Source organism: Prolixibacter sp. SD074, assembly GCF_009617895.1.
Lineage (GTDB): Bacteria > Bacteroidota > Bacteroidia > Bacteroidales > Prolixibacteraceae > Prolixibacter.
Genome location: NZ_BLAW01000001.1, coordinates 2,364,187 through 2,421,857, shown reverse-complemented (window position 1 = coordinate 2,421,857; position 57,671 = coordinate 2,364,187). Strand labels below are relative to the sequence as shown.

45 protein-coding genes (2 of these 45 only partly in view) are annotated in these 57,671 nt (G+C 45.7%); 23 read left to right on the top strand and 22 right to left on the bottom strand.

The window, feature by feature from the left end; genetic code table 11:
- The 9 genes from GJU82_RS10510 to ppk2 all read left to right on the top strand — a co-directional run.
- Positions 1-1,405: the 3' portion of a RagB/SusD family nutrient uptake outer membrane protein gene (locus GJU82_RS10510; protein ID WP_194831028.1), read on the top strand. It extends 131 nt beyond the left edge of the window; 1,405 of the gene's 1,536 nt are visible here — the last part of the coding sequence; its start codon lies off the left edge, out of view; it ends in the stop codon at positions 1,403-1,405.
- A 51-nt stretch (positions 1,406-1,456) separates the two neighbouring features.
- Entirely contained in the window at positions 1,457-3,187 is a 1,731-nt protein-coding gene (locus GJU82_RS10505) for a PKD domain-containing protein (protein ID WP_153632103.1), read from the top strand.
- Between the two features lie 118 nt (positions 3,188-3,305).
- Complete coding sequence (locus GJU82_RS10500) at positions 3,306-3,479, top strand: hypothetical protein (RefSeq protein WP_153632102.1); 174 nt, start codon at positions 3,306-3,308, stop codon at positions 3,477-3,479.
- Positions 3,464-3,928, top strand: coding sequence for a glycoside hydrolase family 3 N-terminal domain-containing protein (locus GJU82_RS10495; RefSeq protein ID WP_153632101.1), 465 nt, complete (start codon positions 3,464-3,466; stop codon positions 3,926-3,928). Before GJU82_RS10500 ends, GJU82_RS10495 begins: the two co-directional genes overlap by 16 nt.
- Before the next feature lies 1 nt (position 3,929).
- The gene (locus tag GJU82_RS10490; RefSeq protein ID WP_228488662.1) at positions 3,930-4,097 is read left to right on the top strand and encodes a fibronectin type III-like domain-contianing protein; all 168 of its coding nucleotides are present in this window, start codon (positions 3,930-3,932) and stop codon (positions 4,095-4,097) included.
- Between the two features lie 21 nt (positions 4,098-4,118).
- Positions 4,119-4,958 (top strand): family 16 glycosylhydrolase, encoded by an 840-nt coding sequence (locus GJU82_RS10485; protein ID WP_153632099.1) that lies wholly within the window; start codon positions 4,119-4,121, stop codon positions 4,956-4,958.
- Positions 4,959-4,982: 24 nt separating this feature from the next.
- A complete protein-coding gene (locus tag GJU82_RS10480) occupies positions 4,983-6,770 on the top strand; it encodes a family 16 glycosylhydrolase (protein WP_153632098.1) in 1,788 nt (595 codons plus the stop codon).
- 132 nt (positions 6,771-6,902) lie between these two features.
- Complete coding sequence (locus GJU82_RS10475) at positions 6,903-7,778, top strand: creatininase family protein (RefSeq protein WP_153632097.1); 876 nt, start codon at positions 6,903-6,905, stop codon at positions 7,776-7,778.
- 615 nt (positions 7,779-8,393) lie between these two features.
- Positions 8,394-9,239: a polyphosphate kinase 2 gene (gene ppk2 / locus GJU82_RS10470; protein WP_153632096.1), complete on the top strand. Its 846-nt coding sequence runs from the start codon at positions 8,394-8,396 to the stop codon at positions 9,237-9,239.
- 10 nt (positions 9,240-9,249) lie between these two features.
- Here ppk2 and GJU82_RS10465 read toward each other — a convergent pair whose 3' ends face one another.
- On the bottom strand, positions 9,250-10,416 hold the full coding sequence (locus GJU82_RS10465) for a DUF819 domain-containing protein (RefSeq protein ID WP_153632095.1): 1,167 nt from the start codon (positions 10,414-10,416) through the stop codon (positions 9,250-9,252).
- A gap of 279 nt (positions 10,417-10,695) precedes the next feature.
- Between GJU82_RS10465 and GJU82_RS10460 the strand changes: the two genes are divergently transcribed.
- On the top strand, positions 10,696-12,522 hold the full coding sequence (locus tag GJU82_RS10460; protein ID WP_153632094.1) for a glycoside hydrolase family 2 protein: 1,827 nt from the start codon (positions 10,696-10,698) through the stop codon (positions 12,520-12,522).
- An 84-nt stretch (positions 12,523-12,606) separates the two neighbouring features.
- Here GJU82_RS10460 and GJU82_RS10455 read toward each other — a convergent pair whose 3' ends face one another.
- Positions 12,607-13,203 (bottom strand): TlpA disulfide reductase family protein, encoded by a 597-nt coding sequence (locus GJU82_RS10455; protein ID WP_153632093.1) that lies wholly within the window; start codon positions 13,201-13,203, stop codon positions 12,607-12,609.
- Between the two features lie 204 nt (positions 13,204-13,407).
- On the opposite strand from GJU82_RS10455, the gene GJU82_RS10450 reads away from it, so the two are divergent.
- Positions 13,408-13,611, top strand: coding sequence for an alanine:cation symporter family protein (locus tag GJU82_RS10450; RefSeq protein ID WP_153632092.1), 204 nt, complete (start codon positions 13,408-13,410; stop codon positions 13,609-13,611).
- A gap of 3 nt (positions 13,612-13,614) precedes the next feature.
- Here GJU82_RS10450 and GJU82_RS10445 read toward each other — a convergent pair whose 3' ends face one another.
- The 4 genes from GJU82_RS10445 to GJU82_RS10430 form a co-directional block, all read right to left on the bottom strand.
- Positions 13,615-14,916 carry a S28 family serine protease gene (locus GJU82_RS10445; protein WP_153632091.1) on the bottom strand — a complete coding sequence of 434 codons (1,302 nt, stop codon included), beginning with the start codon at positions 14,914-14,916 and terminating at the stop codon, positions 13,615-13,617.
- Between the two features lie 29 nt (positions 14,917-14,945).
- Positions 14,946-15,986, bottom strand: a complete 1,041-nt coding sequence (locus GJU82_RS10440) for a proline racemase family protein (RefSeq protein ID WP_153632090.1) — start codon at positions 15,984-15,986, stop codon at positions 14,946-14,948.
- Between the two features lie 203 nt (positions 15,987-16,189).
- Positions 16,190-16,459: a hypothetical protein gene (locus tag GJU82_RS10435; RefSeq protein ID WP_153632089.1), complete on the bottom strand. Its 270-nt coding sequence runs from the start codon at positions 16,457-16,459 to the stop codon at positions 16,190-16,192.
- A gap of 65 nt (positions 16,460-16,524) precedes the next feature.
- Entirely contained in the window at positions 16,525-16,947 is a 423-nt protein-coding gene (locus GJU82_RS10430) for a Fur family transcriptional regulator (protein ID WP_153632088.1), read from the bottom strand.
- 245 nt (positions 16,948-17,192) lie between these two features.
- On the opposite strand from GJU82_RS10430, the gene GJU82_RS10425 reads away from it, so the two are divergent.
- Positions 17,193-17,825 (top strand): peroxiredoxin, encoded by a 633-nt coding sequence (locus tag GJU82_RS10425; RefSeq protein WP_153633381.1) that lies wholly within the window; start codon positions 17,193-17,195, stop codon positions 17,823-17,825.
- 218 nt (positions 17,826-18,043) lie between these two features.
- Here GJU82_RS10425 and GJU82_RS10420 read toward each other — a convergent pair whose 3' ends face one another.
- The gene (locus tag GJU82_RS10420; RefSeq protein ID WP_153632087.1) at positions 18,044-19,243 is read right to left on the bottom strand and encodes a glycoside hydrolase family 27 protein; all 1,200 of its coding nucleotides are present in this window, start codon (positions 19,241-19,243) and stop codon (positions 18,044-18,046) included.
- A 268-nt stretch (positions 19,244-19,511) separates the two neighbouring features.
- On the opposite strand from GJU82_RS10420, the gene GJU82_RS10415 reads away from it, so the two are divergent.
- The 7 genes from GJU82_RS10415 (at position 19,512) to GJU82_RS10385 (ending at position 35,060) form a co-directional block, all read left to right on the top strand.
- A complete protein-coding gene (locus tag GJU82_RS10415; protein WP_153632086.1) occupies positions 19,512-23,621 on the top strand; it encodes a hybrid sensor histidine kinase/response regulator transcription factor in 4,110 nt (1,369 codons plus the stop codon).
- A 172-nt stretch (positions 23,622-23,793) separates the two neighbouring features.
- Positions 23,794-26,262, top strand: coding sequence for a hypothetical protein (locus GJU82_RS10410; RefSeq protein ID WP_228488660.1), 2,469 nt, complete (start codon positions 23,794-23,796; stop codon positions 26,260-26,262).
- Positions 26,263-26,372: 110 nt separating this feature from the next.
- A complete protein-coding gene (locus GJU82_RS10405) occupies positions 26,373-29,396 on the top strand; it encodes a TonB-dependent receptor (protein ID WP_228488659.1) in 3,024 nt (1,007 codons plus the stop codon).
- A 26-nt stretch (positions 29,397-29,422) separates the two neighbouring features.
- Positions 29,423-30,910, top strand: coding sequence for a RagB/SusD family nutrient uptake outer membrane protein (locus GJU82_RS10400; protein ID WP_153632084.1), 1,488 nt, complete (start codon positions 29,423-29,425; stop codon positions 30,908-30,910).
- Positions 30,911-31,017: 107 nt separating this feature from the next.
- The gene (locus GJU82_RS10395) at positions 31,018-32,061 is read left to right on the top strand and encodes a glycoside hydrolase family 130 protein (RefSeq protein WP_153632083.1); all 1,044 of its coding nucleotides are present in this window, start codon (positions 31,018-31,020) and stop codon (positions 32,059-32,061) included.
- 29 nt (positions 32,062-32,090) lie between these two features.
- Entirely contained in the window at positions 32,091-33,326 is a 1,236-nt protein-coding gene (locus GJU82_RS10390) for an MFS transporter (RefSeq protein WP_153632082.1), read from the top strand.
- A gap of 3 nt (positions 33,327-33,329) precedes the next feature.
- Positions 33,330-35,060, top strand: a complete 1,731-nt coding sequence (locus GJU82_RS10385; protein WP_153632081.1) for a hypothetical protein — start codon at positions 33,330-33,332, stop codon at positions 35,058-35,060.
- Positions 35,061-35,669: 609 nt separating this feature from the next.
- On the opposite strand, the gene GJU82_RS10380 is transcribed toward GJU82_RS10385, so the two are convergent.
- The 12 genes from GJU82_RS10380 to GJU82_RS10325 all read right to left on the bottom strand — a co-directional run bounded on the left by GJU82_RS10380 (position 35,670) and on the right by GJU82_RS10325 (position 50,451).
- Positions 35,670-37,910 (bottom strand): trypsin-like peptidase domain-containing protein, encoded by a 2,241-nt coding sequence (locus tag GJU82_RS10380; RefSeq protein WP_153632080.1) that lies wholly within the window; start codon positions 37,908-37,910, stop codon positions 35,670-35,672.
- A gap of 1 nt (position 37,911) precedes the next feature.
- Positions 37,912-38,511, bottom strand: a complete 600-nt coding sequence (locus GJU82_RS10375; RefSeq protein ID WP_153632079.1) for a hypothetical protein — start codon at positions 38,509-38,511, stop codon at positions 37,912-37,914.
- A 368-nt stretch (positions 38,512-38,879) separates the two neighbouring features.
- Entirely contained in the window at positions 38,880-39,077 is a 198-nt protein-coding gene (locus tag GJU82_RS10370) for a LytTR family DNA-binding domain-containing protein (RefSeq protein WP_153632078.1), read from the bottom strand.
- 32 nt (positions 39,078-39,109) lie between these two features.
- Positions 39,110-39,445 carry an endoribonuclease MazF gene (mazF, locus tag GJU82_RS10365; RefSeq protein WP_153632077.1) on the bottom strand — a complete coding sequence of 112 codons (336 nt, stop codon included), beginning with the start codon at positions 39,443-39,445 and terminating at the stop codon, positions 39,110-39,112.
- Positions 39,439-39,687, bottom strand: coding sequence for an AbrB/MazE/SpoVT family DNA-binding domain-containing protein (locus GJU82_RS10360; RefSeq protein WP_153632076.1), 249 nt, complete (start codon positions 39,685-39,687; stop codon positions 39,439-39,441). The genes mazF and GJU82_RS10360 overlap by 7 nt, the downstream gene beginning before the upstream one ends.
- A gap of 186 nt (positions 39,688-39,873) precedes the next feature.
- Entirely contained in the window at positions 39,874-40,644 is a 771-nt protein-coding gene (locus GJU82_RS10355; protein ID WP_153632075.1) for a LytTR family DNA-binding domain-containing protein, read from the bottom strand.
- A 12-nt stretch (positions 40,645-40,656) separates the two neighbouring features.
- The gene (locus GJU82_RS10350) at positions 40,657-41,718 is read right to left on the bottom strand and encodes a sensor histidine kinase (protein ID WP_228488784.1); all 1,062 of its coding nucleotides are present in this window, start codon (positions 41,716-41,718) and stop codon (positions 40,657-40,659) included.
- 66 nt (positions 41,719-41,784) lie between these two features.
- Positions 41,785-43,242 carry a TolC family protein gene (locus GJU82_RS10345; protein ID WP_153632073.1) on the bottom strand — a complete coding sequence of 486 codons (1,458 nt, stop codon included), beginning with the start codon at positions 43,240-43,242 and terminating at the stop codon, positions 41,785-41,787.
- On the bottom strand, positions 43,226-46,390 hold the full coding sequence (locus GJU82_RS10340) for an efflux RND transporter permease subunit (RefSeq protein ID WP_153632072.1): 3,165 nt from the start codon (positions 46,388-46,390) through the stop codon (positions 43,226-43,228). The genes GJU82_RS10345 and GJU82_RS10340 overlap by 17 nt, the downstream gene beginning before the upstream one ends.
- On the bottom strand, positions 46,390-47,472 hold the full coding sequence (locus tag GJU82_RS10335; RefSeq protein ID WP_228488658.1) for an efflux RND transporter periplasmic adaptor subunit: 1,083 nt from the start codon (positions 47,470-47,472) through the stop codon (positions 46,390-46,392). Before GJU82_RS10335 ends, GJU82_RS10340 begins: the two co-directional genes overlap by 1 nt.
- Before the next feature lie 197 nt (positions 47,473-47,669).
- On the bottom strand, positions 47,670-49,796 hold the full coding sequence (gene ovoA, locus GJU82_RS10330) for a 5-histidylcysteine sulfoxide synthase (protein WP_153632071.1): 2,127 nt from the start codon (positions 49,794-49,796) through the stop codon (positions 47,670-47,672).
- Between the two features lie 124 nt (positions 49,797-49,920).
- The gene (locus GJU82_RS10325) at positions 49,921-50,451 is read right to left on the bottom strand and encodes a hypothetical protein (protein ID WP_153632070.1); all 531 of its coding nucleotides are present in this window, start codon (positions 50,449-50,451) and stop codon (positions 49,921-49,923) included.
- 212 nt (positions 50,452-50,663) lie between these two features.
- Here GJU82_RS10325 and GJU82_RS10320 point away from each other — a divergent pair, with 212 nt between their 5' ends.
- Entirely contained in the window at positions 50,664-51,857 is a 1,194-nt protein-coding gene (locus GJU82_RS10320; protein WP_153632069.1) for a pyridoxal phosphate-dependent aminotransferase, read from the top strand.
- A 184-nt stretch (positions 51,858-52,041) separates the two neighbouring features.
- Here GJU82_RS10320 and GJU82_RS10315 read toward each other — a convergent pair whose 3' ends face one another.
- Positions 52,042-52,479 carry a hypothetical protein gene (locus tag GJU82_RS10315; protein WP_153632068.1) on the bottom strand — a complete coding sequence of 146 codons (438 nt, stop codon included), beginning with the start codon at positions 52,477-52,479 and terminating at the stop codon, positions 52,042-52,044.
- Positions 52,480-52,622: 143 nt separating this feature from the next.
- Between GJU82_RS10315 and GJU82_RS10310 the strand changes: the two genes are divergently transcribed.
- From GJU82_RS10310 to uvrB, 3 genes are all read left to right on the top strand, one after another.
- Positions 52,623-53,234 carry an HAD family phosphatase gene (locus GJU82_RS10310; RefSeq protein WP_153632067.1) on the top strand — a complete coding sequence of 204 codons (612 nt, stop codon included), beginning with the start codon at positions 52,623-52,625 and terminating at the stop codon, positions 53,232-53,234.
- Positions 53,206-54,258, top strand: coding sequence for a hypothetical protein (locus tag GJU82_RS10305; protein ID WP_153632066.1), 1,053 nt, complete (start codon positions 53,206-53,208; stop codon positions 54,256-54,258). Before GJU82_RS10310 ends, GJU82_RS10305 begins: the two co-directional genes overlap by 29 nt.
- Before the next feature lie 94 nt (positions 54,259-54,352).
- A complete protein-coding gene (gene uvrB, locus GJU82_RS10300; protein ID WP_153632065.1) occupies positions 54,353-56,398 on the top strand; it encodes an excinuclease ABC subunit UvrB in 2,046 nt (681 codons plus the stop codon).
- Between the two features lie 112 nt (positions 56,399-56,510).
- Here the strand turns inward: uvrB and GJU82_RS10295 are convergent, their stop codons facing one another.
- A complete protein-coding gene (locus GJU82_RS10295) occupies positions 56,511-57,371 on the bottom strand; it encodes an RNA polymerase sigma factor RpoD/SigA (protein ID WP_106542986.1) in 861 nt (286 codons plus the stop codon).
- Positions 57,372-57,463: 92 nt separating this feature from the next.
- On the bottom strand, positions 57,464-57,671 hold the end of the coding sequence (locus GJU82_RS10290; protein WP_153632064.1) for a Do family serine endopeptidase. 1,253 nt of this gene lie beyond the right edge of the window; the window shows 208 of its 1,461 coding nt (coding positions 1,254-1,461); its start codon lies beyond the right edge, outside the window — the gene reads right to left on this strand; it ends in the stop codon at positions 57,464-57,466.

Genomic DNA, 57,671 nt, shown 5'->3' with positions numbered 1-57,671 from the left:
GGACATGTATGATGCAATGGTCGCGGTATACGACGTATTGCAATGGGGCGGTTTCCAGGGGTATATCCCTGAAGAAACACTCGCAAATGTTGCTTCTGACGACACTTATGCCGGCGGTGCCAACGCCGGAGACCAGCCTGCCTGGGTAGCGCTGGATAATTTCAGCCTGACCCCGACATTGGGCCCGCAGGCTAGTATCTGGGGACGTTATTACAGCGGTATTTACCGTGCTAACCTTTTCCTGGAAAAGCTTCCCGGAGCAACTGTTTCTGACGATTTTGCCAAGCGTTCGACTGCTGAGGTTAAATTTCTGAGAGCTTTCTATTATTTCCAGTTGGAGCGTTGGTTCGGAAATCTCCCATTGATTCTGAAAACGCTGAACCCTTCAGAGTATGACTTCCCGCAGAGTGCGCCCGCAGATATTTATGCCCAGATTGAAAAAGATTTGACTGAAGCGATTCCTGATCTTCCGTTAAGTGTTTCGGATAGCGAGAAAGGACGCATTACCAAAGGTGCCGCTCAATCATTGCTGGGCCGCGTTATTTTGTTCGAAAACGACGACACCCGCATGGGTGAGGTGGCTACCCTGGTTGATAATGTTGTGAACTCAGGCGCATACGATTTGGTGCCTGACTATGGCCAGATTTTTACCAGTGCCGGACGTAATAATATTGAGTCAGTATTCGAAATTCAGCACTCGTATAACTCCAAATGGGGTGATTGGGGCTGGCTGCCCGGCGGCGAAGGAAACATCGCCACTGTGATGATCGGTATGCGCGACTACAACGGACCTACTTTCCAGGCGGGTTGGGGATTCTCTCCTGTTACCGAAAAACTGGCTAACGATATGAAAGGCGACCCGCGTTTCGAATACTCTATTATCGATGTATCGGACGGTACCATGGATGAAACGGGTATGATGAACGCGACGCTCAACGGAGGTGATCAGATTAAATACAAACCGGGCTATCAGAACACCGGATACTTTGTCCGGAAAAATGCGCCGCTGAAGGAAAATGTGGCTCCTGATGGCGAACCGATGATCAACTATCCGAACAATGTTCGCGTTATCCGGTACCCGGATGTACTGTTGATGGGTGCGGAAGCTTATGCCCGTAGTGGTAACGATGCAAAAGCTCAGGGATACCTGAACCAGGTGCGTGCCCGCGTGGGACTGTCCCCCGTAACGGCAACCGGAACCGATTTGGTACAAGCGATATGGAAAGAGCGTCGCTTCGAATTGGCTTTCGAAGGTCAGCGTTACTGGGACCTGGTTCGTACCGGACGTGCATCATCCGTACTGGGTGATCGCAACTGGCAAGAGGGCCGCAACGAGTACCTGCCTATTCCGCAGTCTGAAATTGACAACACCAACAGGACCCTGGAACAGAATCCGGGCTACTAAGCAGTGTTCTGATTTGTCGATTCTTATTTGAAATATTAATACTGATATGAGATGAAAATCAATAAGATATTCAATTATATATTCATCCTGGGTGGTCTGGCACTGGCTTTTTCATCGTGCGATCCCCAGGTTCTAGACGGTCCGCAACTCGGGCCCAAGCCCTCGGCTGATCAGTTGTCTTTCACAATTGCCCAGGGAGCAGATGAATTTCATCCGGTAATTACCAATACTTCCAGTATTACCGGAATTGCAAAATGGGATTTTGGTAATGGAAATAAAGGAACCGGAGAGTCTGTTACTCCGTATTATCCTTTATCAGGAAAATACACGGTTACGTTGACGCTTTATACGTCGGGCGGTTCGGCATCTGTAACGAAAGAATATTCGCAGGATGCCACTGATTATTCTTACTTCCAGGATCCGGCAATCATCGCCCTTTCGGGTGGTGTTGATAACCTGAACGGTAAAACATGGGTAGCCGATTCACTGGCCCAGGCCCACTATGGTGTCGGCCCTGCCGGAAGTGATGGTACCAGTTGGTGGAGTGCCGCTCCTATGGATAAAAGTGGTTTTGGCGCCTACGATGATGAGTTGAATCTCAAACTCAATGGATTTGTCGCTACGTACACCAATCATGGTAAGTCTTTTGTGAAGAGCTTCCAGTCGGGTGTCTCATTCTATTCGAACCCCGTTGATGCCGGTGGCGACTTGACCGTTGATTACACTCCCGGGCCGGGGAGCTGGTCTGTTTCGTCCGAGAATGGTAAACAATACCTGATCCTGAGCGGTCCTACCCCTATTTTCCCAACCTTTGACGTGGGTGCAGTAGACGGGAAATATGAAATCCTTAGCATTTCAGAAAATAAACTTGACCTGGTTGCTACCGGAGCCGATGGCAGCGCATGGCATTACCAGTTGATCCCCAAAGGATACGTGAAACCAACCGTAAAATGGGATTTAAGTGTTGCAGCCGGAGCGGATGCCAATACATTTGATATTTCATTGGCTAACGTTCAGGTTCCTTCAGGAATCAGCATCAGCCAGGTAACCTATGACTTCGGTGACGGAACCGATCCGGTTTCAGTCACTGATTATCACCAGGCGCTATCACATGTGTACATGCGCCAGGGTACCTATCAGGTTACAGCAACACTGGAGGCCAATGAGCAGCAAGTGAAAACGACCTCGGTTGTCGTAGCTCAAAACTCACCGGATTATGTTCCGTTCCAGCCTAATGTAATGGTGATGTACAACGATTTTAGTGAAGTACAGATGGAGCCGGTTCTGGGACAGGATTGCTCGGTTGAGGTGGTTGCAAACCCTTCTAAAATATATCCCAACAAGTCTGCTTATGTAGCTCACTTCAGTAATAAAGCACAGCAGTACGCCAATGCTTATATGCAATTACCTGCCGGTTATCGTTTCGACCTGCGTACGGTTCATACTTTCTCGTTAATGGTTTATGGCAAAGCCGGCGACGTGGTGCTCCTGAAACTTGAGAACAGTGATTTAGCTGGCAACGCATGGACAACTGGAGTTCAGGCTGCTACTTACACAATTAAGCAGGATAACACTTGGGAACCAGTAATTTTCGACTTTACCGGAGCTGGCACAGCGCAAGGCCAGACAGCTGATGTAACAACCGATCCTACATTCAGCAACGATTATTACAACGTCGTTCGTATTATGCTGAATTCAGATACCAATAATAGTGCTGACGATTTTTATTTCGATGAACTGCAAGGCCCGTCAGTAGAGGGTATTAAATCTGCTCAGTTTTAACATTTGGATTTGTGATTGATATATCCGGAGGTGTCATGGTACATCTCCGGATTTCTAAAATTTTAGGACCTTTTCGTACCCAGTTTTTAAGTGGGTTAAATTTTTTAAGGTGTTGACTATGAGATTTAAGTGGTCGTCGGTGATTTTGTTGTTTGTGCTTAGTGGGCTGAATCCGATTCAGGCACAGCGATATGTACCTGAATCGCAGAAAGTAGATCCGAAGGTGGAGGCGAAGGTCGACAAACTGTTGTCGAAGATCCTTATTTGGTTGCCCGGATGGGATACCAGATGATTAAAGGTTATGAAGGAGAAAACAACGATATTGACAACCCGGTGCATGTAGCTTCGTGTATGAAGCATTTCCTGGGGCATTCGGCAGCTAATTCCGGAAAAGACAGGACACCTGCTCTTCTTCCGGAGATCGATTTGCGCGAACGTCACCTGGTTTCGTTCAAAAAGGCGATTGATGCCGGTGCGCATTCGGTGATGAGCAATTCAGGAATTATCAACGGTGTTCCGGTACACGCCAGCTATGATATTATTGCCAAACTGCTGAAACAGGAATTGGGACTTAACGGACTGGTGGTTACCGACTGGGCTGATATTGAAAACCTGCACAACCGCGATCGGGTAGCCCGCACGCAAAAAGAAGCAGTGAAAATTTCCGTCAACGCCGGAATCGACATGTCGATGGTCCCTTACACCGGATGTAAAACGCCTGCGCGGATTCGAAAAAGTTGACTTGAAACCGGGAGAGTCAAAAACGGTGACGTTCCATCTGAATACACGTGATTTGGCATTCGTCAATCATCAGTTGAAATATGTGGTGGAAGAGGGAAAATTCGTCGCTTCGGTGGCGGATCTGACAGTTCCGTTTTCGGTGAAAGCGACACAAACATTCGATCGTTAAATGATATTATAGTTTAAGAAAATGAAAAAGATTTTTTCGGGAATTCTCTTGCTGCTGGTGGCTGCGTCATGCCATACGGCAACCAGGAAAGCTGAAAGCAAAGCAGGCGCAGTTCCGCAAAAAAAGGGAGACTGGAACCTGGTTTGGGACGACGAATTCAATTACAACGGTTTGCCCGATTCTACCAAGTGGAGTTTTAATACCCGGGGAAACGAGTCTGGTTGGGGAAACCATGAAGCGGAGTTTTATACCGATAAGCGAGTGGAGAATGCTCATGTGGGCAATGGAGTGTTGACCATCGCAGCCAAAAAGGAGGATTTCGGTGGGAAGAAATACACCTCTGCTCGTATACGTACCATCCACAAAGGTGATTGGCTTTATGGATGTATCGAAGTAAGAGCTCGTCTGCCGAAAGGCAAAGGTTTGTGGCCGGCAATCTGGATGTTGTCTACAGACTGGAAATATGGCGGCTGGCCCGAAAGTGGCGAGATTGATATCATGGAAAATGTAGGATACGATCCGGACACGATTCACGGAACAGTGCATACCAAAGCCTACAATCATGTTATCGGTACGCAGGTAGGTAAAGCGATCTCGATACCCGATTGCCACGATAAATTCCATGTATATGCACTCGAGTGGGATGCCAATGAGATGAGTATGTTCGTTGACGGGCAAAAATATTTTACGTTTAAAAACGAACATACCGGTTTCGAAGCCTGGCCATTCGATCAGCCTTTCCATCTGATACTGAATGTCGCGGTTGGTGGTGACTGGGGCGGAAAACAGGGAATCGATGATTCGGTTTTCCCGCAAACGATGGATGTAGACTACGTGAGGGTCTACCAGAAGAACAAATAACTGATTTCAAAAAGAATACGGATTATGAAGTACCTGTTCGGCTTATTTCTTTTGTTGGTGTGGTTTCCGGTGGAAGTTGCAGCACAGGATTGTGTCCAGTTGGTTTGGAGCGACGAGTTCAACTATACCGGTTCACCCGATCCGCAAAACTGGAGTTTTGAAACCGGTGCTGGTGGCTGGGGAAATAACGAACTTCAGTATTACACTAATCGGCTTTCCAATGCGGAGGTAAAGAACGGTAACCTTGTCATTACAGCCCGGAAGGAAAGTTATCAGGGCAGTGATTATACGTCGGCCCGTTTGATTACCTACAACAAAGCTGGTTCATGGACCTACGGACGTATCGAGGCGCGTATGAAACTGCCGTACGGACAAGGAATCTGGCCGGCCTTCTGGATGCTGGGGAAAAGTATTTTTGAAGGTACTTCCTGGCCTGGTTGCGGCGAGTTAGACATCATGGAGATGATTGGAGGTGGCGACAATGACAATACCGTTTACGGAACAGCTCACTGGGACAATAACGGCCATGTATCGTACGGATTATCCTACACCAATCCGGCCAAACTTGCCGATGATTTCCATGTATATGCCATCGAATGGGACAGCCAGAAAATAAAGTGGTACTTCGATGATAATTTGTATTGCACGCTGGATATTACACCGCCCTCGTTGACTGCCTTTCATAACCCGTTTTTCATTATTCTTAATATCGCGGTTGGCGGAAACTGGCCTGGAGGCCCCGATGCAACAACGGTTTTTCCGCAAACCATGGAGGTGGATTATGTGCGGGTGTATAGCGGGACGCCACCCAATCCGACGGTTACGGGGCCGTCAACCGCTACTGCAGATGATACCGTTCAATTTTCGACTCAGGATATTCCCAATGCAACTTATACCTGGACGATTCCTGCAGATGCAACCATTGTTTCCGGTGACGGAACAAACAGCATCTCTGTTCGGTGGGGAAATACCTCGGGAGATGTTTCTGTTTCGGTAACGACTAGTTGTGGGACATATGATTCGAATAAGCTGAATGTGGCTGTTGTGAAACTTCCGCCCAGCGATCCGTGGTATGTTCCGCACACGGTTGGCGGAAATGTCAACTGGGAGGTTGTTCAGACCAATAACAATATGGTGTCGCTTTCGATGGCAGGCGAGGATTTGCAGGTGGATTATGACGTGCAGAATCCCAGTGCTTCGCCGGCGATTTATTATCCGTTCGATGGAATTTACGGTTTGACAACCTCGTCAACGGCTGTGCTGGAGTTGAAAACCGAGGCGGGAAATGCGCCATCGAATATGCGCTTTGAGTTGGTGGATGTGAACGATAACGTGAATACTGCTGATTTGCTGAAGATTGATTCGCCCAATGATGATGGTGTATATCATATTCATGCCCATATTTTTGGTCAGAATCCGGATAATATTTTCAAGCTTGATCAGATAAAGGGAATGCGCCTTTATTTTAATTATGGCGTATTGGGAACCACCGGTTCAGGTAAATTCTGGCTCAAGCCTGTGGAACTTACCAGCGAGGATATCACAACGGGCATTACTGACCTGAAAAGTCATCAACTGAATTTATATCCAAACCCGGTAACCGATGTCCTTTCGGTTCAATTGCCGCAGGAGGGATATGGCGCTTCCGTTATTGGCGTTCATGACATGAATGGTCGGTTATTGCGACAGTTCACTACCGAATCGCTGGGAGGGCCCTTACAGTTGAATGTTGTCGATTTTGCTTCCGGTGTTTACTTCCTGACGATTCAGGCGGGGAATGAACGATTTGCCGGGCAGTTTATCAAAAAATAGATTTTTTCATAGGATTGTTTTGACAGGTCCCGGCGTTTTTGTCGGGGCCTTTTTTTCCCATCCACGTTCATGAGGTTATTCCCCTAATATTTGGTATTTTTCACTCACTGAAACTAACTAAAAAACAAAACCATGAAAAAGGCTTTTCTTTTGGCGCTTTTCTGCGCCGTGGCTTTCCCTTTGTTTGCGCAAAACCTTCCGGTGAAGATGGAAGAGATGACCGCTCTCCAATACGTCAACGCAGTTGACCAGTCGAATGCGACCTGTATTATTCCGATAGGAGTGCTTGAAAAACATGGTCCGCATCTTCCTCTGGGAACGGATTTGATTGATGTACGTGAAGTGGCTTTGCGTGCTGCCGCGAAAGAATACGCGATTGTTTTCCCGCCCTATTACTTTTCCCAGATTTTTGAGGCCAGGCACCAGCCGGGAACCATTGCTTACAGCCAGAAACTAATCTGGAATATGTTGCAGGAAACCTGTGATGAGTTGGGCCGAAATGGCATAAAGAAAATTATTTTGGTAAACGGACATGGCGGAAACAGCAGTTTCCTTCCATTTTTCTGTCAGAGTCAGCTGGCATCGCAAAAGGATTATGCTGTTGTGTTATTCCAACCCAACCGGGATGTAGAGGCATATAAAGAAATAAACAAGGAGCTGGTTCCGGGTGGTTCTGGTCATGCCGGGCAATCGGAAACTTCGGTGATGTTGGCACACCGTCCCGGTTTAGTGCACATGGACAAAGCTACTTCCCAGTCGGGAAAAGATCAGGATGGGATTAAGGGAATAGACTCCGACTACGAAGGAATCTGGTGGTATGCCAAATATCCGAACCACTATTGCGGCGATGGTTCGCTGGCAACCAAGGAACTTGGAGAAAAGATTCTGAATGCACAGGTGGAACAGCTGTGCACCATGTTGAAGCAAGTAAAGGCTGACAACAGTATTATTGAGATGCAGGACACGTTTTACGAACAGGCGAAACATCCGATGGATACCAAACAATAACAAAAGAAAAAGGATGTCCGGGCGAACATCCTTTAACCTGTTTAACCTAACCTAACTAACTAGTCCTATGAAAAAAACTTGCTCCTTGTTTTCATTACAAAGATGCAGCGAAATTGTGTGAACTCGTTTTAATTGAGGTTAAATAAGTTTAATAGATAATTATCCGGGCTATCTCATACGAATTTGTAAAAAAAAAAGGATGCATGGTGCGTGCATCCTTTTTCTGCTTAACCTAAACTAACCTAATTCTATGAAAAAAAACTTGCTCTTGTTACATTACAAATATGCAGTGGTTTTTAGTTAAGCCGAGCTAACGGAGGTTAAAGAAGATTAAGGAATTAGGTCGTTTATGAGCGACATTGTTAAAAACTGCAAAACAATGGTCAGAAGTATGAAATTCTGATAAAATAGAATGGGGGTATGGTCGGACGAAAAAAGAGGATACCCGTTTTTGATTACAACAGAAACAGACTGCTACATTCCAAACTGTCAGTTTTTGTCCCATCGGATAACCGTTGCCGGGAAGACTTTTTCTTGCAAAACCAGATGAGATCACTTAATTTTAAAGAGATTCAATCCATACATTTCTGCCGTAAATTTAAAAACTCCTTTGAGATGAATAAAAACAAAACCAGGAAACATCACAAATCACCGGATCACATTGAACCCGAAAAGAAAGATAATCGCCGTTTAGGAAAGAAGCTTTACAAACAGGAGTTGCGTAAAATGCAAATCGAGCTGGTGAAGATGCAGGAGTGGGTAAAACAAGAACAGTTAAAAGTTGTAGTCATTTTCGAGGGCAGAGACGCTGCCGGGAAAGGCGGTGTTATCAAACGCATTATGGAACCACTCAATCCCCGTATCTGTCGGGTAGTTGCTTTGGGCACTCCAACTGAGCGCCAACGGATGCAATGGTATTTCCAGCGTTATGTCACCGAACTGCCTGCCGGTGGCGAAATGGTTCTTTTCGACCGTAGCTGGTACAACCGGGCCGGAGTAGAGCGCGTGATGGGTTTCTGTAGTGATGAGGAATACGACGAGTTCATGCGCAGCTGTCCCGAATTCGAGCGCATGCTGATCCGTTCTGGCATCATTCTCATCAAATACTGGTTCTCCGTTTCCGACGAAGAGCAGGAACTACGTTTCCAGGCCCGGCTCGACGATCCAACCAAACGCTGGAAGCTTAGCCCTATGGATTTGGCATCACGTGAAAAATGGGTAGAATACTCCCGCGCCAAAGACGAAATGTTTGGGTACACCGACATTAAACAGTCACCGTGGTACGTGGTTCCGGCTGACAACAAACGAAGGGCACGGCTCAACTGTATTCATCATCTGCTGAGCAAAATCCCGTACAAGGATTTAACACCCGAGCCCATTGAATTGCCTCCGCGCATTGAAAAGGACAACTACATACGCCCTCCGATTACCGACCAAACTTTTGTACCCGAAATCTATTAAGCTTCGGACTTTAACTCAGGGCTAATGCAATGGAAACCCCAATGAAGGTACCGATAACGTAACCGAGAATTCCCACCAGGATACTCGGGGTAATCAATTTTTTCTGTCCAAGCGAAGCGGCCATAGGCGCTGCCACCGACGGTCCCATGACGTTAGCGGCCGATGATATCATTACTTCGTAGATATCCAGTTTGAAAATCTTAGCCAGCGCGATTAAAAAAATGAGGTGGAAGAAAAGAATGACAAGGTAGAAGCCAAGTATCGCCGGACCGATGTGCAAAATATCAGCCATGTTGGTGGCCGCTCCAATGGCTGCCAAAAAGATGTACATCATCCATAGTCCAACCGAAAAAGCAGTGTCCTCAAGCGGTTTGAGACGCTTAGGGAAGAGATTGGCCACCAGCACCGAAACGAGCGTAATGATGAGAATGCTCAAATCCATTTGCGTGTGAAAAACCGACTGCAACCAGTCGCCCAGCCAGGCCCCCGATGCCGCAATGGCTACCGCAATTACCAGGGTAAGACCGATGCGTTCCATGGTAATGGGCTGCGATTTTTCGTGTTCCTGTACTACGGCTTCTACCTTGTTTTCGGCTTTTGGCTTGGCAAAAAAGCGTGCCAGGAACTTAATTCCCGGAAGCATAAAAAGCAACAGTATAAAAAGGCTGGCTGCAAAATTGTCGACTGCAATGGTAGCCGAAAACAGCGGATGAGTAGTGATTTGCAAAGCTTCTCCGGTAGCAACGAAGTTCATGCTTCCACCAATCAGTGTCGAGGCAATTACTCCGGCCATACGTCCTGAGTCCGGGCCGAGGGGAATCATTGAAAAGGCCAAAAAGCTACCCAACACCACACCAATGGCCCCAATAATGTACGCAATCAACAGCTTTCCACCTTCACGGATAGTGCGCATGATGTTCGATCCCATCAGCATCATAGGGATGGATATCGGCACGAAATAGGTAAAAACCAAATCGTAAACAGGTACGTGTATTTTGGTACTCGATGCCGGGGGCACCACGCCGGTCATCGATAAAAGAGACATCAGCAAAACGGTAACCAGAATTCCGGATACCTTCCCAAACCACTTTTTATGCTCCGACCACATCCCTAAGGCTGCGGCCCCGGTAATAATAGAAAACAAAACCAGATGATCTCCGGGGGCTATTAATGACATAATGGATCAGTTTTAATTACGAAAAAGCAAATATACTTTTTATAGAATTATTCTAAAGAATTTCCTCCTGTAAACCCATCAAGGGAGCTTTCAGTTTATTTTATTATAAAATTTTAATGAAGCAATAAGAGAAAAACATCTCCAAATTCAATGCACACTTGGGGTTTGTTATGTTCTTTCTGAAAAAACAATTAGCTTTATCGGTAACGCAAACGGGTATGCGTCTTTTTTTTAGAAAGTCCCGGATAAAAACCGAAGTAAACCAATAATACCCATTCAATGAAAAAGTTAACACTACTGCTATGCCTGATTTGCGCCGCACAGGCACAGGCTCAAACGGTCATTAACAATATTCCCGGCCGTAACACACTTACCCTTAACGGGGAATGGCATTACATTATTGACCCTTACGAAGTCGGTTATTATGATTACCGCTACAAACCCTACGATGCCAATCCGCATCCAACAGGAGGTTTCTTCCTCGACCAGCATCAGACGGGCAAAACACAGCTCATTGAGTACAATTTTGACAAAAGTCCGACGTTGATGGTCCCCGGCGACTGGAACTCGCAGGATGGGAAGTTGCTCTACTACGAAGGCACCATCTGGTATCGTCGTCTGTTCAGCTACACCAAAAGCAATCCGAATAACCGTGTATTTATCCATTTTGGAGCCATCAATTATGAAAGCGATGTTTACCTGAACGGGAAGAAGCTGGGCAAACACATTGGCGGCTTCACTCCGTTCAATTACGAAATCACCGACTTACTAAAAGAAAACTGGAAGAATTCGCTGGTGGTTAAGGTCGACGACAAACGCCACAAAGAAGGTGTCCCCACACTAAACACGGATTGGTGGAACTACGGTGGCATCACCCGCGATGTGGGCGTGGTGGAAGTACCACAAACCTTCATTGCCGATTACAATGTTCAGCTCAAGAAAGGTTCTCAAAAAGAAGTTGCAGGCTACGTGCAATTAAACGGCCCGAATGCAGCCAGTCAAACCATCAGTATTAACATTCCCGAACTGAAAGTGAAGAAGACTTTCAGCACTGATGCAAATGGGAAAGCGGATATCGATTTTCCGTTGAAAAAACTGGAATTATGGTCTCCGGGAAATCCAAAACTTTACACAGTCAACATTTCTGATACCAGCGATAATATTTCCGAGCCTATCGGTTTCCGAACCATCGAAACCAGGGGAACTGATATCTTACTCAATGGAAAATCAATGTTCCTGCGAGGTATTTCCATCCACGAAGAAATGCCGATGAGAGGCGGAAGAGCTTATTCCGAATCGGATGCACAAACGTTGCTGAACTGGGCGAAAGAACTCGGATGTAACTATGTCCGTCTGGCGCATTATCCACATGCCGAAAATATGATCCGGCTGGCCGACAAAATGGGTATCCTGGTTTGGGAAGAAAATCCGGTTTACTGGACCATCGACTGGAACAATCCCGATACGTATAAAAATGCCGAACATCAGCTAACCGATCTGATTACACGCGACAAAAACCGGGCTTCCGTTATCATCTGGTCGATGGCCAACGAAACGCCGGTCAGCGATGTCCGGACCCACTTTCTGCATAAACTGGCGATGCACGCCCGCGACATGGACAGCACAAGATTAATTTCCGCCGCTTTGGAAGTTCACAGGGACAGTAATCCCAATGACCGGATTGTGGAAGATCCCTTCGCACAGTATGTCGACATAGTAAACTTCAACGAGTATGCAGGCTGGTATGACGGTTTGCCGGAAAAATGCGACAGCATCAACTGGATCATCAAATACAACAAGCCGGTAATGATTAGTGAATTTGGCGGCGGTGCGCTGCAGGGCTTGCATGGCGATTCGCTCACCCGCTGGACGGAAGAATACCAGGAGAGCATATACAAACACACGCTTCCCATGCTGATGAAAATACCTCAATTCCGGGGTGTTACACCTTGGATTTTGTGTGATTTCCGTTCGCCAAGGCGTGTCCTTCCTGTTATTCAGGATGGATGGAACCGGAAAGGGCTCATCGGCCAAAATGGCACGAAGAAGAAAGCCTTCTTCGTCCTTCGCGATTTCTACAAAAAGATGGAAGAGAAATATAAATAACTGATTTTCCCTTAATAAAATAAAAACAGGCTGCCTTACGGGAATAACCAGAGCAGCCTGTTTTGTTATGGCATCAAAATATGTCTAATGAATCATATCGTCAAACATTTTCCTCACCCTTGAACTGTTCCAATCTGCAGCACCTTTCTTTCTCAATATCAATTTATCATCCGGCGATATAATATACGAAGCTGGAATACTACGCGACTGAAAAATTTCCGGAACACGACTGTGAACAATATAAACCGGGAAAGTATAGCCATTTTTTTTGATAAACTGCTTAACCGTAGCCGGCGCTTCCCGGCTGGCAATAATAAAGGCAACCTTACTACCATAATCATCATATAATTTTTGGATAGTTGGCAATTCGGCAACACACGGAGGACACCAGGTTGCCCATTGGTTGAGAAACACCGGCTTGCCTTTGAATTCGGCAAAGCTGTGGTTACCACCGTTCAAATCGAGGAGTTCAAACTGGTAATCTTCATTGGTCAGCTGAATGCTGTTATCGTCCTTTCCCGGCGCCATTAACGTGGTACGAATTAGCAACGAAGCCACTGGCTTCCGCGTAGGCGGAAATGCCAGGCCTATTAAAATCACCAGGATAACGATATCGAATATTTTGCCCAGGAGCGATTGCTTCTTAAACTGCTCCCACTGTCTTTTCAGATACTTCTTCATATGGGTAAAATAACGAAAAATCCGTATCCGGGAAAGTGACTTCCTTCACAAAAGACTCAGCGATACCCGGCCTTAATTTTTGCCATGCCCTGAAATCCTTATCTTTGAACCTGAACCAAATCAACCGGCCTCCCTGGAAAGTATCGGACAATTCATTATCACCAATACGCTCGCGGTGATGTACCGTGCCCGGGATGATCAGGAATGCCCGATGTATTTCATCACGGAATTTATACAGCTTTCATCCTTATTGGTGCCACTTTGACGCTGACGGTTATCATTATCCTGATTGACGGAGCTTTTGCCATGATGGCTATCCCCACCATGGTTTCCGCGATCCTGCTTTCGCCGAAAGTGGTGAAAGTAGCCAAAAGCTACTTTGCCCGGTTAAAGGAAGAAAGAGCCTGAGCTTTATTCACTCAGCCAGTGTTTCAGCGTATTGATGGCTTTTTGCCGCAAATCATCCGGCAAGTCGTTAATACGGGTCCTGTGACTGCCTTCGGGTTTTATGATCTTTACTACGCTCTTGTTGTTACCCGGCTCAACTGCTGATGCGGTCCATGGGTCCCAGCCACCATAAATCAGCAAAATGTGTTTCGCATTGGAGCGAAGATACTTATCCACCTTTTCACTCATTGCTGGTGAATACGGGAATTGAGCCTCTTTCGGTAACCAGATACGAGTGAGATATCCTTTGGTACTTTTGATGGTCATCTGATCAGCAAATGGCGTCATATCGTAAGCATAATAACCCAACTGACGTGCAGCCTGCACAAAGAAAGGCAGGAATCCTTTGCTTCCCTCGATACTAAAATATTCCGGTGAACTAATCTGTACAAAGTGGTCAAAAATTTCCTGAGAAGGTGCATCCGGATCCGGTATTTCATCGATATCATGCCCCCATTGCCAGAATGAGAAAGAATATTCCAATACACAGTAGTCATATACCGCTTCCAGCGGAATCCGGAACGTATATTTTTTCTCGTCACACAATGTCTGAAACATGGGGAATAGCTGGTCTCTGCGCCCCAATACTTCATGCTGGAAAGCAGTCACCTTATTACGCCCTTCTTTGGTGCCCGTAATGTGTTCAATAAAGGCTGCATGGCGTCGCTCTTCCGGCGAGAAGTTCAATGGTGCCACATAGGGAACCGAAATATCAACGTCTTTTGGATAGCGTGCCCGGTGATACAGGCAGGTTTCACCTCCCTTGCTGATTCCTGTGCTAACCCATTTACCATGATAGATTTTCCTGAACATCTGAACCAGATGGTGATAATCTGCGGTAGAATTTTCCACCGTCAGGTATTTCCATTTGGTATCAATCGAATCGGGAACCGACTTACCGAAAAACCGATGTTCCACAAAAATCTGGTTGGCATCGAGCAACAGGCTCAATTCGTTCAAATACTTCGGTGTGGCAGCATATTCGCCACTGTATCCCTCGGTAATAAAAACCACCGGCTTATCATAGCCGAGATGGGAAACTATCACCTGCTGCGCAAAACTGCCGCTGTCGGGATGCTGATAATCGAGCGGTTCCCTGACCATCACCACAAAAGCCTGTTTGAAGAACTCGTTGTTTTCCATCTTCTTTACCGAAATAACATCGGGAAGCGCCTTTATGCGTTGTTCAAGCGTTTGTGCCTGAGCCTGTACCGACTGAAAAACCAGCAGTAAACTAAGGAGTAAAAGTGAATGTAAACGAATCATATCAAACAAATTGGGAGGTTAGAAACCTGTTATCGAATTAAAAATCCTTCTCTCAACGGATCATCCGGGTCGATTAAAAAACGATGCTGGCCGGTAAAAAATGCCTCTCCTGCTACTTTCGGAACAACTGCCGAATAAGGTCCAAACGACGTAACATTCGCTATTTCGACATTCATGGTAGTATCAATCAGACTTTCGATGACCAGCTTTTCACCCGGCTGCAGTCCATCTTTCAGGGCATGCAGGGCCGCTCTGGCGCTTACACCCGAACCGGTTGCCGAACGATCGGCTTCGCCATTGGCAAAAACGCAGACATTCCTGCTATGATGGTTTTCATCTTTTGGCTTCCCTGTAAAGATCGTTCCGTACAGAAAACTGAGATCGGCTTCAAACGGGTGTACAATATCAAAATTACAGGCCACCGCTTTTTTAATCTTTCTGCCCAGGTCGATTATCCGGGTAATATTACGTGGTAACAGCTCAAGCCCAATTTCATCGGCATCGACAAAAGCATAAAATGTTCCGCCGTAAGCCACATCAAACCGGATCGTCCCAAATTCAGGAACATCAACCAGTTGATCCTGTAATAAGACAAACGAAGGAACGTTATGGAATGACGATTTCACTACCTTACGCCCTTTCATTTCAGCGAAAGCGTTAATACGCCCGGGCGGTGCATCGATGCGAATCAATCCGTCTTCAAGGTACTGAATTAAACCAGTTTCGAGGGCGAATTTCACTAACGCGATAATAGCGTGTCCGCACATCGTGGAATACCCTTCGTTGTGCATAAAAAACACGCCGAAATGTCCGTCGGGTGTAACCGGGGGCGTTAGCACAGCTCCGTACATATCGGCATGGCCACGGGGTTCCCACATCAGGGCTTTCCGAATATCATCTAAATTCTTTTGGAAATAACGGCGTTTTTCAAGGATGGTTTGACCAGGAATTTCAGGAATCCCGTCGACAATGATGCGTAAAGGTTCCCCTCCGGTATGCATATCAATGGTATTGACCTGCAACCAGTTTTCAGGCGGCTGCCACCGCAAGTTACTCAGCCCTTCATTCATCCGGTAAACGATAAATAGTCAGTATCACATGCAAGTGGTCGAAAGATACAATGCAAACGTGAAGTTTGCAATCTTTTATATAATCAACGGGCTCATTTGTCGCCGACTTATCCTAATCTTCGTTATTTCCTGGATAGTGTAGGAGCCGGCATGCACACGGCGCTTGACTTTTTCTTCGGTGAATTTAAATAACCGGAATAACCTTAAAGAGCAATGACGCCCTCAATTTCAGCCGCTTTTTCGTATACCTCAATGATGGAATCTACATCAGTCATGATCTCCTTGCTGCTAATAGCTATGTATCGAATATCGCGACTGGTTCGGAAAGACAACTCTTCCGGCTTTGGGAAAAGCTGTTTGACCTTTTCAATTTTCGCCGAATCGTTGGGAACGATAAACTTAAAGAAATACAATAAAGGCCACTCTTCCTGTTCCAGCAAAGTAGTTCTCAGCTTTCTGAATTGTTCATCCATGATATCCTCCTGTTTCGGTACAAAATTAACTGCAAAGTCGGTATTGGCAAGCGCCCAAAGATTTCTTATTCCAAACCTTTTTCACGGCACGATGAACAAACTCCTTTCAAATAGTAATGGTATTCATCAACTAAAAATCCCTGCATGGGAATATCAGGCAACTGGTTATGAGTTAAGGGAAAATCAAATAAACCATCGCAAACACGACATTTAAAATGCCCGTGGATGGCCGTATCGGCATCATACCGGATCTCATTATCCTCGATATTCAACGCCACCGCGACACGTTTGCCCGTAAACAATTTCAAGGTGTTGTAAACAGTGGTTTTTGACAATCCCGGGATTTCGCGCAACAGTTCGGAATAGATCGTATCCACGGTCGGATGGTTATGCTTCTCGATGAGATATTGCATAATCTTCACGCGCTTTGGTAACGGACTGATTCCGTTTTGCCACAGGAAAGATTTTATTTTTGTGTCATCAATCATAAATTCTGGAATAATTACAAATTTAAATATTTTTATTTACATCTCCCTGCCCCTATCTTTCTATCCAACAGAAAGAAAAACAAATATCAACTTATTTTCAACAAAATATGCGGCTTTTTACATATAAATTATCTCTATTGCTCCATCAATATTATTCATATAAATCTCCTTTCAAGTTCAAAATTTATGCATATTTTTGTAACTATTACAATTTTGAAAAACAATTTATACACATAAAAAAGAACATTATGAGTTTAGTAGGAAAAAAAGCACCAGTATTTAGTGCAAAGGCTGTTGTAAACGGCAATGACATTGTGGAAAATTTCTCCATCGAGCAGTTCATTGGTAAAAAAGACGTAGTATTTTTCTTCTACCCGCTCGATTTTACCTTCGTTTGCCCGACTGAGCTTCACGCTTTCCAGGCTAAAATCGATGAGTTCAAAAAACGCGACGTTGAAGTAGTTGCCTGCTCTGTCGACTCGGAATTCTCTCACTGGGCCTGGTTGAACACCGAAAAGAACAATGGTGGGATTAAAGGTGTAAAGTATCCTATCGTTTCCGACTTGTCAAAAACCATTTCTGAAGCATATGGTGTACTGGCCGGGGAATACGACTTGGACGATGAAGGAAATTCCGTATTCAAAGGTGAGCCGGTAGCTTATCGTGGCCTGTTCCTGATTGACAAAGAAGGAGTTGTTCGTCACGAAACAATTAACGATAAGCCACTTGGCCGTAACGTAAACGAAACGCTGCGTATGGTCGATGCATTGCACCATTTCGAGCAGTACGGCGAAGTATGTCCGGCTAACTGGACCGAAGGTCAGGATGCGATGAAAGAATCAGCCGACAGCGTTGCTTCTTACTTGTCAAATCACTAAAAAGACCGGGGCAAAACCATACACGACGTTATTGCAACTTTTGAGCTTTATCAACCAAATCAACATCAATCTGCAGTACAACAATCGTTGTTTAATACAAACGTCAGAAACTCCATATTTTCGATGAAAGAGGATGTCCGAAAACGGATACCCTCTTTTTTCGTCAAAATGCCCATCGCTGAGGCATTTTTTGTTCTATGTCTTTTGTGATTATCTTCTTATTTCTTTTCCGGTGTTAACCTTAGCATCAGCACGCCGTGGGCGGGTATGCCGGCGGTGAGGTTTTTGCCGGTGTTGCCAATATCTTTGTGTTGCCACAGGTCGCGCAGGTCATATTTCGTGTTGTGAAATGTAACGTGGTGGTCTTGGTGACTGATCCCCATCTTACCCCAATCGTAATTGACTTTCCATGGTTCATCGGCCCGGTTGAAGAAGCAAACGGCCAGCTCATCGTTTTCGAGAAATTTTACCCAAATTTCCTGGTCGCCATAATCCATAAACCGGAACCCCTGCTCGCCCAGCGCATCCTGGTCAACCTGAATCACTTCTTCGTTGGTCAGTATTTTTTGTGTTTCGTCGTCCATGGTGCGGAGGTCGTTACCGGCCATCAGCGGGGCAGCCATCATACACCACATGCTGAAGTGTGTTTTGTATTCGGTGCCGGTCATGCCACCGTTGCCTACTTCCAGCATGTCGGGGTCGTTCCAGTGGCCCGGTCCGGCATAAGGCCACAGGTCTGCATTCAAGTCGATGATGTCGAGTACGCCTTTACCGCCCCAGTTGATGGCACCCTTGAAGGAGTCGAAAATGTCGCCGGTGGTACGCCACAGGTTCCCAATGCCTTTGCCCCATTCCCAGGGTTTGTTGGAACCCCATTCGCACATGCTGAATACGATGGGACGTCCGCTGGCTTTTAATGCGTCGCTCATGGTTTGGTACGCAGCTTTTGCATTCTGACCTTCATTGTAACACCAGTCATACTTTAGGTAATCGACACCCCAGGCTGCATACTGACGGGCATCCTGAAACTGGTAGCCACGGCTTCCGGGACGTTTTTGACAGGTCATCGAACCGGCACAGGAATAAATTCCAAATTTTAATCCTTTGGAGTGAATGTAATCGGCCAGCGCTTTCATCCCGGAAGGGAAACGTTCGGGATCGGGAATGATATTACCGGCACTGTCGCGGCTTACCTGCCAGCAGTCGTCAATCACAATGTATTGATAACCGGCATCGGCCATGCCACTGTTGAGCATGGCATCAGCCATTTCTTCGATCAGTTTCTCGCTGACGTTGCAGCCAAACTTGTTCCAGCTATTCCAGCCCATCGGAGGTGTAGGAGCCAGTGTTTCCGCTCTTTGTGCAAACAGTTGAGTGCTGAATAGTACGAGTAAAAAGAGTGTTGTTAGTTTTTTCATCACTTATGTGTGTTAGATTGATATTATGTTATATACTTTCGACTGAAAGTAAGCGTTCCGGATTTTTTCAGTGGTCGGTTTTTGTGTGATTTGATTTGACTTTCCGAAAATAATGATAATGTCGTTAAATCGGTTGAGTTGGAGTGTAAATTGTAGGATTGACACTAAGGTTTTTTGACTTTCGATAGGGTGACAATGGCGGCCCTCCTGCACTTGTTCACTAAAAATAACCGTATCTTCGGGGTGTCCTTTTGTATCCGTGGGAAATATGAACCTGAGAATTACGTGCTTTCTTTTTGCCTGTCTTTTTCTGCATTATGGTGGTCGCGCCAAAGCGGATGAACGTCAGTTTGAGATGCGTCCGTTGACTAATTCGAACGGATTGTCGAACTGCTCGGTGAATGCCATTTTTCAGGATTCGGACCATGTGCTGTGGATTGGTACCTGGGACGGACTGAACCGGTATGACGGCCATGCGATCCAGATTTTCAGGCCCGAGCCGGATAATCCCAATAGCCTGAGCAACCAGGTCATCCTGAAAATTGAGGAAGGCAAAGACGGTTATCTTTGGGTGCTGACCATGCACGGTATTAACCGGCTAAATCCTTATACCAAACAGATTAAACGTTATTTCTTTGGCCGTGAAGATAAGGCTCCCTTAACGGAGTCGGAGTTTCATCTGGCCGTTGATCGGCAGCGTAACATCTTTTTTGAGGCAAAGGATTGGGGGCTGGGCTATTATGCCAATGATTCTGTTCGACGATTCCCATCTGCTGGTTTGCCTTCTCTGGCTGTAAAGAAAATCAGCTTCTCCACATTGAACACTCTCCTGATTCGATATGGTAACGGAGATTTAGCAGAAGTTGTTCTGCAGCGGGATATCGATGGCACAATAGCCATTAAGGGACACAAAAAAATTGGACAAAATATCCGCGATTTTCTAAATGAATCGGATGATAAACTTCTTCTGCTGAAGAATGACGGCCGCCTGGCTTTTTATCAGTATAGTACCGGAAAGACAGAGATGACCCGGTTTACGGGTATCCAAAAACTCATCGGAAAAACCAGCCAAGGCGTGTTGATTGCAAGGGAAAAAGAGCGTTTTATTTTGGCCCCCAACGGACAAATTGAGCGGAATTCGTGGTTGGGGCACATTAATAGCCGGAAATTATCAACTGTTTTCGAAGGCAACGAAGGAGTGGTTTGGGTTGGAACCGATGGCGATGGAATTTACAAACTATTTCCGAGGCACAAGTTGTTCCATTCGGTTACCCAGCTACAGATTGAAGCTCTTCGTGGTGGTAATGTCCGGGCGTTTTGCCTGGCGCCTGACAGCGCTTTATGGGTAGGGACGAAAGGACAGGGTTTGTTTCGCTTTCCGGCACACTTCTATCTGAATGGTCCTGAGGAAAATATTCCGGTAAATAATTATTATTCGGACAATACGGCACTCAATAATTCTGTTTTCTCGCTGTTTTGCGGTAAGGATAGCCTGATGTTCATCGGGACAGATGGAGAAGGGCTCTCGGTTTACGATTTCCGGTATCATAAAGTGGTTAACTGGGAAAGTATCGAGGGAACGGAGGATTATGTGCCATTCCGTTCGGTGTATGCGATTTACCAGGATGCACAGGGTTTCATCTGGTTGGGAACAAACGGATACGGCATGTTCCGGTTACGGATGGAACGGGATGGACGGAAGTTGAAAATGGTTGACTTTAAACAATATGAAGCGAACGAGAACCTGGCCGGAAAGTTAAGCAGTAACATCATCTTTTCCATCATTCAGGAAAATGATGATGAATTGTGGATTGGAACCCGGTTGGGGGGATTGGACCTGTTTGACAAGCGGTCGGAAACGTTCCGCGTTTTTCGGAAAGGACCGGCTGATTCACTGAGTTTGAGCAACGATGATATTCTTTGCCTGTACAAGGATACTTTGAAACGTTTGTGGATTGGTACCAGCCTTGGATTGAATTACATGGAGACCAACAAACTTTACAACCATCCTGCTTTTCACAGTTTTACCACGAATGACGGTTTACCCAACAACACCATTCATGGTATGGTTTGCGATCATGCCGGAAACTTGTGGGTGAGCACTAACCTCGGTCTTTCCCAGTTCAACGTCGAGAACCACCGTTTCCGTAATTTCACAGAAGAAGACGGATTGCAAAACAACGAATTTGCCGATGGCGCATTCTTTCGGGACGACCATACCGGATATATTTTTATGGGCGGCAACAGCGGCTTCAACTATTTCCGCTCATCCGAAATTGGCGAATACACTTATATTCCCAATATCGCGATTAGTGATATTAAAGGACAGAATGACGATCAGCCTTACTATCCTTCATTCGTTGTAACGCCTGAGCTGCGAAATCCTCCTCACGTTAAGCTAAAACACGATCAGAACTTTTTTGATATAACATTAGCGGCGCTAAGTTTTATCAACAGCGAGAAATGTCAGTACGCTTATTACCTGGAGAATTTCGATAAGCAGTGGAATAATATTCAAACCCGGCGGGTGATTTCGTTTACGAACGTGCCTCCCGGGAAATATACGCTGTGGCTGAAGTGGTCGAACAGCGACGGTATCTGGAGTCCTCCGGTTCATGCTATCGATTTTCAGATTAAACCGATCTTTTGGGAGTCGGCCTGGGCCGTCGGTATCTACGTGTTGCTGACTGTCTTTTTTCTGCTGTTTGTGCAGAACTACTGGAAAAAGCGACAACTGCTGCAGCAGAATATCGAATTGCGTCAACGCGAAGAGGCCCTGCACCAGAACAAGCTGACCTTCTTCACGAATATCGCTCACGAGTTGCAAACACCGTTGACCCTGATTGTCGGGCCATCTCAAAAACTGGCCGATGATCCCGGTATCGATCCGGAAGGCCAGAAATTTGTCCGTATGATCCAGCGCAACACCAACCGTTTGTTATTCCTTATTCAGCAGTTGCTGGAGTTTCGCAAAGCGGAAAGCGGTCACCTCGAGATGCAGGCCCAGTATTTCAACCTGGTGAACCTGGTAGAGCAAGTTGCCGAACTATTTGATGATTGGGCTATTCAAAACCAGATTGATTACAAGATTGATTCCCCGTCGGAAATTCCCGGTTGGTTCGATCAGGATAAAATTGAGAAAATCATTTTCAACCTGTTGTCGAATGCCTTCAAGTATACGCCCCGGGGCGGAAGCATTAAGCTGAAGATGCAGGTTGAAGAGGCAAAATCGCAGGTTCGCATGGAAGTGATGAATTCCGGAAAAGGAATACCGAAGGAGAAAATTCCCCGCCTGTTTGAGCGCTTTTTCATTACCGATGAAGGCGGCAGTTCCGATCCGGATAAATTCCGGACGGGCATCGGACTGGCCTACACCCGCAGCCTGGTAACGGCTCTTGGCGGTACCATTGATGTGGAAAGCGTAGAAAACCAACTGACCACCTTTTCTGTGGTTTTGCCCTGTTGCCAGGAAAATACTGAAGCTGGTGATGCACAGGAACTAGTGGATGACGTAATTCTTTCGCGACAATTACAGCACATTCTGATTGAGCCCAAATTATTGGCTGAGGAAAATGGACAGGAAAAGATCAGGACATTGGACGCGCTGGAGAACAAACTGAAGACGATTTTGATTGTTGAGGATGAACCGGATATTCATCAGTTACTGGATGGCATGCTGAAGGATAAATACCGATTATTGACCGCTTTTAATGGTGTAGAGGCATTAAAAGTAATGGAAACGGAAATGCCTGACCTTATTATTAGTGACGTAATGATGCCGGAAATGAATGGAACAGAGCTTTGTAAACATTTGAAAACCGACTTGAAAACGTGTCATATCCCGATTATTCTTTTGACTGCAAAAAGCTCGGTGGCCCATCGAATCGAAGGTCTGGAGAGTGGTGCCAATTCGTACATCCCCAAACCATTTCATCCCCAACATCTGGAAGTGCGCATCGAAAAGCTGTTGGAAGAGCGGGAAAGGATTGCGCGCTATTTTCAGCAAGATAATGGTATGGAGAACCTGGCTCAATTATCCATAGCAGAGGAAGACCAGCAGTTTATCGACAAGGTTATGGAACTGATTCGCCAACACATCAGCGATGAAGAACTTCAGGCAGCTTTCCTCGAAAAGGAGATGGGGATGAGCAGTTCACAGTTTTACCGGAAGTTGAAACAGGTTTCAGGCATGTCACCCGGCGATATGATCAGGTCCATGCGGTTGAAGCATGCCGCTCATTTGTTAAAAACCACTTCCATGACCGTAACCGAAGTATTTTATCAATCGGGTTTCAACAACCGATCGTATTTTTACCGCGAATTCCAGAAAATGTATCAGCTACCGCCCAAACAATTTCAGTTGAATTTTAAGAAATAAACTCCGACTTTTACATTTTAATGCATTTTATTCTTCACTATTTCAATGTAATGTGTCGTTTGTGTACATTTTTGAAGATATAGTGTACAGCTTTCACGCCCATCTCTCTCCAACTTTGAGGTACCAATAATCCAACACCTCAATCAACCTTAGTCAACTTAAAATTAAACCAATGTTCCAAACAAAATCCAGGTCCGGTGCGACCTTGCTTTTCTTGTTGTTCCTGTTTGTGGCTACAACGCCTGTCTCGGGGCTAAACCTGAAATTGAAAATTGAAGGAACCCCGCAACAAGGTTATGGTGTTGCACTGTATGACGGGAACCAAAAACTTTTGAAAGATGCCGGCGCTTTTAGCCTGCATTTGTCCAATCTGGATTTAACTTCGGATACTACGTTTAATGAATGGAGGGGAGCTTCATGGACCGGAAACGACAGTATCGTTACGCTGCAGAAGGATACTTATATCAAAGCACTCGACTCGAAACTGTCCGCCAAAGTCACTTACCAAATTGTCAATCCACACATCGTAAAGAAAACGGTTGAGCTCGTTCAACCCAGCATGCTTTCGATGTATTATACCCTCCGGGAAAACAATGTTCCGGCGCAACAACCCAAAAAATATGTGACTTTCGAGCAGGATAATTTTCCGGGCGGATTCATTCACGAACTTTTTCCATCGGCAGGATTTGTCACTGCGGATAATACGGCCGTGGGTTTCCTGACCGATGCAGGATATAAAAATCAGTTTACACGTACTACACGGCGCCGTTTTAGCGGACGTGGCGGCGGTTTTGTCGGGATGCGCCAACTCCCCGATCCGAGACTGCTATCTGCAGCTACACCCAACGAACGGGCCCGGGGGAAAGACTATGTACGTTTGACTTTTGGTGAGATGTTCAATCTGAATGCCGGACCTGACACTGTCTTACCGCTTCCGCAGAAACTCATGCCGGAGGGTAAGCTTTCGGTTTCCCGGAAGGATAGTTTGATTACCATGAATTGCCAGGCGGGAGCGAAAGCAGGCATCCGCCTGATGACACCCATTTCCGGCCAGAAAGTGTACACCATCTCTTTCAGGGTGAAAGGCAACTTGCCGGTAGCACTGAAACTGTACCGGATAAAGAACGGCCAGCAAGGGCCGGAGCTGGAACACGGCATCAAATACATCGATGCGTTTCCTTCAGAAACGGATAAGTGGACCGAGTTCAAGGGGAGCGTACTGGTTCCCTATATCGAAGGCGATAGTGTATTGATGTTCATCGGAAACACATCCGGAAAAGCCGGAACGATGCAGATCAAAAGTCTCACAATTGCCGAAAATCACCCGGCCATTCAGCCCTATAATGTTTTACCGCTTGGGAAGACGGAAACCAAAAACACCTACATTTTTGTAGAGCCGTGGAAGTCACATCGCGATTTCATGATTGATTCGCAGTCGAGGTTGGCAGAAGGCAAAGGTTTTAAAGGTTCGCTGATTGAGAAGATGCTGTATGCGAATGCCAATATGCTGAACTGGATTACTTCGGTGAATGATTTCACGCCGTTCAGTGTGCCGAATATGAATTACTCGCCCGACATGTACAACCGGGATTCGTTCTGGACAACCGTGGCGACTTACAATAAGAAGCTGAATTTGGCCATCTGGAACCAATGGGCAAAAACACAAACGCCGGAAGGTGCTGTTGGAACTATCATCACACCTTACATGGGCTCGGTAGAAGCCAAGGACAATGAGGCGACCATTGAGTGGCTGGTCTGGGCTTTAGTGAACCAACGTCGCTACGGGGTTCAACTTCCGAAAGAAAAAATTGATAAGGCCATTTCGTTTGTGCTGAATTCGTTTGACGAGAACCGCGATGGCATTTGCGAATCGCATTTTTCGATGAGCCAGATTGATGTGTGCGACTACGTGCCCAAAACCGACCGTCTGGCGGTAAATCAGGGGATGTTCGCGGTAGCGCTGCACACAATTAAGGCGTTGGGATACGATATTCCGGATGATTACCTGAACAAGGCGGAATCGGCATACCGGAAATTCTACGATCCGAAACGGAAACATTTGCTATTCGACCGGGAATATCCCGATTTGATTTCATTGACGGATTTGGTGCCCGAGTTTCTGTCACTCTGGCTGTTCAATCAGCCCATGCTGACCGATGAAATGGTGATCAATCAACTGAACCAGGTACCTTATCTGAATAAAGCTCCGGACTCTCCCCATCCGGAGATGGGAACTACCGCTCCTATTCTGGTGCGATTGACCAACGATGCAAAGGGCTATTCCTATATGACCTCCGACTATCAGCCGTTTGGCGAATTCGGAAAAGCAAATTATGCAGGCCACTCCCGCGACGGTTTTTATTACAACGGCGGTAGCTGGATGCGTGCTGAATATTGTGCTTATGTGGTTGGACTGAAACATGGCTGGCACAGGGCAAATGAAATGATGGAAAACCGGGCCTGGGCGGAAATCAATTTGAATCCGAAATGGCCTTTCAGTAAGGAATTTATTCCAACCCATTGGAAAAGTACAGACGAATGGTGGCTTTCAACAAGGGGGCTCAGCTGGAACGTGTTCATCCTGATGGCTGATGAAGTCGCGGGATTGCGCACTCCTGATATGGACCCTGACTATAAATAATGGATACAATTAATGATGCTCAATCAATTAAATCTTTAAAGCTAACTTCTATGAAAATCTTTTTTATTACAAGATTTAGAAGGGAAATACTTGGGCTTGTATTTCTTTTTATGACAGGGGCCGTTTTCGGCCAGGTCAGCGTAACCGGTACAGTTACCGATGAAAGTGGGACTACACTTCCCGGAGTAACTGTGGTGGTTTCCGGAACCACAAATGGTACCATTACTGACGTGAATGGTAAGTACGCCCTTCAGGTTGAAAATACCAATGTATCCCTCGATTTCTCGTTTGTGGGATTCCAGGATCAGACTATTTCGTTGAATGGAAGATCAGTCCTGAATGTAACCATGAAAGAGGAGAAAAAGCAAATCGACGAAGTGGTAGTTGTCGGTTATTCTGCCCAGAAAAAAGCGACCCTTACCGGTGCAGTTTCTCCTGTGAACATTTCCGATATTGATAAACGGAAAGTGGGCGACCTTTCTCAGGCCCTGCAGGGGCAAATAGCCGGTGTTCAGGTCACTTCCAGTACCGGTGCTCCCGGTGATAAGGTAAATATCCGCATCCGTGGTGAAGGAACCATCGGAAACAATAATCCGCTCTATATTATCGACGGTGTTCCGTCACGGGATATTTCCTTCCTGAACCCTTCTGATATCAAATCAATGACGGTATTGAAAGATGCGTCGGCTGCGGCAATTTATGGTGCACGTGCTGCCGGTGGTGTTATCGTGATAACGACAAAAGATGGAGTGAAAGGAAAAACCAGTCTTGATGTCAGTTATTATACCGGAATTCAAAAGGTGGCTCACCTTCCGCATATGCTGAATGCCGATCAGTACATGAATGTGGTGGAGCAAGCATGGAACAATGCCGGTTATACCGGAACAAATCCTTACACTGCCGATAAAGGCCGTAGCGATTTTGCCAACACCAACTGGCTCGATGCCCTCTTTGAACTGGGACATTCTCAAAATGCACAGGTGACAGCTACCGGAGGTACCAACAAAGTGCAATACTTGCTGTCAGCTAACTACTACGGACAGGACGGTATTGTGGTGTACAATAACGATAAGTATCAACGCATCAGCTTCCGTTCGAACATCAGCGCTAACTTGACCGAACGTTTGAAAATTGGCACGAACCTGCAACTTTCGTATGTTACACAGGATGCATTGTCTTCGAAGGGCGATGAGCCGGGAATTATTCGCCATGCCATGTTGCGTCCGCCTATCATCCCGATTTATAAAGATCCCAGTGATCCTACCTGGTCAGCACAAGATCCGTTTACCGATTTACCGTTCTACAAGAATAAAGATTCCTTTGAGAGCGATAAATACGAGAGGACACAGAACCCTATTGCGTTGGCTTATTTCACCGATGATGTAAGGAGCTACTACAAAACCTTCGGTAATTTATTTGCCGAGTATGCATTCCTGGGTGACAAATCGTTGAAATTCAAATCGAGTATCGGTATCGACCTGACTTTCTCGCACAATAAAGCATTTTATCAGAACTTCGGAGATGATGACGGAAGCGGCAGTACACTCGATGCCGGCCTGGGACGCCAGAACCGGCCAAGTTCACTCAACGAAGAGCGTAGCGAGGAAATTACGGCTACCTGGGATAATACATTGAATTATGTTAAGGATATAGGTAAGAGTTCAATCAATGCATTGGTTGGTAGTGAATTCATTACCAATCATTCTTCCGGAATTAGCGGCTCCCGGGCCCGTTACGACTATACCGACAAGAACTTCCGTTATCTCGATTTCGGAGGTACTCAGTATGACGTATGGAACGGAGGTTCTGCTGCTGAATGGGCATTGTTCTCGTTATTCGGTTCAGCGACGTATTCATATGATAGCCGTTATATGGTAACCGCTAACTTCCGTGCAGATGCTTCTTCACGCTTTGCGCAAAATAACCGTTGGGGTTACTTCCCTTCAATTTCTGCCGGATGGAAATTGTCGAATGAAGATTTCATGAAGGAATTAACCTGGTTGTCGGATTTGAAACTGAGAGCCAGTGTGGGACAGTTGGGAAACCAGGAAATTGACAATTATGCTTACCTCACTCTGTTGAGGAAAAGCGGCGACAGTTATCTGATTTCCCGTTACGGAAACCCGGACTTGAAATGGGAAACTACTACGCAGTATAACTACGGTTTGGATTTGGGACTTCTGTCCAACAAAATCTATTTCACTGCCGACTATTTCATCAAGAATACAACCGACATTCTGTTGCCGATTTCATTGCCGTCAATTGCTGGTGATGTTTCTCCAACTTATGTGAATGCAGGAGCCGTTACCAACAAAGGTTTTGAGTTTGCTTTGACACTTCGCAACAGCGAACACCAGTTCAAATACAACATCAACCTGAACATGGCGACCCTCAAAAATGAGGTGACGAAACTGCACCCGAACCTGCCGATGATTATTAATGCGGCCAGTAAAGGAGTAGCGCGTACCGTTGTTGGTCAGCCGCTGAATTCCTATTACGGTTACGTGATGGACGGTATTTATCAGAATACTCAGGAAATTCAGGATCAACTGTACAATACTTCCAATCCTGCACAACAGCCTGGTGATATCCGGTTCAAGGATTTGAATGGTGATGGTATTATCAACGATAAAGACCGGACGTTCATCGGAAATTCTATTCCGAAACTGACTTACGGAATGAACCTGACTGGTGAATACAAAGGCTTTGATCTATCACTGTTGTTCCAGGGGGTTCATGGTGTAGACCGCTACAACGACGGAAAGAAGATTGTGGATTACGATACACGTCCGTTCAACTATACCACGCGCGTGCTGGACGCATGGCATGGCGAAGGAACCAGTAACTCCATCCCACGTGTAAGTTTCACCGACAACGGTAGTAGCAAAACTTCGAGCGTATTTGTTGAGGATGCCTCTTACTTCCGGCTGAAAAACGTGGAACTGGGTTATACATTCAAGTCGCTGATAAAGCGTTCGAATACGTTCAAGAACCTGCGTGCTTACGTCTCTGCGCAGAATGTATTCACCATTACCAATTATACCGGTCTCGATCCTGAATCGATCGATTTGATTGATATGGGAACTTACCCGCAATCAAGAGCTTTCATTCTTGGTGTTGATGTGAAATTTTAATGTCCCAGCTAATAAAATTCAGTAAAATGAGAAAAATATATATGATACTGGTTGCATCAACTTTATTGTTGTTCACCGGTTGCGACAAATATCTCTACAAGGAACCCATCGGGTTGCTTACACCCGACCAGATAGATACCTCACCAACGGAAAGTACGGTGGAATATTCGGTCTTTACTTCGTATCAATTGCTTTCCAGTACCCTGAATATTATTGGGGAATGGGGCTGGGACGACGGAACCGTTCTTCGCAATGATTTTATCCTGAGTGATATCGCTTCGGATGACATGCAGAAGAAATGGAATCCGGACGGTGACCAGGCCTGGATGGACGAAATTGATAATTTCAACTTTACTTCTGACAATGGTGGTTTTAACGGACAGTGGGCTTATGACTACGACGGTATTTCCCGTTCCAATCAAGCTATCAGTTATCTGACCAATGACGAGTTGATGAGTAAACTGACCATGGACAGTAACCTGAGAAACCGTTTATTGGGTGAGGTTTACTTCCTAAGAGCTTTCTATTACTTCGATCTGGTCAATAATTTCGGAGATGTTCCGCTCTTGCTGAAGCCGCTGGAAAGTTTCTCTGAAGCGTATGATGTCGCTGTTCGTACACCGAAAGATCAGGTGATGGATCAGGTAAGAGCTGATTTGGCACAGGCCGTTACGCTATTACCTAACAGCAAATATTCTGATGATACTCAGCCATGGCGTGCTTCAAAAGGCGCTGCTATTGCCATGCAGGCAAAAGTTGAGCTGTACACCCAAAACTGGCAGAAAGTACTCGACTACATCAGTCAGCTGGATAACCTGGGTTTCTACTCACTCGATGCTAATTATTTCGATAATTTCCAGGTGGAGAAAGAATTTACCGACAACGAGGTGATTTTTGCCTACGATCATGAAAGTAATGCTGTTCCGGCTAACGGTAATGGACTTTGTGCTTTATTGGGATGGGGGTTCGTAGCACCTGAACAGAACTTTATTGATGAATTTGAGCCAAATGATCCACGTCTGCTTTATACTGTGGATGTCGATAATCAGGCAGTTTATAAAATTTTTGGTGAAACCAATACCGATAACAAAGGAAACGATGACTCGCCCAGTAACAAGATTTACATCCGCTATGCTGATGTAATGCTTTGGAAAGCGGAAGCTGACATAAACCTGGGGAACTATTCCGAAGCCATCGGTCTCATCAATCAAGTCAGGGCACGGGCACGTAATTCCGTTGCCATCGATGGAACAACACCTCCGGCAGGTACGTTGCCCGGCCGTGATGTAGCTTCAACGGATAAGGTTCAGATTATGGGCTGGTTGCGTCACGAGCGCCGTGTGGAACTTGGTTTCGAATCACAACGCTTCAACGACCTGAAACGTTGGGGTATTGCTAAGGATGTATTGGGTGCATTGGGTAAGAATTTCCAGGATAACAATTATCTCTACCCGATTCCACAACGCGAAATTGATAAAGCAGGTGGTTCAATTACCCAGAATCCAGGATATTAATGCTTAACAGATTATAGATAGAAAACAGGATGCCCCACATGTAGCATAATAGGACATACGGGGCATCCTTGTTTTCACAATCCGGAAAGAAAGACAAAAAGCTAATTATGGATATTGCAAAGAGATTCGCCGGGAACCCGATTTTACGGCCGGGTGACCTGAAACCGGGCAAAGATGGATTGAAAATTGAATGTCTGCTCAATCCCGGAGTATTTAGGTATGACGGGAAAATCTGGATGTTGCTTCGGGTGGCCGAACGCCCGGAACAGAAAGAAGGATTCACTACTTTCCCTGTTTACAGCGAAGATGGTGAGTTGCAGATTATGGAGTTTAAGAATGATGATCCGGATTTGGATTTATCCGATCCGCGGGTTATCAGTTATCAGGGACAGGATTATCTGACGACTATCTCGCATTTGCGCCTGGTTTGCAGTGAAGATGGAATCCATTTTCACGAACGGGAGGGATATCCTTTGCTGACCGGTAAAGGTATTCACGAATCTTACGGAATTGAAGATTGCCGGGTATCACAAGTCGGGGACACCTACCACCTTACCTACACGGCTGTTTCTCACCTGGGGGTTGGCGTTGGTTTGCGGACGACCAAAAACTGGAAAGATTTTGAACATCTCGGGATGATTTTCCCGGCGCACAATAAGGATTGCGCTATTTTCGAAGAGAAGATTCAGGATCGTTTTTATGCGTTTCATCGTCCAAGTAGTCCTGAAATTGGCGGAAATTATATCTGGTTGGCCAGTTCACCGGATGGTGTTCACTGGGGAAATCATCAGTGCATTGCGCAAACCCGGAAAGGAAAGTGGGACAATGTGCGCATTGGCGCCGGAGCTGCTCCCATTCGGACGGATGAAGGCTGGCTGGAGATTTATCACGGAGCCAATGAGGATAATCAATATTGCCTGGGCGCCTTGCTGCTGGATATCAATGATCCTTCCAGGGTGTTGGCCCGTTCCGAAGAGCCAATCATGGCGCCAACTGAAGAATATGAAAAGACCGGATTTTTCGGCAACGTCATTTTTACCAATGGCCACATGGTGGATGGTGATGAAATTACCATGTATTACGGTGCGGCCGATGAAGTGATTTGCGGTGCAAAATTTTCTATCCGGGAAATTTTGGAAACACTGCATTAGAAAACGAATTACATCTCAACTGAGGAATTATGCTGAAGAAACTGGTTAACGAATATCGCGTGTTCTATACCTATCCCAAGGGTATGCGGATACTGCTGATTACAAATTTGATCTATTCGCTGGTATTGCCGATTATCGAAATGTTTATCGGTGCCTATATCATGCGAAATTCACACGAAGCCAAGCTGGTGGTTATCTTTCAGTTGGCTCTTTATTCCGGTATTCCGTTAACTTTTGCCATAAACGGTTTTCTTCTCCGGAAAATAAAAATTGCATGGCTTTATTCATTTGGGATGCTGCTCAGTGGCGTTTCCATGTCGGCCATGATGATGTTACATGAGTTGGATGCTACCGGCATCGGTATTGCCGGATTGATAATGGGACTTTCCTATGGATTTTTCTGGGCCAATCGCGATTTTCTGGCGTTGGAAACAACCAATGATGATAACCGTAATTACTATTACGGGCTGGAATCATTCTTCTATACACTTACCGGGGTGATTGTGCCTTATGTGGTGGGTGTATTTATCGGGGCCACCGATGAGCATCACTGGTTTGGAGGGAATACAAATGTTGCCTATCAAATAGTGACCATGATGGTATTCCTGTTGACCATTATCTCTTCCATTGTTGTCCATCGGGGTAATTTTGTTAACCCGAAACAGGAACGATTCCTCTATTTTCATTTTCATATTCTTTGGAAGAAGATGTTGGGACTGGCTACGCTGAAAGGACTGGCTCAGGGATACATTGTGACGGCTCCTGCCATGCTTATCATGAAACTGGTGGGAAATGAAGATGTGCTGGGAACGGTCCAGGCAATTGGCGCTATTTTCTCAGCTATCGTTCTGTATCTTATTGGACGAATGGCAAAGCCGAAACACCGTATTTACATCTTTTCGTTCGGATTGCTGTTGTTTGCAACCGGTAGTTTCATCAATGCCGGGCTCTATTCCTCGCTGGGCGTAATCCTTTTCATGTTGTGCCTGGTAATGGCCCGTCCGTTGCTCGATGTAGCTTACTTTCCTATTCAACTGAAGGTAATCGATAGGGTAGCAGCCATTGAAAAACGGAACCAATTTACCTATATTCTGAATCACGAACTGGGATTGTACCTGGGGCGTCTGATTGGTTGCGGACTTTTTATTCTGATGGCGAGTTACATCGGAGAGGACTTTGCGTTGAAATATGCTTTAGTCATTATTGGCCTGTTGCAATTATTGTCCATTTTCGTTGCTAAGAATATCATCAATTCAAAATACTAAACCATGAAGAAAATATTGTTGTTTGTTGCTGTCATCCTGATGCTGGCGTCCTGCACATCAAAGCCGGAGCTGCGTCATCAGGACAAAGTGCAGCAGAAAATGCTGGAGCGGATCGGTCAAATGCCCGATTTGCCGTCGCCTTACAAGATGCTTGACTGGAAAGCGAAAGCCCGGAAATTCGATCAATTGGTTTTCGATTCTACTCAAACGGGCGATTACTGGCCGCTTATCTGGACGGACAATTCGCAAAAAAACTTTCCGCAGAAAACATTTGGTCTGTATACCGCTATCGGCGATGTTCGCCAGGGACCTGACCATCATGACGGAATTTTCCATGAATCGCTGACTACAATGGGTGCGGTTCTCGGGGCTACCCTGATGGGGATCGATAAATCCAATCAGGATGGGAAAGATTACGTGAACATGCTTCGGAATTATTTTAACAAGGATACGGGTTGGGATATCATGATGAACAATACCTGTCCTCAAGTGGCACTATTGGGAGGCGGTTACGGCCGCGACTGGTGGTACGATGTTTTTCCGAATGTCATCTATTACGGAATCATGAATTTCTATCCGGATGAGAAAAATGCCACTCCGCTGCTTCGGTCCATCGCCGACAAATTTCTGGCGGCCGATTCTGTATTGAATGGTAACTACCATCATTCATTCTTCAACTACGGTAAGCTGGAACCGGAAGACAGCCAGATATGTCCTCAGCAGGATGCGGCAGCCGGACACGCGTACGTCTTATATGCGGCGTATAAAAAGTTCGGTGATAAGCGTTACCTCGAAGGCGCCAAATCGGCGTTGGACGCTTTGTTAAGTCAAAAGGATAACACCTTCTACGAAATCCTGATGCCTTTCGGAGCTTATGTGGCTGCCCGTCTGAACGCCGAAGAAGGCACCCATTACGATTTTACCAAAATCATGAAATGGACCTTTAACGGAGATGCGAAATGCCGCAGAGGTTGGGGCGTTTTAGCTGATAACTGGAATGGTTTCGACGTTTCGGGACTGGTTGGCAGCACCTACGATAACGGTGGTTATGCCTTCCTGATGAACACCTTCGATGTCGCCTGGGCATTGGTTCCCATGGTGCGCTACGATCCGACCTGGTCGAAAGTGGTTGGCAAATGGATGCTAAATGCGGCCAATGCAGCTCACCTGTTTTATCCGTACGAAATTCCGGACGATCATCAGACGATTCCTCAGCTGAAATCAGTAACCAAAGGGGTGATTGCTTACGAAGGGCTGACGAAGAAATCGGCTTACGAGCAGTTTGCCGATATCAAAGCTCCGGTGGCGCAGGGTGATGGCCCTAACTGGGTGAAAGGAAAAAATCCGTGGGTGAGCCAGTTTAGTGTATATGGAAGTGCGCAGGCCGGTGTTTTCGGAAGTATTATTGATACCACGAATGTGGAAGGTATTCTGCAGCTTAACCTTCTGGCTTGTGATTTCTATCGCGACAAAGCATATCCAAGCTATTTGTATAACAATCCTTATAAGGAGCCTAAGGTAGTGAAAATTGATTGTGGTTCGGCTCCTGTCGATTTATACAATGCGTTGACACATAGCTTCGTTCAGAAAAATATTACGGGTGAAACCGAATTTACACTGGAACCGAATGGCGTAGCGATGCTGGTATTGGTTCCGGCCAACGGAACGCCGGGATACAATGGAAACAAGTTGTTGGTGGATAATGTGATTGTAGATTATGCAATCTCGAAATAGACAATAGAATCTATTTTATAGTTTGGGTCAAATTGAAAACGTGCCGCAGCATTGGTCTGTCCGGCGCGTTTTTGTGTTTTAGCGTCTTCTTTCAGGGTGCAACATCCTCTGAGATGGAATCTTCTACCCCTGGGGGTCCAACTTTCTATCTTTAGGGTAGGCGTTTCTATGTTCAACATGGAATTTTCCTGTTTTGAGATGGAATCTTCTATGTTGAAACAGGAACTTTCTTGTTTTAGGGTGCGACTTTCTATCTTCAGGATAGAATTTTCTATGTTGAAGATGGAATTTTCCTGTTTTGAGATGGAATCTTCTACCCCTGGGGGTCCAACTTCCTACCTTTGGGCCAGACTTTTATGTGTTGAAAGTGGTTCTTTGGAAATAGATACTGCAGATGGAAGAAAATCGCTTTCCTATAGAGACCAAAATATAACCCTCCGGCCTGTAGCAGAAAAGTTTATGTTGGTTTTACTCAAAAGAAGTGAAAAAATGAAGAAGGTGCCCTGATTTTGGACACCCTCTTTGTTATCGACATTAACAGTCCAAATGTATGCCAGCCTCTGCCAAGACCGGTGTCTTCATTTTTGTAGATTACTCTATGCTAGTTACTTATCGTTTGATAATTAGTTTTTCCTTGTACAATACATAGTCATTCTCGATATGAAGGAAGTATATTCCCGGTGGATATTTACTCAAGTCAAATGTACAGGATTCATCCTTGGTATCAATGGTCTTCAACAAACCGTTTCGTTCATTATATAATGTTACAGTATAGTCTTCCAAAGGCTTATCAAACGGTTTGTCTGGATGTTCTTTGTATTTTTCAACTGACGGTTTGAGAAGGAGGCCTTTTGCCTTGTTCTTATTACTCTTTTCGACTCTTTCAACCGTAACTACATCGTTTGCCGGGTTTGGGGTCATTGTGAAAGCGTATGAATAGCTGGGAACAAAATGGTAGGTAGGTTGAATTGTCCCACAACCAGCCGTATTAATAGTAAGTCTCAAATCTCCATAACTAGTTGAAGTGTTCAGATATAAGTTTAAATAACTGGTATTAGCGTAGTTAATTTGACTCCAGTTAATACCTGTACCGCCAGTTAATTGCCAATTAAAGTAGCTGGACCCCGGACAGGTAACGGTTACGTAAACCCAACTTTGATAATCCACAAAGTTGACTGTTGACAAATCGTGTGTCTGACCATCCTGTCCCCAGGTGCCGGTTGGACGAACTACATCAACATATTTTATTGGTAGACTGAATCGATCACATGAAGAGGTTACAAGGGTAGCCTTAATCCACCCAGAACCACTATTGAGAGGATAAAATGTACACGGGTTAGAGCCTTGTGCTGAGGACCTTGAAATATTAGAACTCTGGTCCCAAAATAGTTCCGTACCATTTGGAAGGTTAGGAACAGAGAATGAGGTTCCAGATACACATACGGCACTTCCTCTTGATACATACGGACTTCGTGCCGTATTTACTGTAGTGGCCCCAAGACCACACGGGTCTAACCAGTTACTTAATCGGGTTGCATCTGTACCCCCTCCTGTCCAGGATTGATTAAATCTGCCGAAATAATCAGTTTGTGGGGCGCAACCAATTGACCCCCCGTGTAACTGCCCCACAACCCTTCTATTTTGGTCTAATAATGGTGAACCGGAAGAGCCCCCTTCAATTCCTCCATCATCAATTGTGGTTTGCCAATGGGAGTTTGCTGGAGATATTCCTCCATTATTCCAATAGAGTGTAGAACTGTTAGTTGATAAATTATCATAATCAAAAGAGATTTTCATTACATCCCCCGAGGGATGATGAATAAATGTTCCAGAAGTTGGCGTATTACCGCTTCTGTCCCATCCCAACCAGGAAAATCGATTATCACCGCGGGGTTGTCCATCCATTTCCACTAAGGCACAATCTGTATCGTAGTATGCTGCCCTAAAAGTGTCACCATTGTATGTGATACCTGTTGTGGCAGTGCTTCCCCCGCATGAAGTCATTTTATACTGGAACTTAAACATCCAATTTTCAGCATTGGAAATCTCGGTTGAAGAAAGTTCTCCTATAGGAGCATCTTCATCTATACAATGGAACGCTGTCAGGAAATACGGCCTAAAATTTTGGTGTGTAGTCATCACCAAAGCTCCACTACACAACTCGGTTCCACTGGAAAGAAGTACTAAGGCCACGGCGTCAGATGATTCATCCCATGCTGGGTAACATGCAATATCTATATTACAAGTATCCGAACCTCCTAAATTTCCATTAACCGCGTTCGGAAATACATTCTTATATGCATGCACCACCTTTTCTATTCTCAATGTTGATTGTCCTTTCTGTTTTTGTGGTTCAAACAAGAAAATTGTTACATCATCTCCCTTAATAAGGTCTGTCAGGAAAAATCCGTTTTTTGTATTCTCTTTTGAAGTAACCGGGCCATACAACATAGTCCCTGTTGCATTGGTTATGTATAACTCTGCACCGTCGGGTAGATGAAAATTGTTAAAAACGAAGTTGATGGAATAAGCGCCTTTTGACCTAAATTCCATCGACCAGAGACGCCCATCATCTGTCTTGGTCCATTCTCCGTCCTTAAGGATGATCTGCGTATCAAATCCTTTCCCAAATCGGAAGGGAATATCCAGACCTTCTGTTTGTTTGTCTTCCTTGATTAATTGTTGAGCATCAAATGAAGGGAAGGTTTTTATTTTATTCGATTTGGGATGATTGCTGATATGTTTGACTTGTTCCCAAGCATTTTTGTTGGGGTAGAACTTTGTTTCTACTTGGCCATAGGCTATATTAATGATGAATAGGATAGCTAGGGTTAGGAATGATTGTTTCATTTTATTCAACTTTGAAATTGATCTTAAAGGTTAACGTATCTGTATATACAGGATGTTCCCCAGGGAATCTGAATCGATGTTTAAATCCTGTATAATAATTGCCCTTTTTAAGGTAAGGTCGGTGTGTACTCTCATATGTGGCTTTTTCCCAGGACCAAATAGAATCCCTGTTATCAACCCACTGTTGTTCAAAAACTCTGGATTCGTTTGTATTGAAAGGGTATGCTCCAGCGCCTACTGTGCTTATAAGTAATGCTCTAAAAGGCTTACCTAAATCCTCTCTTTCAGAGGAATAAACTTTACAAAAATCATTATCATTGTAATAGGCAAAATCCGGATCGAAATATAATTTATTGCCACTTTTATTCACTATGGCAAAGTAAAATGAAAAATTCTCCCCTTCATTAAATACGGTCGCAGGTTCTCCTTTTTCATTCAGAAGAGAGAATGTGAATTCAACTCCATCTACTTCTTGATGAATTGATGCGCTTTGACTATCTGGAGAAATAGTCCATAGGTTATCAGAGCTTTTTTCACATCCGCTTCCCATGATGCTAAGGAGGCATAGAGTCAAGCCAATTTTTAAAATGATTGTTTTCATCATTCAAAGTTTAAGATTCAACATACTGGATTTCTGCCCTGAATTTTCAGGGCTCTGGAGGTTCGGAGGTGATCGCATGGTCGTTTCATATTATAGGTTAGTTTAAATACTATAGCAAGCCACGTTATAGAGGCTTTTACCAGCAATCAAATGCTCGTTAATTCTTAGAACGAGTCTGTCTGGGCGTTTAAAATTAGATAGTTGAAGGTAATTAATGGTTGCGTTAAATTTTATGTTGGTGAGCATAATTTCGGGTAAAAAATAAAATTTCTTACCAATTCCTGGGAGTAGTCGTTACCTGATATTTTTATGTCAGCATTTTGTTAACTGTCAATCTGGTTTAATTGATACTCCTTTTTTGAGTTTTCTTACCGGTCCAGCCAGTTGCGGAAGAAGCGGGCCCGTTCGCGGCTGACAATGATTTTTTCTTCCGATTCGGGTTTGGTCTTCACGACAAGTTTCCCGTTGAACCAGTTGTTCACCCGGTTCACGGCATCGATGTTGATGATGAACTGCCGGTTGGCCCGGAAAAACTGTTCCGGAATTCGTTTCTTTATCGACTCCATAGATCAAAAAAAGGGGGCTGAACCTCCTTTTCTTATATTCCTAACAGGGCTCCCAGCTTTCCCTTCACTTCATCCAACACACCTGTTGATGCCTTCCCTATAAATTTTGCTCTCCTAACCTTCCAATCCAGCGATTTTACAGCATCGGCCAGAATAACCCCCGTCACATTTTTTGAGTCACAATCGACCTCAAACGGATAACCTTTTGATTGATTTGTGACGGGACAGACTACACACAAACTGGTTTTGAGGTTATACTCTCTTGGTGATATTACCAATGCCGGGCGATGGCCTGCCTGTTCATGTCCGGCTTGCGGATTAAAGTCCAGATAAATAAAGTCACCTTCATCGGGTACATATGTTACCATACTTCTTCTCCTTTTGAGTCCCCGGTTGACGTTTCTCCGTGAAGGTTGGACTCGTTAATCCCTTCCAGAAGTTTCGATAAATCATACTTCTTTGGAACCTTGGGCGTGAGATAAATGCTACCATCTTTCGTGGAAATATCGAGTTTTGAACCTTCTTTTAGCTTTACTTCATCGAGAATCGCTTTGGGCAGTCTAAGTCCTAGGCTGTTTCCCCATTTTTTGATATATACTGATGTTTCCATTTTTGCAATTTTTGAATTCTACAAGTTTTTGAAATAGTATGATTTTTTGGTTCTGGGACACTCCAAGGGAGTTGTTACAAAGATAAGCAAAGCAATAGTATAAACAAAGTATATACATTATTTGTGCCGGAATCAGACCTACCTTTTGGGGTCAGTATTTCTGCCATAGGCACCGTATAGAGGCGTTTACCGATCAAGCCAGTTGCGGAAGAAGCGGGCGCGTTCGCGGCTGACAATGATTTTTTCTTCCGATTCGGGTTTGGTCTTCACGACAAGTTTCCCGTTGAACCAGTTGTTCACCCGGCTTACCGCATCGATGTTGATGATGAACTGCCGGTTGGCCCGGAAAAACTGTTCGGGGTCGAGTTGCTTTTCCAGTTTATCCAGCGGATGGTCGACCACATGGTTTACCTGTTGAAAAGTGGTCGCTGTGGTGGTTTTTTGTGAACTGTAGAAAAAAGCAATGTCATTAATATTGATCTTCACGAATCCGTCGGCAGTGGGGACCGCCATCCGGGTACGGTATTTCTTCTGTCCGCTGAGCAGCGCTTCAGCCAGTTCTTTGTAGTCGGGCCCCGGCAATTCAGTCGCTTTTACCTGTTTTTGCATCGCATCCAGCTTCTTGATGCTTTTCTCCAGCATGGCCGGCTCGATGGGTTTCAACAGGTAATCGACGCTGTTCACGCGGAAAGCCTGAATGGCATATTCGTCGTACGAGGTGACGAAAATGACGAAAGATTGCGGCTGGACGGCATCAAATATCTCGAAACAGATGCCGTCGGAAAGTTGAATGTCGGAGAAAATAAGGCCGGGACTGGGATGGGTTTTCAGCCAATCCACCGAATCACGTACGCTGTCCAGGCAGGCAAGGATTTGCCAGTCGGGCCTGAGGCTGCTGATGAGTTCGGTCATCATTCGCTGCGTAGGTAATTCATCTTCAATTATCAGCACATTCATAACAATGCGTATTTAATCCAGAAGCGGGATTTGTACCGCGAATTCTGCTTCTGTTTCAACGATTTTAATGGTTTTGCCGGAGAGTAACCGGTAACGGTCAGACAGATTGTTCAACCCGGTTCCGGAGCTGTAAGTTGTCTTTTTCTCCTGCCGGTTGTTCCGCATTTCCAACATCATTTTCTCCGCATCCGTTTTCATCAGGATGTGAAGGGGTTCCTTTTGCGTGGCCCGGTTGTGTTTGAGCGCATTTTCAACCAATATTTGTAATGTGAACGGAGGAATGCGGTATTTTAAAAGGTCCGGCTCAATTTGGTTTTCCAGAAAGACAGCGTCACCTAACCGGATTTTATGCAGAAAAATGAACTTTTCGGTGAATTCCAATTCTTTGTCGAGTGTAATGGTTTCGTCATCGCGGCGTTGCAACACATAGCGGTACACATCGGCTATTTTCCGGGCAAACTCTTCCGCTTTAGCGGGATTATACCGAATCTCTGAAATGAGCACACTCAGGCTGTTGAACAGGAAATGCGGGTTCATCTGGTTTTGCAGGATCCGATATTCCGATTTCAGTTTTTCCTGTTTTAGCTTTTCGTTCTCGATGAGTGAATTGCGCCAGTTGGAGAAAAAGCTCCGCAGAAATAAAATGCTGTTGAAAATAAGCACGAAAATGGCACCAAAAGCATAAGTCAAAATAATTCCACGGAAGTGCAAATTGGGATGGCCGGTGTCCCCTGGAAGGACAATGAACATCGCAATGCCCACGACAGCTGTCCATAGCAGACTTAATGCGGCCTGCTTAAGTACCCTTGGAACAATGCGGAAGAACCACGGTGTTTTCTGATCGAGATACCGGTTAATGAGAATGTTTCCTTCGCTGAGAAGATTAAAGCCAATAATGGCCAGAATATACGGATACGAATCGTTGAGCGGATTTTGTGTGGGCGTTAAAATGAAATTGACAAACTGGAGGGTCAAGAGGGCCAGCAGGGACACAATGCCCAGGCGTATCAATGTAAAACGAAATTTATTCGACATGATGCCTTCCTTGTTATCTCCGGTTCCGAAATATAGCATAATTTTCAATGTCGCTAAAAATTAACGGATACGATTTCCTTCAGCTTATCAATTGGTCACTCCGGGTTACTTGGTATTATTGCTCTGTTGCCTATCGTTGGCCGGTACCAGTTTGCCAATGGTTTTTAGGTATTGTGTGACACTCAGTTTTACATTCGATTTGGCATCGATGTTATCACTCAGTGCTTTTTGCCATTGGGCCTGGCCTTCGAGGTAATTGGCCAGTGTTTCCATGCCTACTTCATAATTATCCTTGCTCTCTTTCAGGTTTTCTTTGGCTTGCTCCAGCGCTTTTTCGGTCATGGTCAACCGGGTCAAAGCATCTTTCAGGTTAAACCTTGCCTGGGCAATTTCCAGCATCATCTTTTCGGTGATGTCCTGCAAGTCGGTTTTCTGTATCTCCTGGTCCGCTTCAGCAGCCCGGATTTTGTTCCGCCCTTCACCCCAGTTGAAAATCGGAATTTTGACAGAAGCCATGGCCGTAAAAGAGGTATTGGAATAGGCGGAGCTGTTTATTTTCGGACCATCCAGGTAGTTGTACCCGGCCGATGCGCCTAATTGCGGAAGAAAATCAGAACGGGTCAGTCCGACCTGTTTTTGTTTCAATTCTACCTGCTTCTTCACGATTTGCCAGTCGGGGCGGTTTTGGGGATGTTCGTCTTCCATATTGGTGGACGGAATCACGCCTACCGTCAGACTATCTGACGCTGAAACAGCGCTGTTGAGCGGCAAACCGATAATGCGGCAAAGGTTCATGCGGGCCAGTTCGCGCCCGTTCTCCGCTTTCTGGACCATCAAAACGGCCTCATTCTTTTTTACTTCGGCTTTCAGTAAATCGTTGCGGGAGCTCATGCCGGTTTCATAACTGTTTTGCAGAATGTTGACCAGCTCATCCAGCATCTTCTTATACTTTTTTGCGGCTTTTACCTTGTCCTTCAGCGTCAGGTAGGTCCAGTAGGCCTGGTCACTTTCATAGATAACATTCGACTGTTGCAACCGGATATTTGCATCAGCCATATCTTCAGCCAAACCCGCCATTTCGTTTGCCTTGCGGATTTTGCCTCCCATGTAAATGGGTTGTTCGAGTTTTAATCCGGCCAGCGCTACGCCCTTGAGCCCAATCTCAAGATTCACATCGGGCATAAAGGCATACATGTTGAATACCGGATTGCCATCCGGGCCAATGACCGGCTGCCCGCTGGACGGATTGACCATCACATTGGGCTGCAACTGCCCACTGGCATCCGGCGTGTAAGTTGGCAAATAGCCGCCACTGATGGTGTAATCGACAGTGCTTGGCGTGTAGAAGAATGTTCCGGTAGCGGATAATCTCGGGAAATAATTGGCCCGGTATGCCTTCTTGTTATAAATGGCTTTCTGCTTTTGTGTATTGGCCTTGCTAATCTGTTTACTGTACTCCAGCGCCATTTCGCGGCATTTGTCCCGGTCAAGGGAAAGCTGGGCATGGGCAACGGTGGCTGATGCAAGGGATATGAGAATGAATAGGTTAATTTTCTTTATCATGGTTGGTTACTTTTTTCGATACTTCCCGTTTGGGATGGTGAATGTGAAAAAACAGTGAATAGAGCACCGGTATAATAATCAGCGTGATGAGTGTCCCTACCAGCAGTCCGGCCATGATGGTCACCGCCAGCGAGCCGAACATATCATCGGGCAGCAGCGGAATCATTCCCAGAATGGTGGTTAGTGAAGCCATCATCACGGGCCGAAGCCTGGAAGCCGATGAATCGATGATTGCCTGGTAATGGCCTTTCCCCGATTCGATTTGCAGGCCTATCTCTTCTATCAATACCACACCGTTTTTAATCATCAAACCAATCAATCCCAATGCACCGACGATGGCTACAAAGCCGAACTCTTTTCCCGATAGGAGCATACCGGAAACAATTCCGATGGTGGCCAGTGGCAAACTGAGCAGGATGATGGCTGGTTTTTTGAAATCCCTGAACAGGGCAATCAGGATACCAATCATCAGGATAATCGCCATGGGAAGGTGCATGAACAGATATTTTCGCGAATCGCTGCTGGCTTCATATTCACCTTGCCATTTGAGGTGGTAACCGTCGGGCAGTTTAATTGCACCGATTTTGTCTTTGATATTTTGTCTGACTTCTTCCGGCGAATGCCCGGGTACGTTGTTGCATTGTGCTTTGATGGCCCGCTCGCCGTTGTAACGCCACACAACAGGTTCCTCCCATTGGGGCGAAATGCCTCTTGTTGCCTGGTTGAGTGGCTTGCTGCCCATTGCTCTTTCCAGTAGATCGGCTGTGGTGGCCTGGCCGGTCAACAGTCCCCGCAACTCCTGCCGATTAATATTGCCAATAGTGGGGGTGAGGCTCCAGACCGGAACGTTATCCAGCTTTTCAACGGGCTTACCCCCTGAATTGGCACTCTTCAGGTAAATGGGGAGAGTGCGTCTGCCTTCGTGGTACTGACCGACGGGCAAACCATCGGTAGCTGCCAGCAATGCCAGGCTAACGTCGCTCCGGGATAGTCCGGCCTGACGGGCCAATGGTTGGTAATAATCTACTTTCAGGTACGGTGTTTCCGGTTCCCAATTGTTTGTCACCAATGTAGCCGTTGGTTCTGCTTTCATCACATCTTCAGCCTTCTGTGCCAACTGCTTCAATATGGCCGGATCGGGGCCGGTGAACAACGCTTCGATGGGATATTCCTTGTACATCAGGTTGTATCGCTTCATGCGGACATATGCTTGAGGATAGTGTGCCGTGAGGTACCTCTGCAGCGTATCCATTTTTTCTTTTAGCACATCCGGATTGGTGAAATCGACGATTAACTCACCATAGTTTTGTGAGGGCTGTGCAATGGACCGCACCAGGTTATAACGTGTCGGAGTGCCACCCAGACTAGTCGTTACATGCGTTACTTCGGGCTGGCTCATCAGGTATTGCTCCATACCGTGCAGATCACTATCTACTTCTTCGATGCGCGTGCCGCCATGAGCCCGGTATTCGATGTAAAGCTGATTATAGCTCAGGTCCGGGAAGAAACCTTGTTTGATATACCGATAAGAAAATCCGGTAATTATCAGCAGAACAATGGTTGCGCCAATGGTCAGTGCCCGGTGATACAACATAAAATTTAATATCTTCCGGAAGAAGTCATATATTTTACCTTCGTGCGCACCTTTTCCATTCCCTTTTATTTTCGATTTCATGAAACGCTTTTCAGCGATGATGGGGATATGCGTCAGTGCGAGGACCCAGCTCAACAGCAGCGATACAGCCAGTACAATAAACAGGTCGCGGACGTATTCTCCGGACGTGTCGGGCGACAGGAAAATGGGAAGAAAAGCGATGATGGCAATCACAGTTGCTCCCAACAAAGGCAACGCTGTTTTCTTAGGGGTATTTCGCAACGCCTTTGATTTTTTCACGCCGTTTTGCATATCGACCAGAATACCATCTACAATTACGATGGCATTGTCGACCAGCATTCCCATGGCTACAATCAGTGAAGCCAGCGAAACCCGCTGCAACGTTCCATCAAAAAAGTTCAGGCACAGGAACGAGCCCAGAATGGTGATGATAAGTCCGGTCCCGATAAGAACACCACTTCGAAGTCCCATCGTGATCATCAGGATGACAATCACAATCAACACCGATTCGAGCAGGTTCACCATGAATCCCTTGATGGCATCTTCGACCTTATCGGGTTGGAAGAATACTTTGTGAAAGCTGATCCCTGCCGGAATTCTGGATTGCTGCAATTCGGCCAGTTTGGCATCGATTTTCTGTCCAAGGCTGATGATATTTCCGCCTTGTTCCATGGAAAAAGCAATACCCATCGCTTTCTGTCCGTCGTAGCGCATCAGTTGCCGGTACGGTTTCTGGTACCCCCTGGTCACTGTGGCCACATCCTTTAACCGGATTTGGCCGGATTCGTGGCCCTGAACCAGCAGGTTTTTAATATCGTTGATGCTCTTGTAGGTATCATTAACAGCGACCCGGAGGCGTTTGCTCCCGGCATTGAATTCACCGGCGTAAACGGTTTTGTTCTGGCTGTTCAGCGTATTCAGGATTTCAGCAGGATGAACGCCCAGGTTGGCCATCCGGTTTTCTTTGAATTCCACGTTGATGCAGGGAGTCCGTTCTCCGTAAATTTGTACCCGGCTGACGCCCGGAATATCCTGTACTTCGCGTTTCACCAGATCGGCATAGTCCGACATTTTTTCGTAGTTGTAGCCGTCCGCCGTCATGGCGTAGAACATGCCATACACATCGCCGAAGTCATCGACAACGATGGATTGCTGCGCTTCTCCGGGCAAAGCAGCCTGGGCATCGTGCACCTTGCGGCGAAGGATATCCCATTTTTGCTCGACTTCACTTTTCTTGGTCGTACTTTCCAGCTCGACTTTTATCTCGGAATAATTATCCAGCGAGCGTGATTCGATGGTTTTGATATCACCCACCGATCGAATGGCTTTCTCCAGTTTGTCGGTCACCTGAAGTTCAACTTCATGGGCCGATGCTCCCGGGTAAACGGTTACCACCAGGGCCTGCTTTACCTTGATTTCCGGGTCTTCCAGCTTGCTCATCTTGAAAAATGAGTAAGCCCCTCCGGCAATCAGGACGAAAAGCAGAAAATAAACCAGTGGCTTATTCTTAAATGCGCTTTCAGTCAAATTCATTATAGCAGCCCTCCTACATTTGTTTTGCTAACCGGTGCCAGTGGTTTTACTTGCTGCCCTTCTTTCAGTGAATGAACACCGGCGGTGACGATTAATTCACCCGCTTTTAACCCGGAAGAGATCTCCATCGTACCATTGCTGCGAACAGACTGAGGCGTTACCTCGCGGGATTTGATTTGATTTGTTTTCGGCGAAAAAATCCAGACCATCGATTTTCCATTCCGTTCGAACACTGCAGTTACAGGAACCAACATCAGTTGATGGTTTCCTGAAAGGTAATTGATGGTTATATTGACATTCATCCCTGCGGCAACGTGCAGGTCTTTGGGCGGTTCCAGACGGAAGCGGGCCTGGTACAATTGATTCATATTCGATTTGGGAACAATCTCCAGCAGTTTCAGTGGAATGGGCTGATTGGGATAAACATCCACTGTGCAGGAGAAGCCGGCGAATTGGTCTTGCCGGATATAATCGGTAGCCGGAATGTCGGCATCTACTTCAAAATGGGACGTATTGAGGAAAGATACAATCGGGTAACCGGCATCCACTGTTTCGTGATTGTCGTAGAATTTCTTCTGAATATAACCGTCGAAAGGAGCAACCATCCGGGTATCTTTTAATGCGTTTCGGTTGGCTTCGCGTTTGGCCGTAATGCGTTTCAGTCCCGAAATAGCTTTATCGTAATCGTTGGGCGTTACGCTGTTGCGTTTGTGCAGCTCTTTTACCCGGTCGGCCTGTGCTTTTACCTGATCGTATTCGGCCTGGGTGGCGGCCAGTTGTATTTTGTAGTCGCGGGGATCAATTTCGGCAATTAGCTGGCCCTTTTTTACAAACTGACCTTCCTGGACCGGGAAATGAAGAATCGGCCCGGCAACACGAAAGGCCAGGTTTACTTCGGTGGCGGGTTTGATTTTCCCCGGATATTGAACGGATTGCACTTGTTGTCCTTGCCTGGCCGTATCGATTTTTACGGTCTGAACAGTGGTTTGCTCTGTCGTTTTTTCTTTGCATGCACTGAAAAACAGGATTATCATCATAAGTAAACCTGTTGTCAGCAATCCTTTCACTGAGGTTCTCATCATTATTTCACCTTTTGATTTTGGACAAAGGTATGATATAAAGGGAGATGATTGGGATAAAAAAGGAGCGAACCGTCGTTATTGAAACTTGAAATGAAATATCCTTTTGCGAAACGTGAATCAGGCTAACTCAGATATTAGGTGTAAAAATCCCTTGCCCACAGGGTGGACAAGGGCCTATGTGATAGCTTATTTGCTTGTCAGCTTTTTTCCCAAAAGGAAACTTCGATATCCTTCACGACATATTTTCGTTTGGAATAAGGCAATACCGACTGAAGATGTTCATCCTCTGCCGCTTTTTCGAAATGTTCGGAAAGCATCAGAGTCAAAGCATCCCGGGTCCATACAGGTTCACCGTCTTCGCGGTAGCCGCCAATCCAGTTGCTTTTTTCTGTCTGTTCGTCGTTCCAGTCATAGGAAGAAGCGATTACCAGTAAACCGCCACTATTCAATCTTTCGTGAACCTGGCTAAGGAACTGAACCGGATTGTACATTTCATCCAGAATGTCATTCAGCAAAATGAGGTCGTAACCGGTGTACAGGTCTTTCAGGTTGGATGCGTCGGCCTGGTAAAAGGTAACTTTTGTGGTCAACGCATTCAAATCCAAATCCTTCAGGTTAATCTGATGATAGGATACCAGTTCGCCCTCTTCCGGGAAAATGTATTGCATGTTTCCGTTTTCCTGAAGCTCGATAGCCAGCCGGATATTCCTTGCCGTAAAATCGAGGCCGGTTACCTCGTCAAAAGCACGTGCCAACTCCCATGTCGAACGCCCGGTTTTGCAACCCAAATCGAGTGCGCTGCCGGTTTTGCCCTGCATTCTCTCAATGCACTTTTCGGCTATTGCCTGATGATAATTCCGGAACCCATGCAAGCCAGGGCCGTATTGGGCATGACAGTAGCGCACCACTTCCGGATCGGTTTCGTACACATCGCGCTGAATGATTACGGGATTTTCCGATTCCACGTAACGGAAACCGGCATGTTGATAAAAGTGCCGGCGGAACGCATAACGCGCATCGCGGGTGGCTTCGTTTCCGGTAGAAATCCATGAACCACCTTTGATGAGATTGTGCTGCAAGTCGAACGTTGGCGTGGAAAAATCGTCGTAAAACGGATGAACTTTGAAGCCACTAAAGCCAGTTATCGGAGTTTCTGTCCACTGCCAAACGTTACCGATGATGTCGTAGAAGTCACCAAATGCGAATTTGTTCACCGGGCAGGGACTTTGATAGTGTTCCATGTTGATGTTGCCGGGCGCTTTATCCCAGTAAGGCTGATCGGGAATTTGTGCCAAATCGTGCATCCGGTACCATTCCTCTTCAGTCGCCAACCGGATGGAACGTCCGGTTACTTCCGATTTCCAGTTGCAAAAGGCTTTGGCTTCGAGGTAATTGACCTCTGCCGGCCACGACCATGGCATGTCGGTTTCGCTGTAAACGAGCCGGAGTTTCCATGCATCGCCTTCTTTTTTCCAGAATAACGGATGTTCAGCTTCTTTGTAACTTCTCCAGCTCCAGCCTTCTTCGGTCCAGTATTTTTCTTCGCGGTAGCCGCCTGCTTCCACGAATGCCAAAAATTCGCCGTTGGAGCATAGATATTTAGAAGCTTTGAACGGCCTCAACTTCATCTTGTGGTGACCATATTCATTGTCCCAGCCATAAAGCGGATCTTCCCGGTCTTTTCCCATTTTGACCAACCCCCCTTCCACCGGAAGTAACGAGTTGGCTGGTGGCAGGCCATTTTCAGCACAAATATTCCAGCCTTCAATCGGTTTCAAATACTTAAGCGGAAGCTGACGGATTAAAACAGACGAGGTTTCGAGATGAATTCGTGCGTGCTCAATACCCATTATGATAATCCAAAACGGACTTTTCCAATTGATAGGTAAATTGAGCGGAAGTTCACGGATAACCTGGTCGACTCGTTCGCGAACCAGCTTCCGGTACGCACGAACGTCGGCGACGGGTGGCCAGTCGTAATGGTTCATATCCAAATCATCCCACGACATTTCGTCGACACCGACTGCGAACATCGATTCAAATTTCGGGTTGATGCGGTTGTCGATGATTTTGGACAGGATGAGTTTGTTGATAAAAAACACAGCGGTGTGGCCAAAATAGAAAATCAGCGGGTGCCTTAACGGATCAGCTCGCTCGTACATGGCCGATTCGTCGCCAAATACGTTGAATAGATGTTCGTCAATATCGAATGTCTGGTGAAAATAGGATAATATCCGTTGCCGCATTTCTTCAACTGTTCCTGCATTGAGGATGGGGGTACGGGTATCGAAAAGTTCTTTTCGGTTGACCGTTATTGTCTTCATGATTCATGGTTCGGTGGTTACTGTGTTGATAACACGACAATAGGGGAAAATTGTTTATTTTATCCTCATAAAAAATGTGAAAAAACAACGATTTGTCAGATAATCTGGTGGTTATTGCTCTTCTTTAAAATAACTTACGAACCTCTTTCTTCAATTCGGCCAGTGCGATAGCGACCGGCTGATCCTCCTGCTCCATATACATTTGAAAGATTTTATTGCTAAGCGAAATAGCCGGCTCGTCTTTTTTTACTTCATCAGCTGCTTTGTTGATGAGCATGATTAATGATTCTTTAGCTCCTCTTAATGCTTCCCACGCCGGAACTGACACGTATATCTGTTGCGAAAGGTTATGTTCGTATTCCTGCCGGATTTGCTTAAGCAATTCGTAATGAAACCGGGCCGCCGAAATATCCGACAACGTGCGGGTTAAAAGCGATTGGGGGGAAATACGCTCGAGAAACATCGTTAGCCTTTCATAGGCCTGCAACCGGATGGGTGTTACTTGTCCCTGATTTTCGATCCTGAATTCGAATTCTCTTTGCCGCCGATTGTTTTCGAGCATATCGCGAAACAAAAAGTAAGCGGTTAAGAATACAACCAGGGCGGGTAAGGTAATTTTCAAGATTTCATAAAAACTATTGATATTGCCATCCATTTGAGAAAAATTTTAAATTTTTACCGACAAAAACTGTTAATCTGTTAAAATATGATGAACTTTTTTGTCAATTGTCCATTTAATAGGGCCGGGGTCCAATAAAAATTTCTACTTTGCCCTCGGAAACTATAACAATTATAAAGAAATTTACCGAAAATTCACCGGAACATAGTTTGGCCGGTAATTCAACAAATTTTCTGATTCAGACTATTATGGAAAAAGTTGCCGACAGGATTGCACGTCTATCTGTTTCACAAACCTTGGCCATGGCCCAAAAAAGCCGTGAATTAAAGGAACAGGGAATTGACGTAATTAGTTTGGGAGTGGGTGAGCCCGATTTCGACACACCCGAATTCATCAAGGAAGCTGCCAAGAAAGCAGTCGATGAAAATTTTTCACACTATTCCCCGGTTCCCGGATACCCGGTATTGCGGAATGCCATCGTCAATAAATTGAAACGCGACAACGATCTGGATTATACCCCCGGCCAAATAGTGGTTTCCAACGGCGCCAAGCATTCACTGGCCAATGTGTTGCAGGTGGTGGTTGAAGAAGGTGACGAGGTCGTTGTACCGGCCCCTTATTGGGTGACTTATGTTGAACTGGTAAAGCTTTCGGGAGGTAAAAACGTCGTGATTGAAACTTCGGTTGATTCCGATTTCAAAATTACGCCGGCTCAACTCGAAGCAGCTATTACACCTAAGACACGAGCCTTTCTGTTCAGTAGCCCCAGCAACCCTACCGGGAAATTGTATACCCGCGAGGAGCTGAAGGCTTTTGCAGGCATCTTTGCCAAACATCCCAATATCATCGTCATTTCCGATGAAATTTACGAGTATATCACTTACGGTGTGAAACACGAATCTATCGGCCAGTTTGACGCCATCAAGGATCAGGTCGTCGTGGTAAACGGTGTATCGAAAGCATATGCCATGACCGGATACCGGATTGGTTACATTGCCGCTCCGACCTGGATTGCGAAGGGATGCAACAAATTGCAGGGACAGTATACATCAGGGGCGAACTCGGTAGCTCAGGTTGCTTCGGCCGCGGCCATTAACTCGGATAATTCCGAAGTATTCAAAATGGTTGCCCAGTTCGAGAAACGTCGCGACATGGTGATGGAGCTGATGGCGGAAATCCCCGGATTGAAAACCAGTAAGCCCGACGGCGCTTTCTATGTGTTTCCCGATGTAACTCATTATTTTGGCAAAAAAGTTGGCGATACTGTGATTGACGATGCCACCGATTTAAGCATGTATTTGCTGAATGAAGCACATGTAGGTGTGGTAACTGGTGCAGCTTTCGGCGATCCAAACTGTTTGCGGGTTTCATACGCAGCTTCGGAAGCGGAGTTACGTGAGGCAATTTCCCGTATCAAGAACGCGCTGAGTAAACTTGTATAAATTTGCTTTATCATTATATGGCAAGAGGAGGGCCGAAAGCCTTCCTCTTTTTTGGGTGTAATTTTTGCAGATTTCGGTTGTAACATTTCATGTTTCGGGTTGTTCGAAATTATCGCCTTCGACGATTTCCTGTCAGCGCCGTAGATCCTGAAACGCTAAACCAATATTTAAATTTAAAAATTTCTCACTTAACCGAATCCTTCATCCGTGCTTCCTGTGTTACCGCCGGTTTTTCACCTCCGCTGCGAATAAAATGATTGTACTGGAAGAATACCGTAATTGCATAGGCTACCGTTAAAATAGCCAATATAGAATACCGTTTGCTTTTTCGCTGTCGCAGAAAAATGGAAAATAATGCCAAAATTCCGGCAATTCCGGCTTGCCATCCTAATGCGATTACCTGAAAATCGACTGGCATATTTCCTTCGGGTAACGGGTGGGGATTCAAATCACCGAAAAGATTAACACCCAGAGCGAAAAGTCCAGTGGTTACAATGGTCAGCCAACCGGCGGTAGATAGTTTTCCTTTCTTTTCCACATAGCCGAAAACTACCAGCCCAATCCCCAGAAAAATGCCCCACTGCGGAATGATGGTATAGAGGTAAAACGGATTGTTACTCATTTGTTGTTTCAATTGATTGTTACCGCGAAAAATAGGGAATTTTCAGCAGTTGAGTCAGCCATTTTAAGTTTTCTTAAACTAATTGCTACGTGATAGGCAGATAACGAAGGATTCGTTATTTTTGCATCTGTTTTTATTTCTTTATGAACCACAAGTTAGAAGTCGATCTGCGGGCTCGCGGACTTATTTTTGATATCGACGGGACGATCTGCGATACAATGCCGGTGCATTATATTGCATGGAGGGACACCGCAAAAGAGTATGGTATTGATTTTACTATTCCGTTGTTTGAATCGGTGACAGGAATGCCGGCAGTGGAGACGTGCCAGTTGTTGAAGGAGAAATTCAACAAGAAATTCGATCCGGAAGAGTTTGCCCGCATCAAGGAGTTGCGTTATGAAGAGAATATTCATAAGGTAAAACCAGTGGAGCCGGTTGTTGAATTGATTCATGAATACCACGGGAAACTACCCATGGCATGTGGTACCGGTGGTTACAGACGGTTGGCATGGATGGCTTTGGAAAAGGCAGGAGTGAAAGAATGCTTTGAGCATTTGGTAGCGGCGGAAGATGTAATGCATCATAAGCCTGATCCTGAAACATTTTTGACTGCTGCCAAACTGATTCAGGTAAATCCAACCGATTGCCAGGTTTTTGAAGACGGAAAACTGGGCTTACAGGCAGCCGAAAGTGCTGGAATGATTGCAACTGATGTTACCAAATACTATGAAGTTACCATTGGCCGTGAAGTATAATCGTTTTTTCTTAGCGATGATGTTGGCGGGAAGCCTGCTGCTCATCGGTTCGTGTAGTACACCCAGAAAGAGAGAACCGAAAGTAAAAGCTACTTCGGTGGTTTTCTACAATGTGGAAAACCTGTTCGATACCATTAATAACCAGGGTGAACGTGATTTTGAGTTCAGCCCTGAATCACCGAAAAAGTGGAATACGGAGCGGTATACCAAGAAAATGAAAGATATTTCACATGTTTTGATGGATGTGGACACGGTTGGTGAACCGGGATTGATCGGATTGGCTGAAATTGAAAATCAGTCGGTGCTGAATGATTTAGTCCGGACCAGGCGAATGGCTCCTGAAAAATATCAGATCATTCACGAAGAGAGTCCCGATTACCGGGGCATTGACGTGGCATTGCTTTATCGCCCCGACATTTTTAAAGAGATAACACATACGGTTATTGGTATTCATTTTAAAGATGATCCGGATTACCATACGCGTGATATTCTTTACGCGAAATTGTTGACTGGTAAACATGACACGCTTCACGTGTTTGTGAATCACTGGCCGTCACGTCTGGGCGGCCTCGAAAAGTCGCAACCCAAACGTGTTTTTGTCGTTTCCGTGCTTCGGGAGCAGGTCGATTCATTACTTGCCATTAATCCCCGGAGCAAGATCATCATAATGGGCGATATGAACGATGAACCGGAAAATAAGAGCCTGTTTGATGTGTTGAAAGTGATTCCGGGTACGGATGGCACGTTGCATAGTCTGCTTTACCAGGCTTCCATGAAGGGAAAAGGGACCTATTATTTCCGTGGCAACTGGAACATGCTTGATAATCTGGTGGTTTCTCACGATTTGCTTACTGCTAAAAGTGGTTGGACAACGGTTCCTGCATCCGGGATGGTTTTTCATGAAAAATGGATGGAATACCATAACAAAAAAGGAGAAACGGCACCTAACCGCACGTATGGCGGACCGAATTATTATGGTGGAATTAGTGACCATTTTCCAGTCTATTTTATCCTGCATCGTTAATTAAATAATACGATTTACAGAGAGTTCCCCCTCCGGCCGGAAGGAGAACTTTTTTGTATATTACTCGTTCGGTTTAAACGAATAACCGTTAGTTATGGAGTTTAAAATTGTCTCAGAATATCAACCTACCGGCGACCAACCGGAAGCAATTAATCAACTGGTTAGGGGATTGAACGATGGAGCGAAGCACCAGACCTTGTTGGGTGTTACGGGGTCGGGAAAGACGTTTACCATGGCCAATGTAATTGAACGGGTTGATCGGCCTACGTTGATTTTGAGCCATAACAAAACATTGGCAGCGCAGTTGTACGGCGAAATGAAACAGTTTTTCCCGGATAACGCGGTGGAGTATTTTGTTTCGTATTACGATTATTATCAGCCGGAAGCGTATCTTCCGGTTACGGATACCTATATTGAAAAGGACTTGTCAATTAATGATGAGATTGAAAAGTTGAGGTTGAGCGCAACTTCCGCCTTACTTTCCGGCCGTCGCGATGTAATTGTTGTTTCTTCGGTTTCGTGCCTGTACGGTATCGGTAACCCGGAAGATTTTCATCAGAATGTATCGACATTGAAAGTTGGTGAAACCGTTAGTCGAAATGCTTTTCTGCGTCAGCTTGTCGATGCGATGTATTCGCGCAACGAGGTGAGTTTTAACAGGGGAACTTTCCGCGTGAAAGGCGATACCGTGGATGTATATCCTGCTTATGCCGATTATGCCTACCGGATTGTTTTCTGGGGCGACGAAATTGAAGAGTTGATTTCGTTCGATCCGGAAACAGGGCAGGGGATTGACGGGCACGATAATATAATAATCTATCCGGCGACCATCTTCGTTACCTCGAAAGAGCGCACGCAATTAGCTATCCGGCAAATTCAGGACGATTTGGTTAAGCAGATTGAGTTTTTCGAAAACGATGGAAAACGGCCGGAAGCGAAGCGGATTGATGACCGGGTGAACTACGATTTGGAGATGATTCGGGAGCTGGGCTACTGTCCGGGTATCGAGAACTATTCCCGCTATTTTGATGGCCGAAAGCCCGGAACGCGGCCGTTCTGTTTGCTGGATTATTTCCCGGATGATTTCCTGATGGTTGTGGACGAGAGTCATGTGACTATCCCGCAAATCAGGGCGATGTACGGTGGCGATCGCGCCCGCAAAGTTAATCTGGTCGAATATGGATTCCGGCTTCCTGCAGCAATGGATAACCGGCCTCTGAAGTTCGAGGAGTTCGAGGATGTTATCAACCAGATTGTTTATGTCAGTGCAACGCCGGCGGAATATGAACTGGAAAAAAGTGAAGGGGTTGTGGTGGAACAAGTCATTCGTCCAACCGGCTTGCTCGATCCGAAAATTGAAGTTCGTCCGAGTACCAACCAAATTGACGATTTGATGGAAGAAATCCATCAGCGTGTGCAGAAGGGCGAACGTGTTTTAGTCACAACCCTGACCAAGCGGATGGCGGAAGAATTGACTACTTATTTCACCCGGATGGATATTCAAACCCGTTATATTCACTCCGATGTGGATACATTGGAGCGTGTGCAGATTATGGAAGATCTCCGGAAGGGAGTTTTCGATGTGTTGGTCGGAATCAACCTCCTTCGCGAGGGATTGGATTTGCCGGAAGTTTCGCTGGTTGCTATTCTGGATGCTGATAAGGAAGGTTTCCTCCGTTCGGAACGTTCCCTGACACAGACGGCCGGCAGGGCTGCCCGAAACCTGAATGGTTTGGTCATTATGTATGCTGATACCATCACGAAATCGATGCAGCGGACCATTGATTCGACTAACCGCCGTCGTGCGAAACAGATGGCTTACAACGAAGAGAACAAAATTACACCACAGCAAATCATTAAAGCAACCCGCGAGGTAATTGGTTACGAATACCGCAAAGAGAAAGAAGCTGCTTCTTCCGCGAAAGCGTATGCCGGTCCGCCACCCGCTGATGTGGCAGCCGATCCGGTTGTGAAATATATGACAGTGGATGCATTGGAGAAAGCCATTGCCAACACGAAAAAAGAGATGGAAAAAGCGGCGAAGGAATTGGATTTCATCGAAGCAGCCCAGCTGCGTGACGAGATGTACCGGCTTCAGGGACTGCTGCAAGAGCGGTCGGGTGAGAAAAGCAGACGGTAGAAATCTTGTATCTTCAGGCTACGAAACTCATAGACATAAAAAAGCCCCGCTCTTTGGCGGGGCTAATCTTATCTGTATAAGATTGTTTTCTTGAATGTGCTTTTGGATAACCTTACCCAAGGTACGTTTTTAACAACTTGCTGCGAGAGGTGTGCCTCAGGCGGCGGATGGCTTTTTCTTTGATCTGGCGAACACGTTCGCGTGTCAAACCGAAGCGCTCTCCGATTTCTTCGAGGGTCATTTCCTGACAACCAATTCCGAAGAACATACGGATGATATCGGCTTCCCTTTCGGTGAGAGTTGCCAGAGAACGGTCTATTTCCCTTGCCAGTGATTCGTCGATAAGTGAGCGGTCGGCGTTGGGTGAATCGTTGTTCACCAAAACGTCGAGCAGGCTGTTGTCTTCACCGTCGACGAACGGAGCATCAACCGATACATGGCGGCCTGAAACACGCAGGGTGTCGGCTACCTTGTCGGCCGGAAGATCGAGCTCTTTTGCCAACTCCTCCGGAGAGGGTTTGCGCTGATGTTCCTGTTCAAATTTCGAGAATGCCTTGTTTATTTTGTTCAGTGAACCGACCTGGTTCAACGGTAAACGGACAATTCTCGACTGTTCAGCCAGAGCCTGAAGAATAGATTGACGGATCCACCACACCGCATACGAGATGAACTTGAAGCCTCGCGTCTCATCGAATTTCTCTGCAGCTTTTATCAATCCCAGGTTACCTTCGTTAATCAAGTCAGGTAGGCTTAAGCCTTGGTTTTGATACTGTTTAGCCACGGAAACAACGAAACGAAGGTTAGCCCGTGTCAGTTTCTCGAGTGCTGCCTGGTCGCCTTTTTTGATACGTTGCGCCAACTCGACTTCTTCCTCAACGGTAATTAGTTCTTCTTTACCAATTTCCTGAAGATACTTGTCGAGCGAAGCACTCTCGCGGTTCGTAATAGATTTTGTAATCTTAAGTTGTCTCATGCTCTCCGATTAAAAGTCCGCAAATTTACGAAACAATGAATTGCTACGCAAATAATAGGTCATCAGAATTATGCGGACTTTGACAATTCAATTTATTGTACTCTAAAAACATAGTAGGCCCATTGTCCATTTGGATAAACTCCTTCGATCAGAACCGGACGGCCTTCTTCTGTTTGGTTGAGTGCGCGTTTTACATCATCAACCGTGGAAACAGGTTTTTTGTTTATCTCGGTGATGATAAATCCTTCTTTTACACCTAAATCTTTTAATTTTCCCCTGGATAACTCATCTACCTGGATT

Bases quoted from the DNA above. Each gene is read 5' to 3' on its own strand.
- GJU82_RS10505 (WP_153632103.1), top strand. From the start codon at position 1,457: ATGAAAATCAATAAGATATTCAATTATATATTCATCCTGGGTGGTCTG.
- GJU82_RS10500 (WP_153632102.1), top strand. From the start codon at position 3,306: ATGAGATTTAAGTGGTCGTCGGTGATTTTGTTGTTTGTGCTTAGTGGG.
- GJU82_RS10495 (WP_153632101.1), top strand. From the start codon at position 3,464: ATGGGATACCAGATGATTAAAGGTTATGAAGGAGAAAACAACGATATT.
- GJU82_RS10485 (WP_153632099.1), top strand. From the start codon at position 4,119: ATGAAAAAGATTTTTTCGGGAATTCTCTTGCTGCTGGTGGCTGCGTCA.
- GJU82_RS10480 (WP_153632098.1), top strand. From the start codon at position 4,983: ATGAAGTACCTGTTCGGCTTATTTCTTTTGTTGGTGTGGTTTCCGGTG.
- GJU82_RS10475 (WP_153632097.1), top strand. From the start codon at position 6,903: ATGAAAAAGGCTTTTCTTTTGGCGCTTTTCTGCGCCGTGGCTTTCCCT.
- ppk2 (WP_153632096.1), top strand. From the start codon at position 8,394: ATGAATAAAAACAAAACCAGGAAACATCACAAATCACCGGATCACATT.
- GJU82_RS10465 (WP_153632095.1), bottom strand. From the start codon at position 10,416: ATGTCATTAATAGCCCCCGGAGATCATCTGGTTTTGTTTTCTATTATT.
- GJU82_RS10460 (WP_153632094.1), top strand. From the start codon at position 10,696: ATGAAAAAGTTAACACTACTGCTATGCCTGATTTGCGCCGCACAGGCA.
- GJU82_RS10455 (WP_153632093.1), bottom strand. From the start codon at position 13,203: ATGAAGAAGTATCTGAAAAGACAGTGGGAGCAGTTTAAGAAGCAATCG.
- GJU82_RS10450 (WP_153632092.1), top strand. From the start codon at position 13,408: ATGCCCGATGTATTTCATCACGGAATTTATACAGCTTTCATCCTTATT.
- GJU82_RS10445 (WP_153632091.1), bottom strand. From the start codon at position 14,916: ATGATTCGTTTACATTCACTTTTACTCCTTAGTTTACTGCTGGTTTTT.
- GJU82_RS10440 (WP_153632090.1), bottom strand. From the start codon at position 15,986: ATGAATGAAGGGCTGAGTAACTTGCGGTGGCAGCCGCCTGAAAACTGG.
- GJU82_RS10435 (WP_153632089.1), bottom strand. From the start codon at position 16,459: ATGGATGAACAATTCAGAAAGCTGAGAACTACTTTGCTGGAACAGGAA.
- GJU82_RS10430 (WP_153632088.1), bottom strand. From the start codon at position 16,947: ATGATTGATGACACAAAAATAAAATCTTTCCTGTGGCAAAACGGAATC.
- GJU82_RS10420 (WP_153632087.1), bottom strand. From the start codon at position 19,243: ATGAAAAAACTAACAACACTCTTTTTACTCGTACTATTCAGCACTCAA.
- GJU82_RS10415 (WP_153632086.1), top strand. From the start codon at position 19,512: ATGAACCTGAGAATTACGTGCTTTCTTTTTGCCTGTCTTTTTCTGCAT.
- GJU82_RS10410 (WP_228488660.1), top strand. From the start codon at position 23,794: ATGTTCCAAACAAAATCCAGGTCCGGTGCGACCTTGCTTTTCTTGTTG.
- GJU82_RS10405 (WP_228488659.1), top strand. From the start codon at position 26,373: ATGACAGGGGCCGTTTTCGGCCAGGTCAGCGTAACCGGTACAGTTACC.
- GJU82_RS10400 (WP_153632084.1), top strand. From the start codon at position 29,423: ATGAGAAAAATATATATGATACTGGTTGCATCAACTTTATTGTTGTTC.
- GJU82_RS10395 (WP_153632083.1), top strand. From the start codon at position 31,018: ATGGATATTGCAAAGAGATTCGCCGGGAACCCGATTTTACGGCCGGGT.
- GJU82_RS10390 (WP_153632082.1), top strand. From the start codon at position 32,091: ATGCTGAAGAAACTGGTTAACGAATATCGCGTGTTCTATACCTATCCC.
- GJU82_RS10385 (WP_153632081.1), top strand. From the start codon at position 33,330: ATGAAGAAAATATTGTTGTTTGTTGCTGTCATCCTGATGCTGGCGTCC.
- GJU82_RS10380 (WP_153632080.1), bottom strand. From the start codon at position 37,910: ATGAAACAATCATTCCTAACCCTAGCTATCCTATTCATCATTAATATA.
- GJU82_RS10375 (WP_153632079.1), bottom strand. From the start codon at position 38,511: ATGAAAACAATCATTTTAAAAATTGGCTTGACTCTATGCCTCCTTAGC.
- GJU82_RS10370 (WP_153632078.1), bottom strand. From the start codon at position 39,077: ATGGAGTCGATAAAGAAACGAATTCCGGAACAGTTTTTCCGGGCCAAC.
- mazF (WP_153632077.1), bottom strand. From the start codon at position 39,445: ATGGTAACATATGTACCCGATGAAGGTGACTTTATTTATCTGGACTTT.
- GJU82_RS10360 (WP_153632076.1), bottom strand. From the start codon at position 39,687: ATGGAAACATCAGTATATATCAAAAAATGGGGAAACAGCCTAGGACTT.
- GJU82_RS10355 (WP_153632075.1), bottom strand. From the start codon at position 40,644: ATGAATGTGCTGATAATTGAAGATGAATTACCTACGCAGCGAATGATG.
- GJU82_RS10350 (WP_228488784.1), bottom strand. From the start codon at position 41,718: ATGCTATATTTCGGAACCGGAGATAACAAGGAAGGCATCATGTCGAAT.
- GJU82_RS10345 (WP_153632073.1), bottom strand. From the start codon at position 43,242: ATGATAAAGAAAATTAACCTATTCATTCTCATATCCCTTGCATCAGCC.
- GJU82_RS10340 (WP_153632072.1), bottom strand. From the start codon at position 46,390: ATGAATTTGACTGAAAGCGCATTTAAGAATAAGCCACTGGTTTATTTT.
- GJU82_RS10335 (WP_228488658.1), bottom strand. From the start codon at position 47,472: ATGATGAGAACCTCAGTGAAAGGATTGCTGACAACAGGTTTACTTATG.
- ovoA (WP_153632071.1), bottom strand. From the start codon at position 49,796: ATGAAGACAATAACGGTCAACCGAAAAGAACTTTTCGATACCCGTACC.
- GJU82_RS10325 (WP_153632070.1), bottom strand. From the start codon at position 50,451: ATGGATGGCAATATCAATAGTTTTTATGAAATCTTGAAAATTACCTTA.
- GJU82_RS10320 (WP_153632069.1), top strand. From the start codon at position 50,664: ATGGAAAAAGTTGCCGACAGGATTGCACGTCTATCTGTTTCACAAACC.
- GJU82_RS10315 (WP_153632068.1), bottom strand. From the start codon at position 52,479: ATGAGTAACAATCCGTTTTACCTCTATACCATCATTCCGCAGTGGGGC.
- GJU82_RS10310 (WP_153632067.1), top strand. From the start codon at position 52,623: ATGAACCACAAGTTAGAAGTCGATCTGCGGGCTCGCGGACTTATTTTT.
- GJU82_RS10305 (WP_153632066.1), top strand. From the start codon at position 53,206: ATGAAGTTACCATTGGCCGTGAAGTATAATCGTTTTTTCTTAGCGATG.
- uvrB (WP_153632065.1), top strand. From the start codon at position 54,353: ATGGAGTTTAAAATTGTCTCAGAATATCAACCTACCGGCGACCAACCG.
- GJU82_RS10295 (WP_106542986.1), bottom strand. From the start codon at position 57,371: ATGAGACAACTTAAGATTACAAAATCTATTACGAACCGCGAGAGTGCT.